A 43890-nucleotide genomic window follows, 5' to 3' on the forward strand; every position below is an offset into this window, starting at 1 on the left:
GGGGCCGTGGTGGAGGAAATGCGGTACTCGACCTGGTATTCTTTGGGGCCGGTGGGCGTCGCGTCGTCCTTGGCGCAGCTGCTGGCCGTGGCTAGGGCGGCGCAGCTCAGGAGCAGGGAGGCAAGTCGTTTCATCGTGCAGAAAGGGAGTTAGCGGAAATGATACCGCAGGCCGGCGCTGGCGTAGCCGGGCCATTGGTCGAGCAGGGGATTGTTGAAGAGGTAGCCCTTGGTGGCGGTGGCCACCAGCGAGAAGCGGTTGCCCAGGAACACGTCCGCCTCGGCTCCGGCCTGCGGGCCGTAGGTGAAGCGCTGGGGTTGCTGTGCGTCGGCCGCGGGCTCGCCGGTGCTGTGCTCGCCCGTGCGCTCGTAGCTGGCGCCGGCCCCGAGCAGCAGGTGCACGTAGACGACTTCGCCCAGGCGAAACAGCTGCGGCGCGAGCAGCACCCGCCCCGCGTAGCTGGCGTAGTCGCCGCGGCCGCGGAGGGTGCCCGTTTCGCGCAGGCCGCTGGCGCGCAGGGCCAGGTGGTTGGTGAGCAGGCTGGTGTAGCTCAGCTCGTAGTAGGTGCCTGGTTCGGAGCGGCCGAGGTGGGCGCCCCAGCTGGCCATGTGTTGAACGTGGCGCTGGGCGGAGGCCGGCACGGCGCCGGCCCCCGCCAGCAGCAGGGCCACTAGCAAGAGGTTCTTCATAGGGGGTTAGTGGCGGGGGCGGGCCCGGTCCGCTTTGATAAGGGCGTTTTGCACCAGGATGTCGGAGTAAACCATTTCGGCCGCCTGCCGCGAAGGGCCGGGCTGGGCGGCTTCGGCCAGCAGGCGGTCGGCTTCCTGGCGCAGCTGCATGGCCTTAATCATGTTGTCGTTCGAGGTGTTCAGGGCCACCATCCGCTCGCCTTCGGTCATGGCGTAGCGGCCGGGGTTCTTGAGCGTGGCGTTCATCTCGATGCTCTGCTGGGTCATCTCGTCGGCAATCTTGTAGTAGCCGAAAGCGGTGGCAATCTTCTTTTTCTGCATCATCTCCTCGTAGGCGAACGTGGAGACGGCCGCTTCCTCGCGCTTGAGCTGATACTCGCGGGAACTCATGCGGTTGTTGCCCGCCGTGGCGCCGGAGCCGAAGCGCGAAAACACGTCGTACACCGTGTTCAGGTCCTGCTGGGGGTTGTTGAGCTGCAGGGCCTGGCGAAGGCGCTCGGCTTTCTGAAACACGGGCATGTATTGGTTGCTCTGCCCCCGGCCCGACATGGCCAGGGCACGGGCAAACAGCTCCTGCGGGTTGGAGAGGCGCAAATCCTGAATGCTCTGCACCTTGCGCAGGTCGGCCTGCACCTGGCGCTGTAGCTGCAGGGTCTGGTCGGTGATATCCTTCACCTGCCCGGTGATGTCCTTGGTGACGCCGGCAATCTGCTTGGCGTCCTTGATAACCTGGTAGTTCTTGACCGTTTCGGTCCACTGTTTCAGGTGCTTGGCAAACTCACCGATGTGCACGCCCATGTGCAGTGGGTCGTTCACGACGGCCTGGGCCGCCGCATTGGTCGAGGGAGCGAGAATCAGGGCCAGGGCAACGAGGGCCGGCAAAAGCGTCTTTTTCATCGTCGTATCGGTTAGGTGGAAGAATTAGCGCGCGGCCGCTTCTGGGCCGAGCTGGCCGGCCGCCGCGGTGGTAATCAGGATGGGGTAGCCATCGGGCAGCAGCACGTCGCGCAGCTTGGTGCGGGTCTTGGGCCGCGAGAGCACCGAGGCGGCCACGCGGCCGCCCACACCCACCACGGAGTTGGCGGCCGAAGCCGAGCGGTCGATGGCCGTGCTGATTTCCTGGGTGGTCTGCTGCTGCAACTCATTGCCGGCCATGCCGGCTTCGCGGGCCACGCGCTTCACCGGGTCAATCATGATGCCCGGCATGTAGTTGAAGTCGTAGATGTCGGCCTGCACCCGCGTCGGCCCGAGGCGGTTCACTTCCAGCGTCACGTTGTTGGTGCCCACGGTGGCCACGCCGGCAAAGACCATGTTTTTGGGAAAGGTCACACCGGACACCACCGCGTCTTCCAGCAAGCGCAGGATAACCACCGAGCCGGTGCGCACCTTCTGCTCGCCGTTGATGACGCACTTGAAAAATACGTCCGGGGCCAGCTGCTGCTCGCGCTGGCTGCCCTGGGCCATCATCCGGCTGGCATTGCCCACTTTCACGGTGTTGAAGCCATCCAGGCCGGGGGCACTCATGCGGGTGGCCAGCAGCTGCGCGGTCTGGTTGGGGTCGCGGTAGCGCTTGCCGGTCATGCGCTCGTACGCCGCGCGGGTTTCCGGGGGCGAGGAGCCCAGCATGGCCAGCACGTCCGGGTCGGTTTCAAACGGGGTGCCATCCACGTCGCGGGCCGGGACCAGCCCACGGACCGCCCGGCCGGAACCCGTGCCCGTGCGGCGGCCGCCGCCACCGCTGGCCGTCAGGCGCCGGCGCGGCACCACCAGGGTTTGGGCGCGGTAGGAGCCCGTGGCCGGGTCCTGAATCGTGGTTTCGATGGTGTCCACGTCGGCCGCGGCCAGGCGGGCGGCTTCCGCGCGACGGGCTGCGGCTTGGGCGGCGGCCTGCGCCCGGCGCCGCTTGCGCAGGGCCAGCCCGGTGGTATCGACGGCAAACACGTCCACGACGTCCTGGTCGTAAGCGCTCTGGGCATCCTGCTCGGCGCGGCGCTGGGCTTCGATTTGGGCCGAGGGCGAGGCGACCGGGGCCGGGGGCGCCGCTTCCACCGAGGGAATTTCAGGCTCGATGTTGGCCGAGGCGGCCGCGACCGGTTCGCGCTCCTGCTGGGCCGCCCGCTGGGCGGCCTTCAGCCACAGCAGCAGGCCGCCGATGATGAGCACCAGCAGCAGACCGGCCAGGGCCATCCAGTTGGCGCGCAGCACTTCGGCGGGTGTGCGCTTGACCGGCGCCGGTGCGGGCTGACCGGCATCCGGCGTCGAAACGGCGCGCGTATCGGGCGTGTGGGGAATGATGGGTTCCATAGCGAGCAGGGGCGTTAAATGGTGGCAGCGCGGTTAATCACGCGGGAGGGCACGGGCAGCACCAGCACCCGGGCGCCGTTGAGCTCGCGCAGCGTTACTTCCAGGTAGCCGCGCTCGGTGGCCGCGTACAGGGGAATGGCGTAGGTCAGGTAGCCCGTGGTGCGGCCGGTGATGACCTGGTTCGGGCGGCCGCCCGAGGGCGCCAGCGGGCGCCGGGCCTCGTTCTTTTTGCGGGCCAGGAACTTCTTCTGAGCATTTTCCACCAGCTGGAAGTCGGTGAAATCCACGTTGTAGTCGATGTTGGTCTTGTTGATGACCTTGAAGCGCAGGTAAGTGAAATCCTTGTCGTTGCGCACGTTGGCCAGCGACAGCACCAAATCATTATCGACCACGGCCACGGCCTGATGCTCCTCCCGGGCTTTGCGCAGCTGGCTGAGCTTGCCCTCGACGACGGCTTTCTTTTCCCGCTCCTTATCCAGGGCCAGTTCGTTTTCGGGGGCCGCCCCGGCGGAAGCGGTGCTTTTGCCGTTGATGCTCAGCGCGCCGTCTTTCTGGAAGTCGTAGAGCTGCAGCACCGGGCGGCCCGTGTACACGAGCCGGCCCATCCAGTACTTGGAGCCGTAGCGGATGAGCATGGGGGTAGGCGGCACGTGCTTGCGCTTGGCGCGCACAAACACGGCGTTGGCCTCAATCTTCACCAGGTAGTTGCCGGCCATGCCCACGTCGACCAGCGACACGGGCCCGCCAAAGACCAGGTAGGTAGTGGAGGAATCGGAAACGGCCACGTCCAGCAAATTATCGGAAGTGACCACAGCCGGAGCCGGGGTGGCAGCAGTAGTTTGCGCGGCCGAAGGTGCCGGAGCGGAGAGCAAGGAAAGCAGCCCTAACAGGGCCGGAAGAGTGTAGAGTCGCATCGGAGACAAGGATGGGTGATTAGTGAGCCGGAGCCGCAGGCGCCGGGGGTGTAGCGGGGGTAGGAGCAGGAGTAGCGGGGGCCGCCGGCTCGCTGGCCGGGGCCAGGCCCCGCTCGGCTTCCTGCAGGCGGCGCTGGCGGTCGGCTTCCTGGGCCTGCAGCAGCTCCTGCTCTTCCCGCGTCAGCTGCGGGTTGTAGGGGATGTAGTCGAAGTTGGTGATGAGCAGCCCGTAGGGGTTGGCGTCCGAGCGGTTGGTTTCCACTAGGTTGAACTTGGCGGCCAGCGGCAGGGGCTCCTTCTGCTGGCCCCCAATGAAAATGCGCTGCTTGATGTAGACCGAGCCCGACCAGGGGCGGCGGCTCATGTCCACCAGCACGCTGTCCACGGTCACCACGTTGCGGGCGGCGTAGCGCTCGTAGTTCTGCAGCACCTGCCCGCGGGTGAAGCCCTCGTAGATGCGCCGGCCGCCGCGGCCCTCAATCAGGGGCAGGGCCGCGTCCAGGTTGGCTTTGTAGGTGTATTGGTCGTGGCCAAACATGGTTTGCATGAACTGGCGCACCAGGTTGCGGGCCTCGTAGGGCGTGTGGGCGTCGTTGCCGGCCGAGAGGGCCGCCACGGAGCCGGTTTGCGAGACGACGTACACGCGCCGGCCGCTGTTTTCGTAGGCGCGGTACACCAGGAAGCCCGACGCCAGGGCCACCAGGAGCAGGGCCAGCACGCTGCCCAGCGCCAGGTTGCGCATGGTGGAAAAGGAAGTACTTAAGTCTTTGGCGGAATCCATAAAAGTGTTGAGAGTCTGGTGGTGGTGAATGGTGCTTTTCTCCTGACCGCCCTTACTGGCGAATGGGCAGCAGCACCTTCTTAAAGGAGTCGTCGAACCCGCCGGCGCGGCCCCGGTAGGGGTACACCACCAAAGTGGGCTGCTGCTGCTCGTTCCGGCCCAGGAAGGCGTAGAGCGTGCCGCGCACGGTCAGCGGCTTGCGGGGCTCGATGGGCGTGACGGTGTACCGCTCGCGGCCGGGCACGTTCAGGTTGAGGCCGCCCACGCGGAACGACGCCAGGGTATCCCGGCCGTTGGGCGCGTACAGCGGCAGCGAGGCCGGCACTTGCTGGTGGCCGAAGCCCTGGGGAATCCACTGAAGCACCGCTTCGTAGGCGATGCGGTAGCCGGGGGCCTGCTTTACCCCGTCCGGCCGGTCCGCGTCGGACTGCCACGCGGCGGGCAGCCGCAGCTGCATGGGCTCGGCTTTCAGGGCCTTGGCGGAAATGACCTGCAGATACCCTTCGCGGGGCGTTTGCTCCGCCACCCCGGGTTTGAGGTCCACCGCCCCCGCCGGCAGGGGGGCCGGAAGAGCAGCTGCGGGCTGGGTGGCTGCCGAGGCCGCCGGCGAGTTGGCAACCGGAGCGGAATCCTGGGACTGGCAGGCCGCCGTCAGGCCCAAAACAACGGCCGTAGCGACGAATAAGGGAATGTTTTTCATGGTCAGATAGTCAGCAGGGTGAGTTATTTGGTCCAGATGCCCGACGCCCGCTGGCGGTAAGACGGGTTCAGGGCCTCCGACATGGTGATGGTCGGCAGGCCGGAGGACGCCGAGGACGGAGCCGACTCGCTTCCCTCGCTGCCGCCACCGCTGCTGCCGCCCCCGCTGCCGGCGCTAGGGCCCCCTCCCCCGCCGCGGCTGCCGCCGTTGCCCAGGGCGCGGCCCACGGCGCTCGACAGGCCCCCGCCCCCGGGCGAGGCCACCCCGGCCACGGCCGTTGCGGCACCCACGGCCGAGCCGACCATGGAGCCCACGAAGCCCTGCACGGCCGAGGAGCCGATGAACATGGACGTGAGGTAGGGCACCATCACGTAGAGCAGCACGAAGGCCACGGACATGACCATGAACTTCTCGTCATCGACCGACTGCTGCGGGCCGCCCGTGAGGCCGCTGAACAGGCCGTTGGGCGCCTGCGCCGTCTCGGCGTAGAAGCCGTAGATGGTGTCGAGCAGCACAAACGTGAGCCCCCAGAGCTGCACGGCCAGAAAGTTCTGCAGCCACTTCAAGGCCAGCTGCCCGAAGGCCGGAATCACCGACAGGGTCATGGCAATCGGCCCGCACACGTACAGGAAGCCCAGAATGAACTGCTGGATAAACTGCATGATGTGGCGGATGATGAGCACCGCCGTGGCCGTGAACAGCCGGGTCAGGATACCCGAGAGCGTAAACGAGCTCAGCGTTTGGGAAATGCTGGTCATCAGCGAGCTGGCTCCGGCCACGATGTCGCCGATGCCCATCGAGTCGTTGCGGGCCGCCGCGGCCACGGAGGCCGGCGTGGTCAGGTCTCGAATGGCTTCGGCCGCGGACTTGTCGGTCGAGAACAGGGCCGTAAAGGCCGCCAGCCCCGTGCCCAGCGTGTCCACCAGCGTCTGGTAGAAGAAGAGCAGAAAGAATATCCAGGTGGCCTTGATAATCGGCCCCCAGTCCATGGCCAAGCCGCTGCCCGCGATAAAGCCGCGCCCGATGGTGTAGAGCAGGGCAATGCCCATCAGCGAGGGCGTGATGAAGCGGCAGGCGGTGAGCACCACCTGCAGGGTCTGGTCGCAGGCCCGCAGAAAGCCCGGGTCGATGCCGTAGGCTACCATCAGCAGCGTGCTCATCGGGCGAGGGCTCCTTTGCGAGCCTGTTTATCTTCCACAAACTGGTCAACGGCGTAGTCCAGCCGCTGCACGCGCACGGGCTCGTACTCAATCTGCCCTTCGGCATTGAGCAGCACGTGGCCGTTTTTGTCGGTGCGGGGGCGCTGCTGGGTCTGCTGGTAGAACTTGACCAGCTTGTTGAGGTGGTTGCGCTCCACGGGCTTCGACGTCAGAATGGCATCGAGCTGCGGGGAGGCTTCCAGGGCGAAGACCTTGCCCTTAGCGCCCTGCTTGATGAAAAACTCCCGCAGGGCCTCGGTGGAGCGCACCGACTTAATCAGGTCCATCTCGTGGCCGGTGAGGCCGAGCGGGGCCTGCAGCTGTGCCAGCGAGTCGGGATTGACGTGGCGCAGGATAATCTTGGTGGCCGAGTTGTTGATGATGGCCGGCCCGATTTTGCTGCTGGTAATCTCGGTGATGCCCTGGGTGATGATGGTCACCGAGCCGTTGGTTTTGCGGATGGTGCGGTACATCGACTCGATGAACTCCGAGAGCACGCCCGAGAGCATGGTCCAGGCCTCGTCGAGGGCGATGTACTTGATGTCATCGGGAAACTTGCGGAACAGGTCCAGCGACAGCTCGGTGATGAGCATGGCCACCACCGGGTAGAGGTCGGGGTCGGCCTGCACCTTGGCCAGGTCAAAGCAGATAAGCCGGTACTCCGACAGGTCCACGTCGCGCTTGGCGTTGAGCACCCGCTCGTAACGGCCGCCGGTGATGTACTGGCCCAGCACCAGGAAAAACTGGTGCATGTCGATGTACTTCAGGTTTTTCTGGTACTGCCGGCGGGCGCCGTCCAGCGGGTCGGGCTCCCCGCCGTCGCCGGGCTGGGCCACGGTCTTCTGCATTTCCTGGTCGTACTGCTCCACGAAACGGTAGAAGCTTTCCATGCCGGGAAACTCCTCGTCCTTCTGGTTCAGGCGCGGGCTCTCGTTGAGGCAGGCGTAGTACTCAATCAGAAAGCGCGAGAGAATGGTGCGCTCCGACTTGTCCAGCGCCGTGTCCTTGCCGCCCTTCCAGAGCGCAGCCAGCAGGGCCAGGTGAAAATTGGTTTTCTCGTCGTTGTAGAGCCACTTGCCCGCCGCGTCGCGCGGCACCACGAAGGGGTTGAACTCGATGGGGCGCTGCGGGTCGTACTCAAAGTAGGTGTTGTCGAAGTCCTCGCCGTTGAGCGACTGCAGCACGTTGCGGTAGGTGCCGCCCACGTCCATGATAATCTGCCGGGCGCCCTTCTCGAAGCGCTGCACAATCAGGTTGCCGAAGGTGTAGCTCTTGCCCGAGCCCGAGGGCCCAATAACAATGGCGTTCTGGTTGTCCAGGGCCGTGTTAAACAGGTTTACCTGCACCAGGTTGCGGAACCGGTCGGTGAGGTACTCCCCCACCGGGTCGGTTTTGTAGGTGGCCGTCCAGTGGGTGTAGCAGGCGCCGCGGTCGGCGGTGCTCGTCAGCCAGCGGTCCGGCACCTGCCAGGCGTTGCCGGGCAGCAGGCCGAAGAACACGGGCAGGGCCAGGTAGCTTTCCACCACGCTCTCGGTGCCGAACATGTAGCGAAAGGCCGCCGTGGCCCGCTCCACGTTCTCGCGCCGGCTGGTGTCGTTGGTGTCCCAGAGCACGCACGAGAGGTGCAGGCCCACAATCTGCTTGTTGTCGGCCCGCACTTCGGCCGTGAACTCCTCGACTTCGGCCGCGCGCAGGTGGTTGTCCTGGGTGGCCAGAAACGAGAGCGAAGCGTTGAGCTTGCGGTCGGTATCCAGCGAACTGAGCTCGGCGCGGGTATCCTGAATCAGCAAGGCCTGGGTGAGCACGTGCGGGCACTGCAGCACGTGGGTGAGCGGGTAGAGCATCGGTGCCGTCACCCCGTAGGAGTTGCGCACGGCCGGGTAAGCGTCGGAACCCTGCCCCACCATGCTCAGCACGTTGACCTTGTGCTCGCCCACGCTGAAGGTGCCCAGGTCGTTGCCGATTTCGCGCTCCTGCCGGGTGGGCTGGCCGTCGAAGTTGAGGTTGAAGTACTGCAGGTAGAGCTGGTGCATCTCGGCGCTGGCCAGCCGCTCGAAGCTCACGCCGCCCAGGTTCTTGAGGCCTTGGATGAATTCCACGGCGCCGCTCTCGGCCGCTTCGAGCGTGTGCACGAGCTGGGCAAACGGATTTTTGAGCACCGCCTCACCGGCGCGGGCCACCAGGGCATTCACCGCGTTGGTCTTGGGCGACTTCATGGCCACCGGGGCGAAGGAGAGGAACAGGTACGACTTCTGGAACAGCACCAGCCGCTCGAAGAAGTGCTTGTTCATCTTGTTCTCGAAGTAGGTCTGCTGGGTCTTGTCTTCGCGGTAGGGCCGGTCGTAGTAGATGTCGGTTTTCTGCACGATGGTGCCCACCGGCAGGGGACGCAGTACGCCCACCAATGCCGTTTGAAAGGCCTCGTAGTCGTCGGCAGTCCAGCTCTCCATCTCGGCGGGCTCCACGCGGAAGCCCACCGCCACGCGGCCGTCCTTGAAGACCACCTTGTCGCCCTCGAAGCTGTGCACGGGCATCACGGCGTTAAACGCGGCCGTTTTGGGCTTTTTGGTCATGGTTGGGGAGGGGTAAGGTCCCCACCGCCAGGCGGCGGGGCTGAATGAAGGTGAAGGAGAGCCAGCCCATCAGAAAGCCGGGCGCCTGCCGCTTGCTCAGGTAGCGCAGGCCCAGAATCAGGCCCAGCTCCACCAGGATGACGAGCAGGTACACCAGGCGCGGAATCTTGACGGCCATGCCCAGAAAGCCCAGCAGCAGCACCGAGCCGATGAAGAGACCGACCATGATGCCCAGGTCCTGAATGTTCATGCCCAGCACCTGCGCGGGCCGCTCGATGGATTTGTAGGAGCGCATGGCAGGTTAGCGTACGCCCCCGTCGCCACCGCCCACGGCGCTGACCAAATCGTCCTTGAAGAGCTGGAAGCCGAACCACAGAATCACGCCGCCCACGAGCCAGCCCAGGGAGCCCAGCGCGTCGGGCGCGCCCTGCACAAACTTCATCACCACCCGAATCAGGCCCACGATGAGCACGATGGCGAAAATGACCTGCACAATGCCCACGACGGTTTCCTGCACGCCTTCGAGGGCCGCCGCGGCGCCCCCGCCGCCCAGCTGGGCGCGGGCCGGGCTGGTGGCCAGGGCCAGGGTGGTGAGCAGGGCCGCTACGCGCTGCTCGGCTTTGGAAGGCTGGTAGGTGTGGCCGGCCGCGGCCAGCGTGTGCATTGTTTCAGTGGCAGCTAAGGCGTGGGTACGGGCCCGGGAAAGAAGGTTGGTTAGCATAGGAAGGAGGTTGGGTGAAAACGGGGCGCTTATCTCCCCGAAAAGCAGGTGTGGTAGTTAGGAGGGTTTGGCGGTGGGGACGGGGCTGCCGGCGCCGGGAAACAGCCCCGTGAGGGCCGCCCGCTGGGCCGCTGCGTCCTTGCTCATCCGGGCCCGCCGCTGCTGACGCAGGGCGATTTCGGCCGCGCGGTTGGCCTGGTCATTGGCCGTGGGCGCCGGCGCGGTGATGGGGTTGTGAAACAGGGCTTCGGCCGGCTCCTCATCCGGGTCTGGCACCGGCGGTGGCGCCACTGCAGGCGCTTCGTCTACCGCGTCCAGCAGCACGGCAACGGCCCCGGCCGCGTGGCGGATGGAGGCCGGCCGCGGTGCGTCGTCGGCAGTTGTTTCAGCGGTAGCTTCTGCGGCTTCGGCAGGGATAGATTCCGCGCCGTCGGCTGGGCCGGCGGCCGCAACACCTGCTTCGGCCGGCTGCGCTGATTCTGCTACTTCCAGGTCTTCCGGGGGCAGCAGACTGGCCAGCGCCGCGGCCGCGTCAGCCGCGGCCGCGGAAACCGCGGCTTGGGGAGTAGTGCCGGCGGGCTGGTAGTGAAAGGTGCGCAGGGAATGATGGTTGCGGGTGGCCGTCGCGGCTGGAGCCGCCGGCATGCCGCCGCCCTTGAACCGCCACCAGAGCAGGGCCGCCAGCGCGGCCAGGGCCAAGACAACCACCAGTAAGAGTATTCCCGAACGCATACCGCCCCCTTACGGCAGGACGCATTATTGTGTTAGTAAAAAGTTAGTAAAAACCTAAAAATTGTTTAGTCGTATGATGCGGCTACCGGCGAAGCAGGTCCCCATCCGGGTGGGTATCCGACGGGCAATCGGGTGGAAGATTTGAGTTTTTCCACGAAGGCGTTGCGGCTTCTAAGCCCGATATGCGTCCTTTGGGGTATCTCTCCGATACTTCACCCCCACTGCCCCCAGCAGTGAGCCTCCTTCGCATGGTACCCTCTGACCACGTTTCCGCCCCTTTGGGGTTTCCTGATTTAAGCCTATCCGCGCCCTACAGCGAGTGCCTGCGCTACGTCCAGTTTCGGCTCAAAGCCCTTGCCCAAGGCGATTTAACCTCTTTTTGCGCCCAGCATGCCCTGACCTATACCAACGTCGTGAACCTGAAAAACGGCAAGCTCAAGCGCGACGAGCCCCGCTTGGTGCAGCGCGTGCTGCGCGCCCTGGGCGTGCCCACCGACATCGTGCGCATCGACATCGGCAGCGGCGCCAACCAGTATGTGTTCGGCAGCGCCGAGCTTCTAGCACAATTCCGCGAGCAGCTGGCCTTCTTCGACGCCGCCGCCCAGCGGGCCGGCGGCACCCCGCCGACCACCTAACCCCCGGATAGCTTTCCGTCTCACGCCCGGTTCGGGTGCGGGAGGAGCCGGCGCTGTCCGGCTCCACTCCCCCATCTCATGAACGCACCCCGGGAAAACGACCCCTCCGAGCTCGACCGCTTCAAGCGCGACATAGACCTGGTTGACTACGCCCAGCGCCAGGGCTACACCATCAAGAAGGAAAGCCGCCGCGGCGACTGGCACCACCTGGTCAAGGACGACGAGCACGTCATCGTCACCCGAAAGGGCGACCACCAGGTGTACCTCAACACCGGCGACGACCGCGACGCGGGCTCCATCATCGACTTTGCCAAAACCCGCGGCGGCGACGGCCACGGCCTCAACCTGGGCCAGGTACGCCAGCAGCTGCGCGAGTACCTCGACGGCGCCCCCGCCCCGGCCCGTCAGTATGCGACTCAGTACGCCACCCCGCCGGACACGTCTCGCCTGAGCAGCCTGCCCGCGGGCGACCCGGAACAGGCCCGGCAAGCCGAGGAAGAGCGCCGCACCCGGCTGATTTCCGAGGTGCTGGGCGTGAAGAAGGAGCTGACCGACCGCAGCTACCTGCACGGCCGCGGCATTACGGACGAAACGCTGGACAACCCCGCGTTTCAGGGCCGCATTTTTACCGCGCAGCAGAACGAGCACAAAAACACGGCTTTCCCCCTCTACAACGAGCACGGCCTGGCCAGCGTCGAGCAGAAGAACGAGCACTACAAAAGCCTGCTGCCGCTGCCCAAAAACGGCATCTGGGTATCCCACCCCACCGAAGGCAAGGACACCCCGGTGGAGCGCGTGGTGGTGAGCGAGTCGGCCATCGACTCGTTGTCTCACTTCCAGCTCAAGCACGCGCAGGACCCGAAGAACACGCTCTACATTGCCACCAGCGGCACGCCCACCGAGGCGCAGGTAGCCTTGATTCAGCGGGTTATCGACAAGCAGCAGCCCCGCGAGGTAGTGCTTGCCAACGACCGCGACGCCGGCGGCCGGCAGTTCAACATCAATTACCTCAACGAGCTGCAGCCGGCTAGGCCGATGGTGCCCGTCGCCGAGCAGGAAGCCTACCGCGAGGCCTCCCGGCCGGTGGAGTGGCACGCCACCAGCGACAAGTACCACACCAGCCTGAAGGTGACCTTTCACCACGACTCGGCCGAGCAAGGCGGGGGCCAGGTGCAGCAGCTGCGCGAGCGGGTGGAGCACATCAACCAGACCCAGCAGGACGGTCCGTCGCTCGCCGTGGAAGTGCAGCGCAGCACCGAGCAGGCCACCATTGTGCGCCTCACGGTGGCCCGCGCCGACACGGCCCAGCTGGAAGTCGTGGCCCAGGAGCTGTACCGGCAGCGGGAGCAGCTGCGCACCGCGGTCGAGCGGCAGCAGGAAAGCTTTCTGCGGGTGGACTACCCGCTGGCCAAGGACTTCAACAAAGAGCTGGAGTATACCAACCAGGGCCTGAGCGCCGAGCAAATCCGGGCCGCAGCCCAGCGCGAAGAGCAGCAGCGCGAGTCGGAGCGGCAGCAGCGGCTGGCCGAAGCCCAGCGCCAGGAGCGCGAACAGCGGGCCTTGGAGCGCCAGGCCCAGCGCGAGCGGGAAAACACGCCCGAAGCGCAGCAGGAGCGTGAGCGGGACGATAAGCGTTTTAGCCAAGCCGTGTTCGGAGCAGCTGTAACTGAGGCGGAACCGCGGCCAACCCGTTCCTACCGCAGCGAGCAAGAGGCTCAGGAGCAGACTGCCCAATTCACCCACCTCAAAGAGGCTGGGGTGGTGTTACTTAAGGATTGGATGAACGACAACCCGCCGCCTACTGGGCGCCGCGCCAGCGAGGAAGAGCTGACGGCTGCACCGGCACCCAGAGCACCTGCCGTGGCAGTGGTTGCGCAAGCGCCTGACCACCCTGGGGTTGATAAGGTGGCTACTTGGCGGGTGGATGAACTGGCGCCCCATACCACGGGCCGGGCCGAAGCTTGGCAGGCCGTGCTGGAAAGCGACGGGTATATCCGCACCAGCGCCATCCGCAGCACGGTGGATGAGCAGGGTATCCGCCGGGCTGAGTTCGATATGTACTACCGCAACGAGCAGCCCGAAATCGCGCTGATTCACGCCATCGTGACCAACACCAACGCGCGGGCCGCGGCCGGCAATGAAAAGTACGTGGGCGTCAGCGTCACCGAAAGCGAACAGGACCGGGTGGAGCGGCAGCAGGCGGCCGCTGGTGCGACCCTGCAGCCGCGCACCGGACCCACGCGTGAGCAGGCCGCCGGCGAAGCGGCGCAAACCGGGTCGGGGGATGGAGCGGGCGTGGAGCGCCAGGTACTCGTCCGCGTGGACGAAGTAGCACCGCCGGATGGGGCCCGCGGGCAAGCCGAAGCCGTGAAGGAGGCGCTGGTAGCCAGCGGGGCCAAGGCCAGCGAGGTGCAAAGCACCACCGACGGGCAGGGCATGCGTCACTCGGAAATTAAAGTTTCCTACCGCACCGACCAACCGGATGCGGCGCAGGTTAGCCGGGCCCTGGATGCCGTGGCGGCGCAGCCGGGCAGCGAGGTGGTGGAACACGCCAGCCACCGGGTCGAGCGGCAGGAAACGGCCCGCAGACAGCAGTCCCTCGAAGCCGGCAGTAACCGCGCCGAACTAACGCGCTAGCCCCGTAGGGGCATCATGACCTGAACCCAGAAGGAATGGGGCTTGCTTGGATACTCTTTCGCGCTTTGCGTGTTGAGTCGGTATGGACACGCCCCTATCCCCCACCCCTCAGTTTGGCCCGCGCGAACAAACCCGGGAAGAGCGTGAGCATATTGTCAATCAGTCCCTGGGTATTACCCGCAGCCAGGGGCCCTATCAGGAGCCTGCATGGCTGGCAGAGCTACATGCCCAGTACATTGCCGGTAGGATTGACCTGGCTACGTTGGGCGCCTGCCACGACGAGTGGCGGGAGTCCATCAGCAAGTGAGCCAGGGCAACGGACAGCTAAACGCCTGCTGCCCGGTCATGCCAAGAACATTGCCCATCGGCGTATAATTTTCGTGCATGGGACGTTTGCACAAAGGCTACGCACACTTACACCGGGAGCTGAGCCTGCTGCTGGTGGACGAGCACGGCTGCCTGGTGCTGCGTCTGTTTATGCGCGCTGAATGCCGGTTGGTGCGGGGCCTGAAGGTGGTGCGGGGGCGGTATTTGTTTTTCGCCTGCTAGCGAGCAGCGTCTTTTTTCAGGTCGGTCGTCTATGGGGCGTACTAAGTTGGTACGGCTTACCTCACCTTAATCACTCGATTGTCATGAACAACGAACCCGATGATTGCTGCGCCGACGGCACCTGCTGCGGCAATAATACGTTCGGTTGCTGCTAAGCCATCCGATGTGTTGATAAGAAAGGAGTAGGCGACTTCTGCTCTCTTTTTATTACTTATTTTAGCGTTTGCTTTAATAAGAAAACAGTAACTTAGCGAAAAAATAGCGTTATGGCCACTTCCTGCATTCGGGTCTTTGCTGATGCCGCGCACATTGAACACGGCAAGCAACGGCTGGCCGCGGCCGCGCCGGGCTTGGAATCCATCGCGGCGGTGCTGGCCCTGGCCGGCAACGAGGTGCGCCTGAAGATGCTGTTCCTGCTGCTCGACCAGCAGCAACTCTGCGTGTGTGACTTGGCCGACGTGCTGCAGATGAATGTGTCGGCCATTTCCCAGCACCTGCGCAAGCTCAAGGACGGCGGCGTGGTGCAGGCGCGTAAAGTCGGCCAGACCGTGTTCTATACGTTGACGCCCGCCCTGCGGCCCTTGGTGGAGCCCCTGCTGGCTTCTGTTTCAATCCCTCTTACTGCCTCTGTATCATGAAACAACCTGCTTCGACTTCCACCAAGTCCTTGGCGGGAACCGGCCTGCTGGCGGCGCTGGCGGCCTCGCTGTGCTGCATTACCCCGTTGCTGGCAATTGTCGGCGGTCTGGGCGGCGTGGTCTCAACCTTTTCGTGGCTGGAGCCCCTGCGTCCCTACCTGGTGGCGCTGACGTTGGGGGTGCTGGGCTTCGCCTGGTATCAACAGCTGCGGCACCGCCCCGCCGCCGCCGCTGACTGCGGCTGCACTGTGCCAGCCAAGTCCTCCCCGATGCAGTCGCGGGGCTTTCTGGGCGTTATCACCGCGCTGGCCGGGTTGTTATTGGCCTTCCCTTACTACGGCGCCCAATTCTACCCGTCGGCTACGCCCAAACCGGTGGTGGCCATCAGCGCGGCCCTTTGGCAGACCAGTTCTTACCGCATTGGGGGCATGACGTGCGAGGCTTGCGCCCGCCACGTAGAGCACGACGTGCAGCAGCTGCCGGGCGTGCAGAGCGTGCAGGTGTCGTATGAACGGGGCACGGCCCAAGTGCGCTTCAATGCCGCCGTCACGTCCGTGGCCCAAGTGGAGCAGGCCATTATCGGCACCGGCTATTCGGTGCTGAATCCCACATCTTCCCGTTAAGTGTTTCGATTATGATTCCCCTCACGTCCGACACTCCCCCGCTCCCCGTCACGCTGACCTCCGTGCTCACTTGCCCGGTGTGCCAGCGCCAGCAAGCCGAGCAGATGCCCACCGATGCCTGTCAGTACTTCTACGAGTGCCCGGGCTGTCACACGGTGCTCAAGCCATTAACCGGCGACTGCTGCGTGTACTGCTCCTACGGCACAGTGCCCTGCCCCCCTGTTCAGGTGCAGGGTAATGGCGCGTGCGGCTGTTGCTAACTACCTGCAGCGGTTTCTTTCGCGCTTTGCTGCTGCTACGCGGCCCCTTATGCGGGCTAGGCCACGTGGTTCCCGCCATACCAGCGCCGCCGGAACCAGAAGGCCAGGTTGACCAAGGCAATCAGCGCCGGCACTTCGATAAGCGGCCCAATCACGCCCGCAAACGCCTGGCCCGAATTCAGCCCAAACACCCCGATGGCCACGGCAATGGCCAGCTCGAAGTTGTTGCCCGTGGCCGTGAAGGCGATGCTGGCATTCTCCGCATAGCCCGCCCCCAGCCATTTGCCGGCCGCGAAGCTGAGCACGAACATGATGCCGAAGTACAGGGCCAGCGGCAGGGCAATGCGCAGCACGTCGAGCGGCACCTGCACGATGGTTTCGCCTTTGATGCTGAACATGATGACGATGGTGAGCAGCAGCGCCACGAGCGTGATGGGGCTGATGGCCGGGAGGTACACCTGCTCATACCACGCGTTGCCCTTCAGGCGGCGCAGGAGGGTGCGCGAAAGGAAGCCCGCGGCAAACGGGATGCCCAGGTAGATGAGCACGCTCTGCGCGATGTCTCCAATGCCGATGTGCACGGCGTAGCCCTTGAGGCCAAAGAAGGGCGGCAGCACGGTGATGAAGAGCCAGGCTAGCACCGAGTAGAACAGCACCTGAAAGATGGAATTCAGCGCCACCAGCCCGGCCGCGTACTCGCGGGAGCCATTGGCCAGGTCGTTCCACACCAGCACCATGGCAATGCAGCGGGCAATGCCAATCAGAATCAGCCCCATCATGTAAGCGGGCTTGTCGGGCAGCAGCCAGACGGCCAGCAAGAACATGAGCAGCGGCCCGAGTATCCAGTTCAAAAACAAGGACAGCCCGATGATGCGCGTGTTCCGGAAGACCTTGGGCAGCTCTTCGTACTTCACCTTGGCCAGGGGTGGGTACATCATCAGCATCAGGCCCAGGGCCAGCGGCACGTTCACGGTGCCCACGGAGAAGTAGTTCACCGCCTCGTTCATGCCGGGCACGAAGTAGCCCAACGCCACGCCCAGCGCCATGGCCAGGAATATCCACAGCGTCAGGCCCCGGTCCAGGCCCGAGAGCTTTTTCTCGGCCAGGGCGGCGGGGGCCGGAGCGGCGGGTAACGGTTGATTCAGCGTCGTCATAAAAATAGCTGTCTTAAGCAACGCCTACGGTTGGGCTGCGCCGCTCCATTTGCACCGTGTTGCGCCACACGCCGTGGTGCTGGCCAATTCGCTCGCGGTAGCCAATGATGCGGAACCCCGCCTGCGTGTGCAGGCCGATGCTGGCGTGGTTTTCCTCGAAGGTGCCGGCCTGCAGCGTCCAGATGCCGTGCGCTTCCGAATCCGCAATCAAGGCCTGCAGCAGTTGCCGGCCCACGCCCTGCCCGCGGGCCCCGGCAGCAATGTAGATGCTGATTTCGGCCACGCCGCCGTACACGCAGCGGCTCGACACGGGCGAGAGCGCCGCCCAGCCCCGCACCGTGCCGGCCTCGTCCACGGCCACCAGACGGCTATGGTCCAGGTGGGCTTTGTCCCAGGCTTCCCAAGCCGGCGCCTGGGTTTCAAACGTGGCATTACCGGTCGCCATGCCGGCTTCGTAAATGGCCTTCACCGCCGGCCAGTGGGCGTCCGTCATCGGGATAATGGTCATGGCAGAAACGGGTTAGTAGGCTTTGCGCAGCATGTCGGCGTACTCGTTGGGCAGCGGCGAGGCCTCCACCGCCCGCGCGGCTTTCTCCACGTCGTATTCCACGCGCACCAGCTCCGAGCGCACGCTGCCGGGGTCCGTCAGGATGGTGTGCTCGTCCAGGTGCAGCAGTTGGTAGGCGGCGCGTGGGTCGCCGTCTTTGGGCTTGCCCACCGAGCCGATGTTGAGCGCGTGCCGGTAGCGGGTTTCGCCCGCGTGTTCGTAGGCGAAGGTGCGGTGATAGGGCTTGTGGGTGTGTCCAAACAGCAGGATGTCGGCCTGGGCTTCCTGCAGCACGCGCAGGAAGCTGGCTTCGGGCCGGTCCTCGAACAGGTACTCGTTGATTTTGCGGGGTGAGCCGTGCACCATCAGCAAACTCAGCGTGCAGGGCTCTTCCTGAAAGTCCAGGCGCAGGTGCTTGGGCAGGTAGCGCAGGTAGCGCCGCTCATCGGCCCCGACCACCTGGTTGGTAAAGGCAATGCTCTGGGCGCCCAGGTCTTTCTCCGTGTCCGTTTTGTAGGCGCAGCCGCAGTTCTCGCTGGCCAGGCCAATGCCCTGGTCGTAGTTGCCGGCCAGCGTGGGGATGCCCCGCCGGCGGACCTCGTTGACCACTTCATTCGGCCAGGGGGCGTAACCCACTAAGTCACCCAGGCAAAAAATCATGTCCGGGCGGCGCCGGTCCATATCGGCCAGCACCGCTTCCAGGGCCGGCAGGTTGCCGTGCACGTCGGAGAAAAAGGCAATTGTCATCAGAGAGAAAAAGTCAGCAAAAGGCAATAGAGCAACTCAGCAAAACGGCGCCACCTGCGAAGGCAGCGCCGTTGCGCAAGCTTAGCAGCACCCGCCGCCCGGGGTGCAGCCGGCCACCTGCAGCTGGGGCAGGGCCAGGTCCTGGGCCGGAATGCCGCAGGCCTCCTGGGCCAGGCAGGCCGTGTGCTTGGGGGTGAGCACGAAATCGGTGCCGTCGAAGGTGAGGCCGAACTTGCCGATGGTGGCCTGCTGGTACTCCACCTCGATGTCGAGGTCTTCGCGGCCGAGGATTTTCTCCGACAGCTTCAGGATGTGCAGAAACTTTTGGGGCGCCAGGCGGTGGTCGTAGTCGCCGGCTTCCCAGAGCTGGAAGTTGGCGACCGTCTCGCGGCGCTCGACGCCGCCGCAGTCGATGAAGTGCTTGCTCACGAGGCCCACTTCCGTCACGTGGAAATGCGAGGGTAGGTATTCACCCGAGGGCAGGCGAAAGTTGACGGCTTCGAGACCCGCGAGGGTCTGCTTCATTTCGGCGATGTTCATGGTCAAGCGTGGTTGGGTTGAGGATGTTCAAGAAAGGGGTTGGCAAAAGCTGCGGAATCAGCAGCTGCACGCATCCGCGGGCCCGCAGGCCGGGCTGGCGGTAGCTTCAATGAAGAAGGCCGTGAACTGCTGCTGCACCTGCTGCAGCAACTCGGTGTTGAGGCAGTAGCACACGGTCAGCCCGTCGATTTCCCCGCGGATGAGGTCCAACGCCTTGAGCTCCTGAAGGTGCTGCGAAACCGTGGTGCGCGAGAGCGGCAGCTCGGCGGCGATGTCGCCCGAGATGCACGTCTGCTTGGAGGCCAGCAGCTGAATGATGGCCACGCGGGCCGGGTGCGCCAGCGCCTTCGCCACGCGGGCCAGCTGTTGTTGCTCCTCGGTAAAGGCGGCGGTTTTGGCGTAGGTCATAGTGGGGCTATGAAGTATGTCGCAAATATACGTCATATTATGACGCATGTTTACGACATAAAGTTTTTTTCCACTTTTTTTTCGCGGGCCACTACTTACCCGGTACCGATACCCTGACCCGTTTCACCCCGGCGCCCTCGACCAGGGCTGGCCGAGAGCCGCTGCACGGGAACATGGATTTGAGGCGGGCCCGTTTTCAACCAGCGGCCAAGCAGGGTGCAGGAAAAATATTTATCTGATAATGAGCAAATTATAATATAAAACGATGAATTGCCGGGCTCAACGGCAAACCCCACACTATTTATTGATATAAGCTGTATGAAGATTCGCTTCGCTAAATCAAACTCCGCGCACCTGTCGGCTACGTGCCAGCGGGAAAGAGGACCGCCCCGTCCATCAAAAGGACGGAAGGCGCCCCTCAGGCCGCCCTTACATCGTCTGCCTTTGTCCTGCTCATTCCCGAGCAGCCCCGGTTTTTACGTATACATACTTAGAAACCCGGCTTGGCTAGCGCCCGGCCCTGAACCAGACCGTTGCTTCACCGCCACGGAACGGCGATAAGCGGAACCTCAAGGTTCCCACAAGCCAAGGCACCCCAAACGAAAGGTGCGGCGGCACAAAACAAATCCTTTAACCTCAATTGAAAGACGTACATGACGAAACCGTACCCAACGCCGCTCACCCGGGCGAAATCATACCAGAAGCTGTTGCGCGTTGCGCTTCTGCAGACTTAGGTCTGTCATTGGCAAGCTCGGCTTGCCCGAATGCAAGCCCGGCACCGGGCTTGCCCCAACTCCTGCCGGCGGGCGTGCAACAGCACGTGCAGCAGCAGGGAGCTTATTGGGAGGCCGCCATCCGCGGCAAGCTAAAGCCCGTGATGCCTCCCCAAATGCTGGAGTCTTATTTGGCGCAGGCGGCTGCCAACATGCAGCGCCTCCTGGCGCCGGCGCGGCCGCAGCTGCGCATTGGTGGAAAGGACCCCCTGCACCAGCACGAAGCCTTGCGGCAGATTTTGCTGAGCGGCCGGGTACAAACTCAATTTGAAACGCAGCATTCCGGTGGGGCCTTCAACCCGGTTTTGCGGGCGAGTCTGGAAACGGAGCTGTTTGGGTACGCGATGGACTTGGACCCGAAGCAGCGCCCGGTGTACGGCTACCTGACACCAGGCGACCACGAACCCCCGGCCGTGGAGGGCTACGGCCGCTTGGCCTTGCGGCTGCGCCCGGAAATCCTGAGCCGCACCACGGTGTCGATTGCCGATACGTTGGACCAGGCCGTGCTGCCGGCGGCCTATTCCTGCATTCCCATCACCTCGTTAATACCCAACCAATCGGGGTGGGTATACACGCACTTGTTACGGATGATACACGCCGCGCACGTAGCAGAAGTGGAGTTTCATTATGTGGAAGCGCAGTTTCACGGTGGCGTACGCCTGCAGGACGTGGAATGCGTCGTGGCTTGGCGCCTTGCCGATGTACCGGCCGACCTGCAACGGCTTTGCCAGCAGGCTGGCCTGCGTATTCGGGAGTTCGGACGCTAGGGGACCCGCAGCCGGTAGCGTTGTTGAAGTTCGGCCAGGCCGGCTTCGTTCAGAATGAACGGGCTGGGCTGGCCGAATTTCAGCATTTTGGCCCACAGCAGCAGGGGGCTGCCGGCGTCGGCGAACTGAACCACGAGCCCTTCCAGGGCAACCGGCCGAATGGCGTTGCTCAACCCAAAGGCCAAAAGCGGCAGCTGCGGTTGCGAGGCGTACCAGCCGATAACCACCGGTTCGGCGAACCACAGCACTTCCTCGCCCAAGGCCAGCGGGTACTGCGGATGCGTCGGGTCCACCCGCAGCAGCGGATTCCCGCCGCCGGTACGCATGCCGCGTTCGGCGCGCAGACGCTCGGAAGTGCTGTGGTCGCAACCCATTGCTTTCATGCTGAAGTGGCCAAAGTCGGCTCTGCGAAGTTATACGCAAGTTCGGCGTTGGGTATTCGAAACAGGCTTGGCCGTACACTGCGTACCGTGCCAATTCCAAAACCCCGCTCCTACCCACCAAGCCGAAAGTTATTGGCTGCCGGTGCGGAGCAGTTGCTGCAAGTCCTGGGGAATGGGCATGGGTTGCTCGGGCGAGACGTTGGCCCCGCCGGTGTTGCCGGTGGGCACGCGGCCGAAGAAGGACAGGAAGAACCCAAACACGATGCGCGGTACCTGCCCCAGGATTTCGCGCCGGTCGCGGGTGCGCCACCCGTGGCGCAGCATGAGCAGATGGGTATGGGTGTGCGGCAGGGGCCAGCGCTGGCCCAGGATGTGGGCCCGTTCGAGGTGGGCAAAGGCGGCCGGCAGGTCGCGGCGGGCCGTGGCCTGCCGGGCCGCTTCCAGCTCGGCGTGGAAGTGCGGGCGCAGGCGGGCGGGAAGACGCAGGTAAAACATACGGTCAGGCATAAAGCCGGGAAATTACGGAATTGTGTTGCTGTTTCGCTTGGCGCACCAACTGCCGCCACCGCCGCTGGCGCCACCAGTAGAAGCCGGCGGCAAAAGCGGTTACCAGCGGCGTCAACCGGCCGGCGTCGATGGTGACCTCATCCGTGTAGCGGGTCCGGCCGGCGCCGGCCGGGTGAAGCGTGATGCGGTGGTCCCACACGCGGGCCAGCGGGCCGTGGCCGTTGTCGCGCAGCGTGTAGCGGGCGGCGTCCTGCGAAATCACAATCCACTGCGTGGCCAAGGGCACCCAACCGAGCAGGTACAGGCGCACTAGGTACTTGCCCTCCTGCCACGTAGCCGGCAACTGGGCAACGGCAACGGGGCGAAAGCGCAGGACGGGCCACGCCACGTACCCCAGCAGTCGGGATTGCTGCAGCGCTTCCCAAGCTTGTTCGGGCGGGCAATCCAACAGCGTCGAGCGGAGAATGCGCATGGCCTTAGCGGGTGGGAGCGCCCGCCGGCGCGGGGTCAGAGTTGAAGCGCATGCGCTGGATGCGCACGGCATTTAAAATAGCCAGCAGGGCCACGCCCACGTCGGCAAACACGGCTTCCCACATCGTGGCCACGCCGCCGGCGCCCAGGGCCAGCACGATGGCCTTCACCCCGAAGGCCAGCCAGATGTTTTGCCACACCACCTGGTGGGTGGCGCGGGCAATGCGGCGGGCGGTGGCAATCTTGCTGGGGTGGTCGGTTTGAATCACCACGTCGGCCGTTTCGATGGTGGCGTCCGAGCCCAGCCCGCCCATGGCAATGCCCACGTCGGCCAGGGCAACCACCGGCGCGTCGTTCACCCCGTCGCCCACGAAGGCCAGCTTGCGGCCCTCCCCCAGGTATTGCTGCACATAGCGCGCCTTGTCTTCGGGCAGCAGCCCGCCGTGGGCTTCGGTGATGCCCAGTTCCCGGGCCACGCGCTGCACGATGCTGTCCTTGTCGCCGGAGAGCATGACCACTTTGCTGATGCCATCGGCTTTCAACTCCTGCACGGCGCGGGCCGCGTCCTCTTTCGGGGCATCGGCCACGGTCAGGTACCCGGCGTATTTCCCGTCCACCGCGGCCACCACGATGCTGTCCACCACCTGGTCGACTTCCGGCGGGTAGGCCACGCTGAACTTGGTGAGCAGCTTGGTGTTACCAGCTAGCACGTCGCGGCCGTCCACCTTGCCCCGCAGGCCGTGGCCCGCGATTTCCTCCACCCCTTCCACGGGCACCCCCGCAGCCGCCGCGCCCACGTGGGTCACCACGGCCTTCGCAATGGGGTGCGTGGATTTGGTTTCCAGCGCGCCCACCAAGCGCAGCAGCTGCTCCGGGGTGGTACCCGGGGCGGGCTGCACCTGCTGCACGGCAAACACGCCCTGGGTGAGCGTGCCGGTCTTGTCCATCACCACGGTGTCGATTTCGCGCAGCACGTCCAGGAAGTTGGAGCCCTTGAACAGAATCCCTGCTTTCGAAGCGGCGCCGATGCCGCCGAAGTAGCCCAGCGGGATGCTGATGACCAGCGCGCAGGGGCAGGAAATGACCAGGAACACCAGCGCCCGGTAGAGCCAGGTGCGAAACACGTAGTCGTCGACCACGAAGTAGGGCACCACGATGAGCAGCACGGCCAGGCCCACGACGATGGGCGTGTAGATTTTGGCAAACTTGGTGATGAACTGCTGGGTTTTGGCCTTGCGGCCCACCGCGTCCTGCACCATCGCCAGAATCTTGCTCAGCTTGGTGTCCTGAAAGGCCGCCGTCACGCTCACCTGAATCAGGGATTCCAGGTTTATCATGCCCGCCAGCACGGGCTCGCCCGGCTGCTTGGTTTGCGGGGCGGATTCGCCGGTGAGGGCGGCCGTGTTGAAGCTGGCCGCGGTGGTGTTCAACGTGCCGTCGAGCGCCACCTTCTCGCCGGGCTTGACTTCCATCACGTCGCCCACCTGCACTTCTTTCGGGTCGAGCACCAAGCTTTGGCCGTTGCGCACCACCGTGACTTCGGTGGCCTGAATTTCCAGCAGGGCCTTGATGCTGCGCTTGGCGCGGTTGACGGCCGCGTCCTGAAACAGCTCGCCCACGGTGTAAAACAGCATCACGGCTACGCCCTCCGGGTACTCGCCGATGGCAAAGGCCCCGAGCGTGGCGATGCTCATGAGCAGAAACTCGTTGAAGACATTGCCCGAGGGAATGCTCTGAATGGCCGAGCGGATGACTTTCCAGCCGACCAGCAGAAAGGCCACCCCGTACCAGAACAGCCGCACGTAGCCGGTGAAGAAGCCTGCCTGGTAGTAGTCCAGCGCAATGCCCGACAGTAGCAGCGCCAAGCTCACGCCCGGCCAGAGGTAGGGGTTGGCGCCGGTCGGGCCGTGGTCGTGGTCGGCGCCGTCCCCGTGGGAATGCCCGGCGTGCTCGTCCTCCGCTTCGCCGGCCAGGTTCACGACCTGTTTGCCGGCGGGGTGCTGGTGGCCGGTGTGGTCGCGGGTGGCGTGGTCGTGGCCGGGCACGTCGTGGCCTTCGGGCGCGGCGGCGGCTTCGGGCGTGAGCTGGTCGCGGCTCAGGGCACCCACGTTTTCGAGCTTCACCTGCTTGGCGGTGTTCAGCTCTTCGTTGGTATCGGGGGAAGTGGGGTCAGGCATAAGAAAGCAATAGCATGGATGAAAGAATAGGACGGCAGGCGCAGGAGCCTACCAGTCCACGAAAAAGCCCGCCAGCCCCACCAGCACGAGCACCGCCCCGGTGAAGCGACGCTCGTGCCGGGCCAGGCTTGCGAGGTTGAGACGGCGAATGCCAGAGTACACCACGGCCACCAGCACGCTCATGGCTCCCAGCGACACGACCAGGTACGTGGCCATCAACAGGGCCAGCATGGCCGTGCCGTGGGTACCGGCGGCCAAGAAAAAAGTCTGAATCTCCAGGCAGGGCGCTAGGAACATGGTGGCCGCTAGGCCCAACACCACTCGCCCGCGAGAGCGCCGCGGCACGGGGGAGGGGTCCGGATGCGTGTGCCCCGGCCCGGAAAAGGCGTAGAGCAAGCCAATGACGACGAGCAGCGCCGGGGCGGCCACGCCCGCAAATTGCGAGAAGCGGGCTGACAAGCGCCACCCCAGCAGCCCCAGCGCCAGGCCCAGCAGTACGGTGCTCAGCACGTGAGCCAGGCCCGCCGCCACCGTCACCCCCACCGCCCGCCGCAAGGGCCAGCGCTCGGCCCGCGCCACGGCCAGCACCGGCGCCCAGTGGTTGGGAATGGCGGCGTGGAGCAGGCTGAGCAGAAAGGCACCGGTGAGTAGTTCGAGCATGGGAAGCGGGGTTTCGGGCACGCGCACCGCCGGTTTCAAGGACAAACCTCGGGCGCCGGGGCATGCAATGCTATTGCATTGTTTACGCGGGGAGGGCGGCATCACTGGCGCAACGCGGGCAGAGGCCTTTCATGACCAGGCTGGTTTCCTGCACCTGGTAGGCGCCGGGCAAGGCAATGGTCGGCACGGCCGTCGTGGGCAGGCACGAGGTTTCCCGGCAGCGAAGGCAGAAGAAATGCACGTGCAGGTCCTGGTGCTGCCCGGGCGTGCAGTCGGGCGCGCACAGGGCGAACTTGACCGCGCCGCTGCCGTCCTCGATGCGGTGCACCAGGCCTTTGTCGGTGAACGTTTTCAGGGTGCGGTGCACCGTGATGCGGTCGGCGTGCTTCAGGTGCAGCTCGACGTCGGCTAGGCTCAGCGCGGTCGGCTCCTGTTGCAGCACGTCCAGCACCAGCAGGCGCATGGGGGTGGGCGTTATCTGCCGGGCGATTAGCGTGTCTTCGAGGGGATGGGCCATGGCTATTCTTCTTCTTCGGCGTTTTTCATCTTGGCCAGCAGCGAGTAGGCCCCATCCGTCACGAAAGTGGTGGTGGCAGGCACCGTTTCGGGCAGGGTAACTTCGGTGAAGGCGTCCTCGCTGCGGCCCAGGGTGACGGGCACCATCCGGTAGCGGCCGGGCGCTTCCACGGCGTATGCGTAGCTTTTGCCCTCAAAGCGCACCAGGGCCGAGTTGGGCAGGGTGGCGGCGTCGGTGCGCCCCGTTTCGATGGTGGCCCGCACGTAGAGGCCCGGCAGCAGGGCCGGGTCGTTTTCCTGGTCCAGGTGGCCGTGTACCCGCACGGTGCGGTCGTCGCCGATGGCCTTGCCCACCAGGTACACGTGGGCCGTGCGCTCCCGGCGGGTGCCGGTGGAGTCGCTGGCCAGCGTAAAGCGAATCAGCTGGCCGTGCTGCACCCGGGCCACGTCCCGCTCGAATACCGTGAGCTCCACGTGCAGGTGCTCGGGGTCCACGATTTCAAACAAGGGCTCGGTGGCCGTCACGCTCTGGCCCACCGTGACGTTCACGGCCCGCACGAAGCCGGCCCGCGGGGCGCGCAGCGTGGCCGTGGTGCTGATGGCCCCGCCCACCGGCAGCCCGGCAATGCGCAGCTGCGCGGCCTGGGCGCTGAGCTGCACCTGCAGGGCTTCGACTTCGGCCTGGGCCCGCTGGTAGTTTTTCAGGGGCGCCACCTCCTGCTGGTACAGTTCCCGCTGGCGGGCCAATTCGGCATTGGCAAACTTCAGCCGGCTGCGCAGCTCCAGGTACTCCTTCTGCAGGGTAACAAACGCGGGGTTGCGCAGCACGGCCAGCACTTCGCCCTTGCGCACGCGGGAGCCCTGCAGCAGTTCGGTGCTCTGCACGTAGCCTCCCAGCGGGGCCGTAATGGACACGGCGCTTTCCGGGGGCACGTCCAGCGTGCCGTTCACGGCCAGGCCCGCGCCCATGGGGCGGGAACTCACGCGGCCGGTTTTCAGGCCGCCGGCCTGCTGCTCGGCCGGCGACAGGGTCACCAGGTCCGACGCTGCTTCGGTCTCACCGGCCGGCGCTTCGGCTTTCGCGTTTTTTTCGGTGGCCTCACCGTCAGCAGTGGAGCTGGTATCAGCGCCGCAGCCGGCCAGGGTCAGGCTCAGCAGCAGCGCCAAGGATGCGGTATACTTCATAAGTCGTAGTCGAGAGAAAAGTTATTGCGCGGCCGTGCCCAGCAGGTAGTCCAGGTCGATGACGGTCTGGTTGTGCTGCAGCACGGCGTCGAGGTAGGCGGTGCGCACGGCCAGGGCGCGCTCCAGGTTGAGCAGCAGCTCGGAGTAGGTGGTTTCGCCGGCTTTGTACGCAAGCTGGCTCAGGCGCACGATGACGGTGGCCTGCGGCAGGGCGGTTTGCTCGTAGAAGCGCACGCGGCGCTGCTGCTGCTGCAGGCGCGTGCGCAGCTCGTCGAGCTGGCCGGCCGCTTGCGCGCGGTAACGCTGGTAGGTGGCCGTGGCCACCTGCTCCTGCAGCTTGGCGGCCTGCACCCGGGCTTTCTGGGGGCCGCGCACCAGGGGAATGGCCACGCCGGCCTGCACGCTCTGAAACCGGTCGCCGGTGCCGTAGGTCTGCGCCCGCCCGTCCACCTCGTAGGTGCCGCGCAGGGATTGGTTGGTGTAGCCCAGGCTTACCTGCGGCAGGCCCTGGGCCTGCTCCAGCCGGGTTTCGGCCTGCCGCTCGGCCAGCTGCTGGCGCAGCACCCGGGCTTCGGGGGTCTGGGCCAGCCGGGCCGTGTCGGTGGCCGCGGCGGGGGCAGGCAGCAGGCGCAGGGAGCTGTCGGCCACGGCTACCAGGCCGGGGGCTTGCAGCAGGGCCTGCAGCTGCCGCCGGGCAATGGTGAAGTCGGCCTGGGCCTGCGCCAACTGGTTCTGCGTTTCGCCCTGCTGGATGATGGCGTTGGCCGGTTCCAGGCGGTTGACCTCCCCGGTCTTGAAGCGCAGCTGGGCCGCGCGCAGAAACTCGGCGTAGATGCTGTCCTGCCCGCGCAGCGTGCGCAGGCGGTGGCGGGCGTACACGGCCTGCTCGTAGCTCAGGCGTACCTGGCGACGCAGCTCGGCCTGCACCTGCGCGAGCTGCTGCTCGCGGGCCGCAATCTGGGCCTGGCTCAGCCCGGCCTGGGCCTTGTAGTAGCCCGGCAGGGCCAGCGTCTGGCCGATGCTGAGCACGTTGTCGGAAAGCGGGGAGTTGACCTGCCCGTAGGTGCCGGTCAGGGTGGTGCGGCCCACGTCGAAGGCCGTGCGGCGCAAGGCCTGCTGAGCCTCCAGGGAGCGTTGCGCCGCCTGCACCGTGCCGTTGGCCTGCAGGGCCTGGCTCACGGCCTGGTTCGCCGTCAGCGGCCCCTGGGCCTGCACGGGCCCGCAGGCCAGCAAACCGCCCAGTACGAGCACTGCCACCACCGAAACCGGCAGGGCCGGAGTCGGTTGCGGCTGCTGCTCCGGTTTGGGGTTGCGCTCGGACAGGGCGTAGAGCACGGGCAGCACCAGCAGGGTCAGCAGCGTGGCCGTGACCAGCCCGCCAATGACGACCGTGGCCAGGGGGCGCTGCACTTCCGCGCCGGCCGAGGTGCTCAGGGCCATGGGCAGAAACCCGAGCGAGGCCACGGTGGCCGTCATCAGCACCGGCCGCAGGCGCACCTGCGTGCCTTCCAGGATGCGCTGGTAGAGGTCCGTGCGGCCTTCGTCCTTGAGCTGGTTGAAGTAGCCGATGAGCACGATGCCGTTGAGCACGGCCACGCCGAAGAGGGCAATGAAGCCCACCCCGGCCGAGATGCTGAAGGGCATGCCGCGCAGCCAGAGCGCCAGCACCCCGCCGATGGCCGAGAGGGGAATGGCCGTGAATATCAGCACCGACTGCTTGAGCGAGCGGAAGGTGAAGAACAGCAGCACGAAAATCAGCAGCAGGGCCACGGGCACGGCAATGCTCAGGCGCTGGGTGGCCTGGCGCAGGTTCTCAAACTGGCCGCCGTAGGTGGCGTAGTAGCCGGGCGCAAACCGGAGCTGCCGGTCCATCTTGCCCTGCAGCTCCTGCACGATGCTTTCCACGTCGCGGCCCCGCACGTTGAAGGCCACGGTGATGCGGCGCTTGGCGTCGTCGCGCTGAATCTGGTTGGGCCCCTCCTGCAGGCCCACGGTGGCCACCTGCTCCAGGGGCACCTGCTCGCCGGCGGGCGTGGCCACCAGCAGCTGGCGCACTTGGTTGATGTCCTGGCGCAACTCGGGGGCCAGGCGCAGCACCACGTCGAAGCGGCGCTCCTGCTCGAAGAGCTGCCCGGCGCTCTGCCCGGCGAAAGCCGTCTGCACCGTGCGGTTCACGTCCTCGGCGTTCAGGCCGAAGCGGGCCATGCGGTTGCGGTCGAGCTTGACCACGATTTGCGGCAGGCCCGTGACCTGCTCCACGTACACGTCTTCGGCCCCCTCTACCTGCCGCACCAGGCGGGCCGCCTGCTGGGCGTAGGTCGCCAGCCGGTCGAGGTCTTCGCCATAGATTTTCAGGACCACGTCCTGCTTGGCGCCGCTGATGAGCTCGTTGAAGCGCATCTGGATGGGCTGCTGAAAGCCGAAGGTGACGCCGGGAATCACGCTCAGCGCCTCGGCCATCTTCTCCGCCAACTCTTCCTGGCTGCTAGCCGAGGTCCACTTGCCCTGGTCCTTCTCCAACAACACCATCACGTCCGCCGCTTCTACCGGCATGGGGTCGGTCGGGATTTCCGCGGCGCCAATCTTGGCCACCACCTCTTTCACTTCCGGAAACTGCTTGGTCAGAATGGCCGCCGCCTGCTGGCTTTTGTCCACCGTGTAGCTCAGCGAGGAACCCGTGAGCGTGCGCATCTCGATGGCAAAGTCCCCTTCCGAGAGCTGCGGGATGAACTCACCGCCCAGGGTGCGGAACAGCAGCAGCGCGCCCGCAAACAGGGCCACGGCGGTGCCCAGTACCAGCGCCCGGCGGCGCAGCGCCCATTCCAGCACGGGCCGGTAGCGGGCTTCCAGCCAGCTCATCATGCGGTCCGAGAAGTTGCGCTGGTGCTCCGTGTCGCGGCTCAGGGCCAGCGCCGACATCATGGGTACGTAGGTCAGGCTTAGGATAAAGGCGCCCACAATGGCAAAGGCCACCGTTTCGGCCATGGGCCGAAACATCTTGCCTTCGATGCCGGCCAGGGCCAGCAGGGGCAGGTACACAATCAGGATGATGATTTCGCCAAAAGCCGCCGAGGCGCGGATTTTGGAGGCGGCTTCGTACGTGGCCTCGTTCATCTGGCCGGGACTCAGGCGGCCCCCGGCCCCGTCGGGGTGCGCGGCGGTGCCCACGTGGTGCTGCAGGCGGTGCACGATGGCTTCGACGATAATCACGGCGCCGTCCACCACCAGGCCAAAGTCAATGGCCCCGAGCGAGAGCAGGTTGCCCGACACGCCGAACAGGCGCATCAGGCTGATGGCAAAGAGCATGGCCAGCGGAATCACCGAGGCCACCACTAGGCCGGCGCGCAGGTTGCCCAGGAACAGCACCAGCACAAAAATGACGATGAGCGCGCCTTCGAGCAGGTTTTTGCTCACCGTGTGAATGGCGCGGCCCACCAGGTCGGAGCGGTCCAGGTAGACGTCGATGGTCACGCCTTCGGGCAATGACTTTTCTACCGTCGCCATGCGCGCCTTGACGGCTTTGATAACTTCGTTGGCGTTGGCGCCCTTGAGCATGAGCACAATGCCGCCGGTGACTTCGCCCTCGTTGTTGCGGGTCATGGCCCCGTAGCGCACGGCGGAGCCCAAGCGCACGTCGGCCACGTCGCGCACCAGCACCGGCAGCCCGCCTTGGGTGTTGCGCACGACGATGTTGCCCAGGTCGGCGGCATTCTCGGCCAGGCCTTCGGTGCGGATAAAGTAGGCCGTGGGCTTCTGGTCGAGGTAGGCCCCGCCCGCGTTCTGGTTGTTGCGCGAGACGGCCTGGTAGACCTGCTCGGTCGTGACGTTCAACGAGCGCAGCCGCGTGGGGTCCAGCCGAATTTCGTACTGCTTGAGCAGGCCGCCGAAGCTGGCCACGTCGGCCACGCCGGGCGTGCCCAGCAGCTGGCGCCGCACAATCCAGTCCTGAATCGTGCGCAGCTCGCGGGCGTCGTAGCGCTTTTCGTAGCCGGGCTTGGCGCGCACCAGGTACTGGTACACCTCGCCCAGGCCGGTGCTCACCGGAGCCATTTCCGGCCGGCCGATGCCCTGGGGAATCTGACTTTCGGCCTCGCGCAGGCGCTCGGCCACCTGCTGGCGGGCCCAGTAAATGTCAATCTTGTCCTCGAAAACGATGGTGACCACCGAGAGGCCGAAGCGGGAAAACGAGCGCACTTCCTCGCGGCCGGGAATGGTGGCCAGGCTCTGCTCGACGGGAAAGGAGACGAGCCGCTCGATGTCGCCGGCGGCCAGCGACGGGGCCACCGTGTAGACGACGACCTGGTTGGTGGTGATGTCGGGGACCGCGTCAATCGGCAGCCGACTCAGCGAGTAGCCGCCCCAGGCCACCAAGGCCAGGGTGAGCAGCCCGATGATGAGCTTATTATGAATGGAAAAATAAATCAGCCGGTCAAACATCCGTTGCTGTGGGGGTTGGGTCTAACACTTCGGGTAAACCCTGCTGGCCCGCGGCTCCCGGCCAACTATTATGGCAGGAGGGCGGCGTACTCACTGGCGGCTAGTCCGTTGCGACGGATAGCGGCCAGCAGCCCGGGCGCACAACGGGCGCGTCAGGCTACCCCGGCGGGGGAGTCAGCAGGAAACGGGAAGGGTTAGGCCTGGGGCGGCTGCCACACGGCTCCGGCGCTCCGGGTCAGGGCGCTCACCCGCATGGGGGGGTGGCGCAGGGCAGTGGCCCACGTCACGGCGGGGGCCTCTGTCAGCGCTGGCAGGGGCGCCAGCGGCACCACGGCCCCGCCGCAGCAGTGGCATTGGCACAGCGGGGAGCACCAGTCGCCCAGGGCGCCGGCGTCGCAGTCGGTGTGCGGGGTCGCGGCCACGGTGGTCTGCTTGGCGTCTTTGCACACAACTTCGCCGTCGGCGCAGGTCAGCGTCGAGAGGCAGGCGAAGTAGAAGGCAAAAAACAGGGCCAGAAAGCGCATCGGGGCAAAGGTAACGACCAGCGGAAATAGTCGGCTACCGCTTGTACCGGCAGAAGCAGACAAAGGTTCCCCGCCGGCGGGGGGCGCCCGCTCAGCGCCGGAAGCTGCGCCCAAGTAAATAGCTGGTTTCGGTTGTCCGGGTGAGGGCCAGGTTGAAGCCCAGGTCCAACTGCCGGTTGTCGCTCACCCGCCAGATGGGCCGGCCGTTGAGCGTGGCGGACCAGGGCGCGGGTATCCCAGGCACCGGCCACCTCTACTGTAGCCATCGAGGGTGCGGTACAAGTCGTGGCCCACCGTCACGGTGGGGTCCAGTTCCACGTAGTGGGCCATGGGCCCCCGGGTCCCATGAATAGCTTGTCTAAGTCGAACCAACTGCCGTGTTCCGCTAAGCAGAAAGGTGGTAGCTCTTACCCAACAAGCAGCAAATCTTCCAGCCGCGTGGTATACTGCGGCGTGCGCCACTGCGCCTGCCCTTCCCAGGGCGCCTGCGCCCTGCCCGGCGGCAACATCAACGACGCCAGCTTCACCGTGCCTTTGCCAAAGCGGCGGTTCAGGGCGTCCAACTCGGCCATCAGCTTGGCGCGCTTCTCCGAAACCGGCGCGGGTTCAAACAGCGTAAGCTGGGTTTGGCCTTCCGTTTCCAGCCCGTCGAGTATCACGCCCGCCTTGGTGTAGCGGTTGCCCGGCTGCCAGAGGCGTTTGAGCGCCGCCCGCGCAAAGCGAACCAGCTCGATGGTGTCGTTGGTGGCCACGGGCAGCGTAAGCACGGCGGAGCAGGAATACGGGGGCGGCTCCAGGCCGTAGCGGCTCTTGCTCAGAAAGACGGTCATCAGGTGGGCCGCGTCGCCCTGCCGGCGCAGCTTCTCAGCGGCCCGGGAGGCAAACGCGCTGACGGCACCCGCCACGTCGGGAAAGGCCGTGAGCGGCCGGCCAAACGTGCGCGAGCAACACAGCGTGCGGCGCGCCAAGCTCCCGTCTTCGCTCGGGGCCAGCCCTTGGCAGGGGTAGCCCTGCAGCTCGCGCACCAGCCGGGCGCCCACCACCCCGCCCAGGTGCTTGCGGGCGCAGGCCTCGGAGCAGGCCGCCAGCCCCGCCGCCGTGCTGATGCCGGCGGCATACAGCTTTTGGGCGTACTGCCGGCCGATGCCCCAGACGTCTTCGACGGCCACCTGTTCCAAGGCCCAGCGGCGGCGCTCCGCGGTGTCGAGGTAACACACCCCGCCCATCTCCGGGTTTTTCTTGGCCAGACGGTTGGCCAGCTTGGCCAGCGTCTTGGTAGGGGCGATGCCCACGCAGGTCGGGATGCCGGTACGGGCCAGCACGTTGGCGCGCACGGTGCGGGCAAAGGTGTCCAGACTGCGGACCACGAAGCGTTCCAGGCCGTGCAAATCCAGGAACGCCTCGTCGACGGAGTAGATTTCCACCGCCGGCGCCACCTGGCTCAGGTACCACATCACCCGGCGCGACATGTCCCCGTAGAGGGCGTAGTTACTGGAAAACACGGCCACGTGATGCTGCTCCAGCAGGGGTTTGACCTGAAAGTAGGGCTCGCCCATCTGCAGGTCCAGGGCCTTGGCTTCGGCGCTGCGGGAAATGATGCACCCGTCGTTATTCGACAGGACCACGACAGGCCGGCCGTCGAGCCGGGGCTGAAAGACCCGCTCGCAGGAAACGTAGAAGTTGTTGCAGTCGACCAGGGCGTACATGACTAGTCGCGGGTGCGCAGCAAGGCCGCGAGTTTGCCGGGAACCAGCTCGTGCAGCACGTGGGTCACCACGCCCCAGATGCGCACGGCGCCCGCGTCGTGAATTTCCCAGGGTTGGTAGTCGGGGTTCTCTGGCTTGAGCCACCACGTGCCGTGCTCGCACACCAAGCGCTTGACGGTGCACTCCCCGTCCACCACGGCCACCACGATGTGGTTGTGGTCGGCTTCCATCTGCTTGTCCACGGCCAGCAGGTCGCCCTCGTGAATCTCGGCGTTTTTCATGCTCTCCCCGCTTACTCGTACCAGGTACGTGGCGTCGGGGTGGCGCAGGAGCAGGCGGTTCAGGTCAAACAGCTCATCGGTGTAATCGGACGCCGGCGAGGGAAAGCCGGCGGACACCGAGCAGCTAAAAAGGGGAAGCAAAAATGGGGTTTGGGAGTCGTGGACCGGGATTAATTCGACGTTGCGCATGGGTGGTGTAGCATAGGCGTGGCCACAATAATACGTGCTGCTAATAAAATTAGTAGAAACAAGGCTAAAAATTGTAGCCGGAAGTTGACGAAGGCTCCTATCAATACCGTGGGTGTTACCCGGCCACGCGCTGTATCGAACTGGCTGGGCAAGCTGTCTGGCCGAAGGCTCATCAAACTAGACTGCCGCTTATAAAAAGTGGTTTTTAAGCTGCTGTCATACCGTCTTTTCGACGCAGCCACAAAGGGGCAGTGGGGGAAAGAAGACGGTGTAAAAAGAGCAAAAAGATATAATATAAAGAGCAAAAAGAAAACTACACGGGTGCTTTTTTCGTTTAATAAGTATAATAAACGCCCACGGAAACAGCGCTTTATCATGAAAAAGACCCGCAAGCCCGCCGCCCGTACCGCCACTCCTCGCCCCGACGTGTACCAGATTGTAACCGACCGCATTGTGGCCGCGCTGGAAGGCGGGGTGATTCCGTGGCGCAAGCCCTGGAACGCGGTGTATGGTTTGCCCCGCAACTACGCAACCGGCGCGGCTTACACGGGCATCAACGCCTTTCTGCTGCACTTCAGCGGCGCGCTGCCCTTCTTTTTAACCTTCAAGCAGGCCCTGGCCTTGGGCGGCAACGTGCGCAAGGGCGCCAAGGGGCACCCGGTGGTGTACTACAACGTGTCGGTACGCGAGAACGAGCAAACCGGCAAGGAAGAAAAAACGCCCTTCCTGAAGTACTACACCGTGTTTTCAGTGGAGGACATCGAAAACATTGACTTTGTGCTGCCCGCGGTGGAACGCCACGCGCACACACCCATTGAGGCGGCCGAGGCCATTGTGCGCAACTGGGACGGGCGACCGGCCATTGAGCACCTGCACCAGCGGGCCTACTACTCCCCGGCACTCGACCTGGTAAACATGCCGGAGCGGGCCACCTTCACCACCGCCGAAGGCTACTACGCGACCCTGTTTCACGAGCTGACCCACAGCACGGGCCACGCTTCCCGGCTCGACCGGCCGGACCTGACCGCCGGCGAAGGCAAGCGCTCGGCCAGCTACGCCCGCGAGGAGCTGACGGCCGAAATGGGCGCTTCCTTTCTCTGCGCCGCGGCTGGGCTCGACACGGCCCAGACCGAGACCAATGCCGTGGCCTACATTCAGTCCTGGCTGGAGCGTCTGAAAAATGACAAAAAGCTGGTGCTGCAGGCGGCCAGCAAGGCCCAGCGCGCCGCCAAGCTGATTTTGGGCGTGGTCGAGGAGAGCGAGCCGGTGGCCGCTCCCGCGCCGACCCGGGTGGTGGAGCTGGTACCCGAAGAAGACGAAGTGAGCCAGCAGTACCGAGCGGCGGAGCTCAGCTGGCTAGCGGCCGCATAAGCACTTGCCCGGGCAGCCGCGGCCGGCGGCTGCCCACCTGGCTGGCTTCTTTTTCACCCCCTTCCCCCCTACCGCCCCATGAATGCAAGTGACGCTCCCGTTTTCGGGGACCCCGACTGGAACCACTACCGCGCGCGGGTGGGCGCCGTGCTCACCGACATCGAAGCCGACATGCAGCAGCGCGGCTACGGCCTGAGCAGCGAGGGCCTCACGCTCGAAGTAGCCGAGCGCCTGCCGGTGGCAGTGGCCACCGACGAAGACTTTCAGGTACTTGAAGCCCTGGTCAAGTCCCTGCGGCCCCTGGCCCGCGAGGCCGTGCGCGCCACCCGCGAAGACCAAGCCGGACAGTACCGCCTGTTGCTGCTCTGAGAGTATCACCCCATTCACGCTGTTTCCCGTCCCTATGCCTGCAGCCCAGCAGTTAATCGTCGGCGACGCCGTGCTCTATCCCCGCGAGCACGCCGTGGGCCTCATCTACGAAGTCTACGGGCGTGGGGCCGGCGAGCGGCCCGGCGTGCAGGTGCTGCTCAGCGATGGCCGGGACCTGAGCGGCTTCAGCGCCGAGGAAGCCGACCAGTTTCTGCAGCCCCTGGGCCACACGGGCCTTCGCTACGAATTCCTGCACGTGGGCCAACTGCACGCCGATTATCACCGCGGGCACTTTGCCGCCGCCTTTGCCACGGCCCGGCTGCTGGCCGGCTTCCGAGACCCGCGCTACCTGAGCGCGCGCTGAGCGACGCGGGCTCTTCCCGCTTTTCTCCTACCCTATTTCCTTTTCCTATGAACCCGTACCCCAAAACCACCGCCGTAGCAGACCCTTTTCCGGCACAGCAGGCTTACGTAGCCATCGAGCAAAAGCCCCGTGATGCAGCCGAAAAACGCCGCCTGCAAGCCGTACGCCAGCACGTGCAGGCCCACACCCACACCACCGATTTGCGCGGGCTGGCGGGGGCGGTGAAGAAGCTGCTAGGGCCCGGCTACGAAGTAGGCCTTGGTTAAAAGTTTGGTACAAAGGTTAAACGAGCGGGCGTTTGGCTGTCATTAAACGGAAATGACTGTGCGGGCCGTTCTCCGCGTACCACCCGTGAGCCGGGCGATTGTCTTGGGCTAGTAGGTGCTCTGTGACCGGGCGCAAGTGGTCGGTGCGCGGATCGTGGCCGGAGGTTCCCTAGGCGGCTAACTGTATTCTAGGCATATCCTAACTTGGACGGATGAAACGGCTACTCTATTTCAGCATTTTATTCTTTGTCGTTACCACTTGTCGTGCAGAACGTAAGCCTTCCTCCCCGGCGGTGCGGAACTATGTGGAGGAAGTAGTCCGCATACTGCAAGTCAATTTCGTTAATCGGGCGGCCATCAACTGGGAGGTTTTCAAGCAGAATGTGCTAGCAAAAGCAAGTGACGCCAACACCATTGAGCAGGCCTATCCAGCAGTTGAATTTGCCATCGCTGCTTTAGGCGACAAGCACACCCAGTTTTATGGCGCCTGCCCAGTGAAGAGCTCCGAAATATCCCCTGCTCAGCAACTTCCGCTATACCCCGACGAGCCGGTCCCTGAGGACATCGGCTACATCCGAATCCCTGGGTTGTCGGCAGCCAGGAAAAGCTAGATGCGTATATGGCCAACCTACAGGCCCAAATCAAAGAACAGGATACGCCATCATTAAAAGGCTGGCTCGTGGATTTGCGAGGGAATATGTGGCCGATGCTTGTGGGGGTAGGGCCGATTGTGGGAGAAGATACGCTCGGCTATTCTTTTGACGCGAATAATGCCAAAATCGCGTGGAGATACGAAAAAGGCAAAGCATTGGCGGATGGCGACGTAGAGGCGGAAACAGCCACTCATTATACGTTGAAGTCTACCAATCCAATAGTGGCCGTGTTGACCGATACGCTAACGGCCAGTTCGGGCGAGGCTGTGGCGGTCGCCTTCAAAGCCCGAAAGCACACCCGAAGCTTTGGGACGGGCACGTGTGGGGTCTCGACCGGCAGAAGCCGCTTTACTTTGTCCGATGGGTCCGTTATTTTGCTGACATCCAATGTATTAGCAGACTGTCGCCTGAAACGGTATGGCTACTCCCTAGCCCCCGATGAGCCGTGCAAGCCAGCCGAAGTCGTAATGCGAGCCATTGCTGGATTAGGGAAGAGTACAACGCGAAGAACTAAGTGGCAGCATTAATGAGCTGGCCGAACAGGTCAACAAGGTGGGGCCAGCAGGATGTGGTAATGGCTCCACTTTCTGGCCCTGTTTCTACCAGCATAACAGCCACAAATTGGCGGGGGCCAGCAAGGCGTACCTTTCTGGCCCCAACCAATCGGTCTGTAGTGATTCAATCTCCCCTACTTAGGCCACTGTCCGTTCACTCAAATCAGTAGTCAGAGAGCATGGCGTACGCCGCTCATTGCCCCGCCCGGCGTTTCTCGTCGGCGGCCCCGTCCGTGCGGCGGCGCGCCGGGGCCACCTGCTCGTTGCCGAAGCGATACGCAAACGACAGCGTCGCCACCCGCGAATCGGAACGCTCCCGAAACCGTTCCTGGTAGTTGGCATACACGGACCGGCCCCGCGTCACGTCGGTGAACAGCACGTCGGTGACGCTCAGCTTCAGGGTGCCCTTGCCCGCCCACAGGCTTTTCTGGGCGCCCAAGCTGAGCTGGCCGTACGCCCAGTGGTCGATGAAGCCCAGCTGCTCCCGGGAGTTGTAGCTGGCATTGGCCTCTAGCAGCCAGCCTTTGGGCAGGGCCACGGTACTCTCGGTGCTCAGGCTGAAGGCGGGCCGTCCCTGGCGAAGCGTCGTGCCGGCCAACTCGCCCACGTAGCGGCTGTAGTAGGCCACCAGGGTGTTGTACAAGTTCCACCCCTTGCGCGGCTCCCAGGGGGCGGTCAGGGTCAGGGCGTAGTACTGCTGGCGGGTCAGGTTCACCGGCCGCTGCACAATCAGGCGGCTGGTGGCCGATTCGGGCTGCACGGCGTCGACCAGGGGAAGGTGGGTGGCGCTGTAGCTCAGGCTGGTGCTCAGCTGCTGCCGGAAGGTGTGCGTGAGTTCCAGGTTGTAGCTGGTCTGGGGCCGCAGGTCGGGGTTGCCCGCACTGTAGGTGGTGGCGTCGACGTAGACGCGAAACGGATTGAGGGCACTGTAGCCCGGCCGGTCGATGCGCCGGCTCAGGGCCAGGGCCAGCTCGTGCTTGTCGGACAGTGTGCGGGTCAGGCTGCCGCTGGGAAACAGCTGGAAGTAGCGCCGGTTGAAGCCCTCGCCGCCCACGTCCTGGCGGCCCGTGGCCCAGGTTTGCTCGCCGCGCAGACCCAGCTGCAGCTGGGTTTTGGCCCAGGTTTGAGCCAGGCTGGCGTAGGCCGCGCCGATGGTTTCGTCGTAGCGGAACCGGTTGGTCAGGGTGTGGTCCACTACCGTCTGGCCACCTACCATGCGGGTAAACACGGCGTCGTTGTCCGTGCGCACCGCGCTAGCTTTGACGCCCAGCTCCACCTGGCGCCCGCCGGTCAGGGGCTGGCGGTAGTCCACCTGGGCGGACTGGAGGCTGAGCCGGCCGACCTGCTGGCCGAGTAGTGTGCCGGCGGCCGGCGCCGGGCCCTCCGTTGCGGTGGTCAGGCCCTGGGACCGGGTGGTGCGGTAGGCGGCGTAGCTCACGTCCCCGGTCACCTCGCCGCTGCCGCTGGAATCGGCCAGCACGTGGCGCAGGTTCAGGTTGGCGCCTGCGTTGGGCGTGGTCACGTCGCGGAAGGACTGCACCCGGGTCACGCCGGTGAGTCCTCCGTCGGGCCCGTAGAAACGGGTGTCGTTGGTGCCCCCGTTGTGGGCCTCGCGCGCCAGGCCGCTGGCCGTTACGCCCAGCACGGTGCGCTTGGAGAGCGTGTAGTCCAGCCCGGCCCGCCAGGTGTGGGCCTGGGCCCGCAGGCGGTTGCGGCTATCCAGGTCGCTGGTGCCCGAGGGCTGCCCGTCCTGGGTAAAGTCGCGGTGCGCGGTCAGCGGCAGCTCCCGGGTGCGGTCGGAATAGGTGTAGCTGCCGAAGAGGTTGACCTGGTTGCGCCGGTAGTTCAGCGACAGGCCCGTGGCCAGGCGCCCGTGGTAGCCGCGCCCGTACGCTACGTTGGCCGTGCCGTTGGTGCCCTGGCGCTGGTCTTTTTTGAGGGTGATGGCAATGATACCGGCACCACCCTGCGCATCGTAGCTAGCGGGCGGATTGGTGATGAGCTCAATGCTTTTCAGCTGCTCCGCCGGCAGGGCCCGCAGGTAGTCGGCCAGCTCCGAGCCCGTCATCGGCTGGCGCTTACCATCGATGAGCACCAACAGGCCCTGCCGCCCGCGCAGGGCTAGGTTGTCGCCCGCCACCGTGACGCCCGGGGCGCGGCTGAGCACGTCGAGCGTGGTGTTGCCGGCGGCCAGGGGCGAGCCGTCCACGTTTACCACGGTGCGGTCAGCCAAATGCTCAAACAGGGGCTTCCGGCCCACCACGCGCACTTCTTGCAGGGCCGTGGCGGCGCTGGGGCGCAACGCAATCGGCGGCAGCGCCAGGCCGCCGGCCGGCAGCGCCACCGGGGCCGACCAGTACCGCTCGTAGCCGACTTGCGCCGCGGAGACCAGGTAGGGCCCGCCAGCCCCGGCCTCCAAGTGGAAAGCGCCTTGCGCGTCGCTGAACTCGCTTTTTACCACCACCGAGTCTGCGGCCCGGTGCAGCGTCAGGGTCGCAAATTCCACCGGTGTGCCGCTGAGCGTGTGCACGCGGCCGGTGAGGACGGCGGCCTGTTGCGCCTGGGCGGTCAAGGGGGTGCTGGCCGCTCCCAGCAGGAAGGTAACGGCAAGGGTCGACCAAGGGTGCCTGCGGAGTAGGCCCGATACTGGAGTCATCAGAAAGGGAGGTTAAGAAGGGGTCGAGAGAGAGTGGGTGGTTCCCGGTGGGCACAGCCCGGCTGGCCGACCCGCGCGGGGACGGAGAGGAGCAGGCGAAGTCTAGCAGATAAAGGGGCCGTCAGGCGGCACGGGGAAACGAGTCGGAAACGGGGGCCCGAGCAGGCACGAAGGAGCTGCCCTGCCTCAGCAGAGGCAAGTCAAGGGAGAGATAGTCGGGGTAAATGGCCGCGCCGACGGCAGGCGGAGCGCGGGGGAGTTAGGGCGTCGCCGCGCCGGCTGGACGAGTGGCCGGCGCCTCGTCCTCGTCGTGGACGTGGCGGTAGAGCGACGAGACCACCGGCCACAGCGACTCGCCGGATAGGGATTCGTAGAGTCGGCGGTAGCGGGCGGCCACGGCTGCCGGCTGCGCCTGCCCGTTGACGACCAGGCTGCTCGCCCGCAGGGTATATTCGTAGGTTAGAGGATTGGGCAGCAGGCCGTCTCGCTTCATGGCATCCTCCAGCAGGTCAACGGGTTTGCGTTGCGGGGCCTGCTGACGGGTGGACGTCCGGGGCGCCGCGTGGGCGACGGCATCCAGCGACGTCAGGGTGGAGCCCACCAGCAGGGCCACGCCGAGCAGCACCGCGCTGACCGTCCAGCCGCTGGCCCAGAAGGCCGGTGCCGCGGGTGGGCGCATGACCAGGCGCCGCACGCGGCCCAGTAGCGCGCCCTTGCCTGCGGGACCAGCGGCGGCCAGTACCAGGCGTGGGGCGCGGGCCTCGGCGTAGGCCAGTTCCGCCAGCGAGGACAGGGCCTGGGCCAGCGTGCGGGCATCACCGCACAGTTCCGCGGCCAGGTCGTCGCAACAATGCTCCCGCTCGGTGCGCAGGGCTGCGGAAAGAAACCAGACGGCCGGGTGGTAGAAAAAGACCACCTCCACCAGCGTCTGCAGCAGGTTCACCAGGTAATCTTGGCGCAGCACGTGGGCGACTTCGTGGGCCAGAATCAGCTCCAGCTCACGGGGGGCCAGCCCGGTGAGGGCGCTGATTGGCAGCAGGATGACGGGCTTGACGTAGCCCACCACGACCGGCGAGGGGACCAGGGCCGAGGCCAGCACCTGGACCCGGCGGGTCAGGCCCGCCTGCGTGCCCAACGCGTCCAGCCGCTGCTGCCACGCCGCCGGCAACGCCGCTACCCGGTAGCGCCGTAACCGGCGCACGTAGGCTAGGCCGGCCAGCAGGCGCAGCGTCATGGCCAGCAGGCCGAGCAGCCAGGCGCCCACCAGGAGCGGCAAATGCTGCTCGGCGTAGGTGGTGCCCGCCGCGAGTCCCGCCTGCAGGTAGTCGGCCAGTTCCGCGTCGAGTACCCGTAGCGTCTGGTGGGCGCCGAGCTGCGCGGTGGTCTTCCCCGTGGCGGTGGCGGCCTGGCCGTTCCCATACCCGGCCGGCACAGTGCCGTAGTACTGCACAAAGGTGGTCGTCGCCGAGGCCACGACCAGCAGCAGGCTCCCCAGCAACACGCCGTACCGAACCGCGGCGCGGTGCCGATGCAACACCAGCAGCAGCACGGCTGCTACGACGGCCACGATGGCTCCTTGCCAGAGTGAGTGCAACAGCGTGAAGCCGGTCGCTCGCAACAACGCCGGGGTAAACAAGTCGTTAAGCGCGCTCATCGTCGGCCGAAGTGGGGGTGGAGGGTTCGATGTCGTTCAGCAGGGCCTTAATTTGGTCCAGCTCTTCGCGGGTGTTCTGCCCCAGGCCCAGGGCCCGCAGCACCAGTTTGAGGGCGGAGCCGCCGAAGGCCGATTCCGTCAGGCGGGCCAGCAGGTGCCCCTGCGTTTCCTCTTCCTTGACCGCCGCCCGGTACACGTGCGGCCACTGCGCGTCGTCGCGTATGACCAGGCCTTTTTCCAGCATCAGTTGCATCCACTTCAGCGTGGTCGTGTAGCCGACTTCCCGCTTCTGGTTGAGTTGCTCGTTGACGACGCGGACCGTCACGGGGCCGTGCTGCCAGAGCGCCTGCAGAATCTCTAATTCGGCGTCGGTGGGTTTGGGAAGGGGCAGGTCACTCATGGGTCAGCAGCGATAGGTTACGAACTTATTCGTAAGTCAAAGGTAGAAGAGTAGTTCGATTTTCCTACCAACACTTACGAATTTATTCGTAACCTATAAGTAAACAACAATGAGTCAACGATTTATTGTTGAATAGATTTGAAGGAGAAGCAACAAGAGCAGTCGCTGCATTGGCCTTCTAGAGATACCAATAAACGGATAGGTAGTCCAAGGGTCGATTGGATTGGGCGCTGAACGGCTACTTTACCTAAGTGGCACTAAATCCTATTAAACACAGCCCAAACTAGCTCGCCCGTTTAACTTTTGTACCAAACTTTTAACCAAGGCCATAATAGCGGGCATCGGCGTAGCGAAGCGGGTCAAAGTCGGCGGGCCCCAGGCCCAGCTGCTGGGCCACGTACGCCACATCGGCCGCGTGGTAGCGGGTGGCCACGTAGAAGCGCTGGCTAATCTGGAAGTAGCCCAGCTGCAGCACGAACCCGACCCGGTTAACCGGCGCCAGCATCCGGGCCAAGTGAACATCCGCCCAATCCGGGACGGCAAAGACCCGGGCCTGCTCGGCCGCTGGTACCAGCGGGGGCTGCTCGTAGAGCTCACGTTCCTTGCCCAGGTGAATCCGCAGGTGCGTAGCCATGGAGAGGGCGAAAACCGATGGACTTAACGACCGTTATTTCTACCCACCAATGATAGCGTTAACGTCCATGTAAAGGTATCGAAAACCGGTACCTTTACGAAGCGCATTTACCTTATCGCTACCCTGCCCGTTTTGCCCATGCTATTTGGCTACGTCCGCGTCTCCACGAGCGCCCAATCGGCCGAGAGCCAGAAGAGCCTCATTGCCCGCTACCTGGTCGAGCACCGCTGGACCCTCGACGAGTGGATTGAAGTAGAAATGTCTTCCCGCCGCACCGCCGGGCAGCGCCGCCTGCCCGAACTGCTGGCCAAGGTTGCTGCCGGCGATACGGTCATCGTCTCCGAGCTCTCCCGGCTAGGCCGCTCGCTGCGCGAAGTGCTGGGCCTGATTGAAGAGTTGATTCACCAGAAGCGGTGCCGGCTGATTCTGGTCAAGCAGGGCCTGGACCTAGACCCGCAGAATCACCGCGACATGACCCACAAAATCCTGCTCACCATCTTCGCCATGCTGGCCGAGCTGGAGCGGGACTTCGTTTCCGAGCGCACGAAGGAAGGCTTGCGGGCGCGGCGCGAGCAGGGCATCGTGCTGGGCAAGCCCAAGGGCGTGGTGCAGCCGTCCATGTACGACGCCGACCGCGAGCGGATTCTGCACCTGCACGCGCTGGGCGTACCGCTCACCACCATCGTGGCCGTGCACCTGAAGTACGGCAAGTACCTCTCCCTGAAAAACTACCTGGCCAAACTGCAGCGGTAACCGAGCCGAAATGCCGCCCCCTAACCGGACGACTCGGAGGTTTTACCCTATTTGTTTAACACCACCTAAATTACCTATATAATTATAATTTTTTTTATCTACCATGCGCCGTATGGGGTCTCTTTGGGAGCCAGCAGCCTATAGAAGAAAGCCTGAGGTCTGGCTGGAGAAAAACGACTTCTCCAGCCAAACGCTAGCAGCTCAACAGCGCTAGCTTTCTTCTGCTTTTGCGAACCCAACTGATTCACGAAAAAACTGCGGCGATACGGCCGTATTTTTCTTGAAGAAG

49 protein-coding genes (1 of these 49 only partly in view) are annotated in these 43890 nt (G+C 65.0%); 15 read left to right on the plus strand and 34 right to left on the minus strand.

What is annotated here, in order from left to right:
- The 12 genes in view from DNI29_RS22905 to DNI29_RS22960 are tightly spaced (at most 57 nt apart) and all read right to left on the minus strand, a layout consistent with a single transcriptional unit that may run on beyond the window.
- Positions 1–134, minus strand: the beginning of a protein-coding gene (locus DNI29_RS22905; RefSeq protein ID WP_110980481.1) for a hypothetical protein. It extends 256 nt beyond the left edge of the window; only the first 134 of its 390 coding nucleotides appear in the window; its start codon is at positions 132–134; its stop codon lies off the left edge, out of view.
- A gap of 15 nt (positions 135–149) precedes the next feature.
- The gene (locus DNI29_RS22910; protein WP_110980482.1) at positions 150–689 is read right to left on the minus strand and encodes a hypothetical protein; all 540 of its coding nucleotides are present in this window, start codon (positions 687–689) and stop codon (positions 150–152) included.
- Between the two features lie 6 nt (positions 690–695).
- A complete protein-coding gene (locus DNI29_RS22915; protein ID WP_110980483.1) occupies positions 696–1586 on the minus strand; it encodes a hypothetical protein in 891 nt (296 codons plus the stop codon).
- 24 nt (positions 1587–1610) lie between these two features.
- Positions 1611–2993 carry a conjugative transposon protein TraM gene (gene traM / locus DNI29_RS22920; RefSeq protein WP_110980484.1) on the minus strand — a complete coding sequence of 461 codons (1383 nt, stop codon included), beginning with the start codon at positions 2991–2993 and terminating at the stop codon, positions 1611–1613.
- 14 nt (positions 2994–3007) lie between these two features.
- A complete protein-coding gene (locus DNI29_RS22925; protein ID WP_110980485.1) occupies positions 3008–3907 on the minus strand; it encodes a DUF4138 domain-containing protein in 900 nt (299 codons plus the stop codon).
- A gap of 19 nt (positions 3908–3926) precedes the next feature.
- Positions 3927–4688 carry a conjugal transfer protein TraK gene (locus tag DNI29_RS22930; protein WP_123823401.1) on the minus strand — a complete coding sequence of 254 codons (762 nt, stop codon included), beginning with the start codon at positions 4686–4688 and terminating at the stop codon, positions 3927–3929.
- Between the two features lie 52 nt (positions 4689–4740).
- Positions 4741–5388, minus strand: coding sequence for a hypothetical protein (locus DNI29_RS22935; RefSeq protein ID WP_110980487.1), 648 nt, complete (start codon positions 5386–5388; stop codon positions 4741–4743).
- A 23-nt stretch (positions 5389–5411) separates the two neighbouring features.
- A complete protein-coding gene (locus tag DNI29_RS22940) occupies positions 5412–6548 on the minus strand; it encodes a conjugal transfer protein TraG N-terminal domain-containing protein (RefSeq protein ID WP_110980488.1) in 1137 nt (378 codons plus the stop codon).
- Positions 6545–9160, minus strand: a complete 2616-nt coding sequence (locus DNI29_RS22945) for a TraG/VirB4 family ATPase (RefSeq protein WP_110980489.1) — start codon at positions 9158–9160, stop codon at positions 6545–6547. Before DNI29_RS22945 ends, DNI29_RS22940 begins: the two co-directional genes overlap by 4 nt.
- Positions 9129–9455, minus strand: coding sequence for a hypothetical protein (locus tag DNI29_RS22950; protein ID WP_110980490.1), 327 nt, complete (start codon positions 9453–9455; stop codon positions 9129–9131). Before DNI29_RS22950 ends, DNI29_RS22945 begins: the two co-directional genes overlap by 32 nt.
- A 6-nt stretch (positions 9456–9461) precedes the next feature.
- On the minus strand, positions 9462–9881 hold the full coding sequence (locus DNI29_RS22955; protein ID WP_110980491.1) for a hypothetical protein: 420 nt from the start codon (positions 9879–9881) through the stop codon (positions 9462–9464).
- A 57-nt stretch (positions 9882–9938) separates the two neighbouring features.
- Positions 9939–10613 carry a hypothetical protein gene (locus DNI29_RS22960; protein ID WP_123823402.1) on the minus strand — a complete coding sequence of 225 codons (675 nt, stop codon included), beginning with the start codon at positions 10611–10613 and terminating at the stop codon, positions 9939–9941.
- 233 nt (positions 10614–10846) lie between these two features.
- On the opposite strand from DNI29_RS22960, the gene DNI29_RS22965 reads away from it, so the two are divergent.
- The 7 genes from DNI29_RS22965 to DNI29_RS22990 all read left to right on the plus strand — a co-directional run bounded on the left by DNI29_RS22965 (position 10847) and on the right by DNI29_RS22990 (position 15955).
- Positions 10847–11248 carry a hypothetical protein gene (locus DNI29_RS22965; protein ID WP_123823403.1) on the plus strand — a complete coding sequence of 134 codons (402 nt, stop codon included), beginning with the start codon at positions 10847–10849 and terminating at the stop codon, positions 11246–11248.
- A gap of 78 nt (positions 11249–11326) precedes the next feature.
- Positions 11327–13885 (plus strand): toprim domain-containing protein, encoded by a 2559-nt coding sequence (locus tag DNI29_RS22970; protein ID WP_110980494.1) that lies wholly within the window; start codon positions 11327–11329, stop codon positions 13883–13885.
- Positions 13886–13967: 82 nt separating this feature from the next.
- A complete protein-coding gene (locus DNI29_RS22975) occupies positions 13968–14192 on the plus strand; it encodes a hypothetical protein (protein ID WP_110980495.1) in 225 nt (74 codons plus the stop codon).
- A 77-nt stretch (positions 14193–14269) separates the two neighbouring features.
- On the plus strand, positions 14270–14434 hold the full coding sequence (locus tag DNI29_RS24645) for a hypothetical protein (protein WP_162303730.1): 165 nt from the start codon (positions 14270–14272) through the stop codon (positions 14432–14434).
- A gap of 266 nt (positions 14435–14700) precedes the next feature.
- Positions 14701–15072 carry an ArsR/SmtB family transcription factor gene (locus tag DNI29_RS22980; protein ID WP_110980496.1) on the plus strand — a complete coding sequence of 124 codons (372 nt, stop codon included), beginning with the start codon at positions 14701–14703 and terminating at the stop codon, positions 15070–15072.
- The gene (gene merTP / locus DNI29_RS22985) at positions 15069–15695 is read left to right on the plus strand and encodes a mercuric transport protein MerTP (protein ID WP_110980497.1); all 627 of its coding nucleotides are present in this window, start codon (positions 15069–15071) and stop codon (positions 15693–15695) included. Before DNI29_RS22980 ends, merTP begins: the two co-directional genes overlap by 4 nt.
- An 11-nt stretch (positions 15696–15706) precedes the next feature.
- A complete protein-coding gene (locus tag DNI29_RS22990) occupies positions 15707–15955 on the plus strand; it encodes a GDCCVxC domain-containing (seleno)protein (protein ID WP_110980498.1) in 249 nt (82 codons plus the stop codon).
- 56 nt (positions 15956–16011) lie between these two features.
- Here DNI29_RS22990 and arsB read toward each other — a convergent pair whose 3' ends face one another.
- The 5 genes from arsB to DNI29_RS23015 form a co-directional block, all read right to left on the minus strand.
- Positions 16012–17109, minus strand: coding sequence for an ACR3 family arsenite efflux transporter (gene arsB, locus DNI29_RS22995; RefSeq protein WP_110980499.1), 1098 nt, complete (start codon positions 17107–17109; stop codon positions 16012–16014).
- Positions 17110–17122: 13 nt separating this feature from the next.
- Positions 17123–17617, minus strand: coding sequence for a GNAT family N-acetyltransferase (locus DNI29_RS23000; RefSeq protein WP_110980500.1), 495 nt, complete (start codon positions 17615–17617; stop codon positions 17123–17125).
- A 12-nt stretch (positions 17618–17629) separates the two neighbouring features.
- Positions 17630–18403, minus strand: a complete 774-nt coding sequence (locus DNI29_RS23005) for a metallophosphoesterase family protein (RefSeq protein WP_110980501.1) — start codon at positions 18401–18403, stop codon at positions 17630–17632.
- A gap of 81 nt (positions 18404–18484) precedes the next feature.
- Complete coding sequence (locus DNI29_RS23010; protein WP_110980502.1) at positions 18485–18943, minus strand: DUF6428 family protein; 459 nt, start codon at positions 18941–18943, stop codon at positions 18485–18487.
- 57 nt (positions 18944–19000) lie between these two features.
- Positions 19001–19387 carry an ArsR/SmtB family transcription factor gene (locus tag DNI29_RS23015; RefSeq protein ID WP_317048763.1) on the minus strand — a complete coding sequence of 129 codons (387 nt, stop codon included), beginning with the start codon at positions 19385–19387 and terminating at the stop codon, positions 19001–19003.
- 748 nt (positions 19388–20135) lie between these two features.
- Here DNI29_RS23015 and DNI29_RS23020 point away from each other — a divergent pair.
- Positions 20136–20891, plus strand: coding sequence for a DUF3626 domain-containing protein (locus DNI29_RS23020; RefSeq protein WP_110980504.1), 756 nt, complete (start codon positions 20136–20138; stop codon positions 20889–20891).
- Here DNI29_RS23020 and DNI29_RS23025 read toward each other — a convergent pair.
- From DNI29_RS23025 to DNI29_RS23075, 12 genes are all read right to left on the minus strand, one after another.
- On the minus strand, positions 20888–21274 hold the full coding sequence (locus DNI29_RS23025) for a hypothetical protein (protein ID WP_110980505.1): 387 nt from the start codon (positions 21272–21274) through the stop codon (positions 20888–20890). The two genes, DNI29_RS23020 and DNI29_RS23025, sit on opposite strands and share 4 nt — an antisense overlap.
- Before the next feature lie 129 nt (positions 21275–21403).
- Positions 21404–21781, minus strand: coding sequence for a DUF3703 domain-containing protein (locus tag DNI29_RS23030; protein ID WP_202910569.1), 378 nt, complete (start codon positions 21779–21781; stop codon positions 21404–21406).
- Positions 21774–22253 carry an Rv1443c family protein gene (locus DNI29_RS23035; protein WP_110980506.1) on the minus strand — a complete coding sequence of 160 codons (480 nt, stop codon included), beginning with the start codon at positions 22251–22253 and terminating at the stop codon, positions 21774–21776. The genes DNI29_RS23030 and DNI29_RS23035 overlap by 8 nt, the downstream gene beginning before the upstream one ends.
- A 4-nt stretch (positions 22254–22257) precedes the next feature.
- Entirely contained in the window at positions 22258–24429 is a 2172-nt protein-coding gene (locus DNI29_RS23040; protein WP_110980507.1) for a heavy metal translocating P-type ATPase, read from the minus strand.
- Positions 24430–24477: 48 nt separating this feature from the next.
- Positions 24478–25089 (minus strand): hypothetical protein, encoded by a 612-nt coding sequence (locus tag DNI29_RS23045; RefSeq protein WP_123823404.1) that lies wholly within the window; start codon positions 25087–25089, stop codon positions 24478–24480.
- Positions 25090–25171: 82 nt separating this feature from the next.
- Positions 25172–25552: a Fur family transcriptional regulator gene (locus DNI29_RS23050; protein WP_238388193.1), complete on the minus strand. Its 381-nt coding sequence runs from the start codon at positions 25550–25552 to the stop codon at positions 25172–25174.
- Between the two features lie 56 nt (positions 25553–25608).
- Complete coding sequence (locus tag DNI29_RS23055) at positions 25609–26790, minus strand: efflux RND transporter periplasmic adaptor subunit (protein WP_110980510.1); 1182 nt, start codon at positions 26788–26790, stop codon at positions 25609–25611.
- Positions 26791–26811: 21 nt separating this feature from the next.
- Positions 26812–31227, minus strand: a complete 4416-nt coding sequence (locus DNI29_RS23060; protein ID WP_110980511.1) for a CusA/CzcA family heavy metal efflux RND transporter — start codon at positions 31225–31227, stop codon at positions 26812–26814.
- A 194-nt stretch (positions 31228–31421) separates the two neighbouring features.
- Positions 31422–31751 carry a DUF6660 family protein gene (locus DNI29_RS23065; RefSeq protein WP_110980512.1) on the minus strand — a complete coding sequence of 110 codons (330 nt, stop codon included), beginning with the start codon at positions 31749–31751 and terminating at the stop codon, positions 31422–31424.
- Positions 31752–31842: 91 nt separating this feature from the next.
- Complete coding sequence (locus DNI29_RS24650) at positions 31843–31995, minus strand: hypothetical protein (protein ID WP_162303731.1); 153 nt, start codon at positions 31993–31995, stop codon at positions 31843–31845.
- A 163-nt stretch (positions 31996–32158) separates the two neighbouring features.
- On the minus strand, positions 32159–33457 hold the full coding sequence (locus DNI29_RS23070) for a Y-family DNA polymerase (protein ID WP_110980513.1): 1299 nt from the start codon (positions 33455–33457) through the stop codon (positions 32159–32161).
- 2 nt (positions 33458–33459) lie between these two features.
- The gene (locus tag DNI29_RS23075) at positions 33460–33927 is read right to left on the minus strand and encodes a LexA family protein (RefSeq protein WP_110980514.1); all 468 of its coding nucleotides are present in this window, start codon (positions 33925–33927) and stop codon (positions 33460–33462) included.
- Between the two features lie 375 nt (positions 33928–34302).
- On the opposite strand from DNI29_RS23075, the gene DNI29_RS23080 reads away from it, so the two are divergent.
- The 6 genes from DNI29_RS23080 to DNI29_RS23105 all read left to right on the plus strand — a co-directional run bounded on the left by DNI29_RS23080 (position 34303) and on the right by DNI29_RS23105 (position 37477).
- Positions 34303–35298, plus strand: a complete 996-nt coding sequence (locus tag DNI29_RS23080) for an ArdC family protein (protein WP_110980515.1) — start codon at positions 34303–34305, stop codon at positions 35296–35298.
- A 78-nt stretch (positions 35299–35376) separates the two neighbouring features.
- Positions 35377–35667: a hypothetical protein gene (locus DNI29_RS23085; protein WP_110980516.1), complete on the plus strand. Its 291-nt coding sequence runs from the start codon at positions 35377–35379 to the stop codon at positions 35665–35667.
- A 34-nt stretch (positions 35668–35701) separates the two neighbouring features.
- Entirely contained in the window at positions 35702–36031 is a 330-nt protein-coding gene (locus tag DNI29_RS23090; protein ID WP_110980517.1) for a hypothetical protein, read from the plus strand.
- A 47-nt stretch (positions 36032–36078) separates the two neighbouring features.
- The gene (locus DNI29_RS23095; protein WP_110980518.1) at positions 36079–36297 is read left to right on the plus strand and encodes a hypothetical protein; all 219 of its coding nucleotides are present in this window, start codon (positions 36079–36081) and stop codon (positions 36295–36297) included.
- Positions 36298–36509: 212 nt separating this feature from the next.
- Entirely contained in the window at positions 36510–36908 is a 399-nt protein-coding gene (locus DNI29_RS23100) for a S41 family peptidase (RefSeq protein WP_110980519.1), read from the plus strand.
- Positions 36909–36916: 8 nt separating this feature from the next.
- Positions 36917–37477 (plus strand): S41 family peptidase, encoded by a 561-nt coding sequence (locus DNI29_RS23105; protein WP_110980520.1) that lies wholly within the window; start codon positions 36917–36919, stop codon positions 37475–37477.
- 220 nt (positions 37478–37697) lie between these two features.
- Here the strand turns inward: DNI29_RS23105 and DNI29_RS23110 are convergent, their stop codons facing one another.
- From DNI29_RS23110 to DNI29_RS23125, 4 genes are all read right to left on the minus strand, one after another.
- Positions 37698–40160 (minus strand): outer membrane beta-barrel protein, encoded by a 2463-nt coding sequence (locus tag DNI29_RS23110; RefSeq protein ID WP_110980521.1) that lies wholly within the window; start codon positions 40158–40160, stop codon positions 37698–37700.
- Between the two features lie 259 nt (positions 40161–40419).
- Complete coding sequence (locus DNI29_RS23115; protein WP_110980522.1) at positions 40420–41814, minus strand: M56 family metallopeptidase; 1395 nt, start codon at positions 41812–41814, stop codon at positions 40420–40422.
- Positions 41801–42214, minus strand: a complete 414-nt coding sequence (locus DNI29_RS23120; RefSeq protein ID WP_110980523.1) for a BlaI/MecI/CopY family transcriptional regulator — start codon at positions 42212–42214, stop codon at positions 41801–41803. Before DNI29_RS23120 ends, DNI29_RS23115 begins: the two co-directional genes overlap by 14 nt.
- A 316-nt stretch (positions 42215–42530) precedes the next feature.
- The gene (locus DNI29_RS23125) at positions 42531–42848 is read right to left on the minus strand and encodes a DUF4158 domain-containing protein (RefSeq protein ID WP_110980524.1); all 318 of its coding nucleotides are present in this window, start codon (positions 42846–42848) and stop codon (positions 42531–42533) included.
- Positions 42849–42986: 138 nt separating this feature from the next.
- Between DNI29_RS23125 and DNI29_RS23130 the strand changes: the two genes are divergently transcribed.
- Complete coding sequence (locus DNI29_RS23130) at positions 42987–43601, plus strand: recombinase family protein (RefSeq protein WP_110980525.1); 615 nt, start codon at positions 42987–42989, stop codon at positions 43599–43601.
- Between the two features lie 98 nt (positions 43602–43699).
- Here DNI29_RS23130 and DNI29_RS25045 read toward each other — a convergent pair.
- Positions 43700–43890 (minus strand): hypothetical protein (locus DNI29_RS25045; protein WP_238388194.1); only part of this gene is annotated, 191 nt, incomplete at its 5' end.

Source organism: Hymenobacter sediminis, from assembly GCF_003231285.1.
Taxonomy (GTDB): Bacteria; Bacteroidota; Bacteroidia; order Cytophagales; family Hymenobacteraceae; genus Hymenobacter; species Hymenobacter sediminis.

Bases quoted from the DNA above. Each gene is read 5' to 3' on its own strand.
- DNI29_RS23085 (WP_110980516.1), top strand. From the start codon at position 35,377: ATGAATGCAAGTGACGCTCCCGTTTTCGGGGACCCCGACTGGAACCAC.
- DNI29_RS22990 (WP_110980498.1), top strand. From the start codon at position 15,707: ATGATTCCCCTCACGTCCGACACTCCCCCGCTCCCCGTCACGCTGACC.
- traM (WP_110980484.1), bottom strand. From the start codon at position 2,993: ATGGAACCCATCATTCCCCACACGCCCGATACGCGCGCCGTTTCGACG.
- DNI29_RS22980 (WP_110980496.1), top strand. From the start codon at position 14,701: ATGGCCACTTCCTGCATTCGGGTCTTTGCTGATGCCGCGCACATTGAA.
- DNI29_RS23120 (WP_110980523.1), bottom strand. From the start codon at position 42,214: ATGAGTGACCTGCCCCTTCCCAAACCCACCGACGCCGAATTAGAGATT.
- DNI29_RS23050 (WP_238388193.1), bottom strand. From the start codon at position 25,552: ATGCGCCTGCTGGTGCTGGACGTGCTGCAACAGGAGCCGACCGCGCTG.
- DNI29_RS23075 (WP_110980514.1), bottom strand. From the start codon at position 33,927: ATGCGCAACGTCGAATTAATCCCGGTCCACGACTCCCAAACCCCATTT.
- DNI29_RS22955 (WP_110980491.1), bottom strand. From the start codon at position 9,881: ATGCTAACCAACCTTCTTTCCCGGGCCCGTACCCACGCCTTAGCTGCC.
- DNI29_RS23055 (WP_110980510.1), bottom strand. From the start codon at position 26,790: ATGAAGTATACCGCATCCTTGGCGCTGCTGCTGAGCCTGACCCTGGCC.
- DNI29_RS23045 (WP_123823404.1), bottom strand. From the start codon at position 25,089: ATGCTCGAACTACTCACCGGTGCCTTTCTGCTCAGCCTGCTCCACGCC.
- DNI29_RS22960 (WP_123823402.1), bottom strand. From the start codon at position 10,613: ATGCGTTCGGGAATACTCTTACTGGTGGTTGTCTTGGCCCTGGCCGCG.
- DNI29_RS23010 (WP_110980502.1), bottom strand. From the start codon at position 18,943: ATGAACATCGCCGAAATGAAGCAGACCCTCGCGGGTCTCGAAGCCGTC.
- DNI29_RS23090 (WP_110980517.1), top strand. From the start codon at position 35,702: ATGCCTGCAGCCCAGCAGTTAATCGTCGGCGACGCCGTGCTCTATCCC.
- DNI29_RS23030 (WP_202910569.1), bottom strand. From the start codon at position 21,781: ATGCCTGACCGTATGTTTTACCTGCGTCTTCCCGCCCGCCTGCGCCCG.
- DNI29_RS23130 (WP_110980525.1), top strand. From the start codon at position 42,987: ATGCTATTTGGCTACGTCCGCGTCTCCACGAGCGCCCAATCGGCCGAG.
- DNI29_RS23110 (WP_110980521.1), bottom strand. From the start codon at position 40,160: ATGACTCCAGTATCGGGCCTACTCCGCAGGCACCCTTGGTCGACCCTT.
- merTP (WP_110980497.1), top strand. From the start codon at position 15,069: ATGAAACAACCTGCTTCGACTTCCACCAAGTCCTTGGCGGGAACCGGC.
- DNI29_RS23095 (WP_110980518.1), top strand. From the start codon at position 36,079: ATGAACCCGTACCCCAAAACCACCGCCGTAGCAGACCCTTTTCCGGCA.
- DNI29_RS23005 (WP_110980501.1), bottom strand. From the start codon at position 18,403: ATGACAATTGCCTTTTTCTCCGACGTGCACGGCAACCTGCCGGCCCTG.
- DNI29_RS23115 (WP_110980522.1), bottom strand. From the start codon at position 41,814: ATGAGCGCGCTTAACGACTTGTTTACCCCGGCGTTGTTGCGAGCGACC.
- DNI29_RS22925 (WP_110980485.1), bottom strand. From the start codon at position 3,907: ATGCGACTCTACACTCTTCCGGCCCTGTTAGGGCTGCTTTCCTTGCTC.
- DNI29_RS23100 (WP_110980519.1), top strand. From the start codon at position 36,510: ATGAAACGGCTACTCTATTTCAGCATTTTATTCTTTGTCGTTACCACT.
- DNI29_RS22950 (WP_110980490.1), bottom strand. From the start codon at position 9,455: ATGCGCTCCTACAAATCCATCGAGCGGCCCGCGCAGGTGCTGGGCATG.
- DNI29_RS23065 (WP_110980512.1), bottom strand. From the start codon at position 31,751: ATGCGCTTTCTGGCCCTGTTTTTTGCCTTCTACTTCGCCTGCCTCTCG.
- DNI29_RS23080 (WP_110980515.1), top strand. From the start codon at position 34,303: ATGAAAAAGACCCGCAAGCCCGCCGCCCGTACCGCCACTCCTCGCCCC.
- DNI29_RS24645 (WP_162303730.1), top strand. From the start codon at position 14,270: ATGGGACGTTTGCACAAAGGCTACGCACACTTACACCGGGAGCTGAGC.
- DNI29_RS22935 (WP_110980487.1), bottom strand. From the start codon at position 5,388: ATGAAAAACATTCCCTTATTCGTCGCTACGGCCGTTGTTTTGGGCCTG.
- DNI29_RS23040 (WP_110980507.1), bottom strand. From the start codon at position 24,429: ATGCCTGACCCCACTTCCCCCGATACCAACGAAGAGCTGAACACCGCC.
- DNI29_RS22940 (WP_110980488.1), bottom strand. From the start codon at position 6,548: ATGAGCACGCTGCTGATGGTAGCCTACGGCATCGACCCGGGCTTTCTG.
- DNI29_RS23025 (WP_110980505.1), bottom strand. From the start codon at position 21,274: ATGAAAGCAATGGGTTGCGACCACAGCACTTCCGAGCGTCTGCGCGCC.
- DNI29_RS22945 (WP_110980489.1), bottom strand. From the start codon at position 9,160: ATGACCAAAAAGCCCAAAACGGCCGCGTTTAACGCCGTGATGCCCGTG.
- DNI29_RS23015 (WP_317048763.1), bottom strand. From the start codon at position 19,387: ATGACGTATATTTGCGACATACTTCATAGCCCCACTATGACCTACGCC.
- DNI29_RS22915 (WP_110980483.1), bottom strand. From the start codon at position 1,586: ATGAAAAAGACGCTTTTGCCGGCCCTCGTTGCCCTGGCCCTGATTCTC.
- DNI29_RS23060 (WP_110980511.1), bottom strand. From the start codon at position 31,227: ATGTTTGACCGGCTGATTTATTTTTCCATTCATAATAAGCTCATCATC.
- DNI29_RS23000 (WP_110980500.1), bottom strand. From the start codon at position 17,617: ATGACCATTATCCCGATGACGGACGCCCACTGGCCGGCGGTGAAGGCC.
- DNI29_RS23125 (WP_110980524.1), bottom strand. From the start codon at position 42,848: ATGGCTACGCACCTGCGGATTCACCTGGGCAAGGAACGTGAGCTCTAC.
- DNI29_RS23035 (WP_110980506.1), bottom strand. From the start codon at position 22,253: ATGCGCATTCTCCGCTCGACGCTGTTGGATTGCCCGCCCGAACAAGCT.
- DNI29_RS22970 (WP_110980494.1), top strand. From the start codon at position 11,327: ATGAACGCACCCCGGGAAAACGACCCCTCCGAGCTCGACCGCTTCAAG.
- arsB (WP_110980499.1), bottom strand. From the start codon at position 17,109: ATGACGACGCTGAATCAACCGTTACCCGCCGCTCCGGCCCCCGCCGCC.
- DNI29_RS23105 (WP_110980520.1), top strand. From the start codon at position 36,917: ATGGCCAACCTACAGGCCCAAATCAAAGAACAGGATACGCCATCATTA.
- DNI29_RS22930 (WP_123823401.1), bottom strand. From the start codon at position 4,688: ATGGATTCCGCCAAAGACTTAAGTACTTCCTTTTCCACCATGCGCAAC.
- DNI29_RS23070 (WP_110980513.1), bottom strand. From the start codon at position 33,457: ATGTACGCCCTGGTCGACTGCAACAACTTCTACGTTTCCTGCGAGCGG.
- DNI29_RS22910 (WP_110980482.1), bottom strand. From the start codon at position 689: ATGAAGAACCTCTTGCTAGTGGCCCTGCTGCTGGCGGGGGCCGGCGCC.
- DNI29_RS22975 (WP_110980495.1), top strand. From the start codon at position 13,968: ATGGACACGCCCCTATCCCCCACCCCTCAGTTTGGCCCGCGCGAACAA.